This is a genomic window from Streptomyces sp. NPDC001717 (assembly GCF_042892775.1).
In the GTDB taxonomy this organism is placed as follows: domain Bacteria; phylum Actinomycetota; class Actinomycetes; order Streptomycetales; family Streptomycetaceae; genus Streptomyces.
In genome coordinates this window covers 1-54,921 of record NZ_JBIAUK010000002.1, presented here as the reverse complement: position 1 = coordinate 54,921, position 54,921 = coordinate 1, and the positions used below count along the sequence as shown (strand labels likewise).

At 70.5% G+C, this 54,921-nt stretch carries 53 protein-coding genes and 2 pseudogenes (1 of these 55 only partly in view); 26 read left to right on the top strand and 29 right to left on the bottom strand.

Annotated elements, in window-relative coordinates; all coding sequences use genetic code 11:
* The 7 genes from ACFYZL_RS04735 to ACFYZL_RS04705 form a co-directional block, all read right to left on the bottom strand.
* On the bottom strand, window positions 1-714 hold the 5' portion of the coding sequence (locus ACFYZL_RS04735; protein ID WP_388676007.1) for a MurR/RpiR family transcriptional regulator. Its footprint begins 153 nt before the window's first position; only the first 714 of its 867 coding nucleotides appear in the window; the start codon lies at window positions 712-714; the stop codon falls past the left edge of the window.
* Between the two features lie 97 nt (window positions 715-811).
* Window positions 812-2,098: a cyanophycinase gene (locus ACFYZL_RS04730; RefSeq protein WP_388676004.1), complete on the bottom strand. Its 1,287-nt coding sequence runs from the start codon at window positions 2,096-2,098 to the stop codon at window positions 812-814.
* A gap of 12 nt (window positions 2,099-2,110) precedes the next feature.
* Window positions 2,111-3,331, bottom strand: a complete 1,221-nt coding sequence (locus tag ACFYZL_RS04725; RefSeq protein ID WP_384742859.1) for a M20/M25/M40 family metallo-hydrolase — start codon at window positions 3,329-3,331, stop codon at window positions 2,111-2,113.
* Window positions 3,328-4,080, bottom strand: coding sequence for an amino acid ABC transporter ATP-binding protein (locus ACFYZL_RS04720; protein ID WP_384743024.1), 753 nt, complete (start codon window positions 4,078-4,080; stop codon window positions 3,328-3,330). The genes ACFYZL_RS04725 and ACFYZL_RS04720 overlap by 4 nt, the downstream gene beginning before the upstream one ends.
* Window positions 4,081-4,088: 8 nt before the next feature.
* Complete coding sequence (locus ACFYZL_RS04715) at window positions 4,089-5,021, bottom strand: amino acid ABC transporter permease (protein WP_384742856.1); 933 nt, start codon at window positions 5,019-5,021, stop codon at window positions 4,089-4,091.
* 35 nt (window positions 5,022-5,056) lie between these two features.
* Complete coding sequence (locus ACFYZL_RS04710) at window positions 5,057-6,013, bottom strand: ABC transporter substrate-binding protein (protein WP_384742854.1); 957 nt, start codon at window positions 6,011-6,013, stop codon at window positions 5,057-5,059.
* A gap of 482 nt (window positions 6,014-6,495) precedes the next feature.
* Complete coding sequence (locus ACFYZL_RS04705) at window positions 6,496-6,678, bottom strand: hypothetical protein (RefSeq protein ID WP_388675999.1); 183 nt, start codon at window positions 6,676-6,678, stop codon at window positions 6,496-6,498.
* Between the two features lie 272 nt (window positions 6,679-6,950).
* Between ACFYZL_RS04705 and ACFYZL_RS04700 the strand changes: the two genes are divergently transcribed.
* Entirely contained in the window at window positions 6,951-7,475 is a 525-nt protein-coding gene (locus ACFYZL_RS04700; protein WP_388675996.1) for a WhiB family transcriptional regulator, read from the top strand.
* Window positions 7,476-7,848: 373 nt separating this feature from the next.
* Here ACFYZL_RS04700 and ACFYZL_RS04695 read toward each other — a convergent pair.
* Window positions 7,849-7,929 (bottom strand): annotated as a pseudogene (locus ACFYZL_RS04695) (TetR/AcrR family transcriptional regulator); the annotation flags it as partial.
* Between the two features lie 587 nt (window positions 7,930-8,516).
* On the opposite strand from ACFYZL_RS04695, the gene ACFYZL_RS04690 reads away from it, so the two are divergent.
* Both ACFYZL_RS04690 and ACFYZL_RS04685 read left to right on the top strand, forming a co-directional pair.
* Window positions 8,517-9,527 carry a quinone oxidoreductase family protein gene (locus ACFYZL_RS04690; RefSeq protein ID WP_388675993.1) on the top strand — a complete coding sequence of 337 codons (1,011 nt, stop codon included), beginning with the start codon at window positions 8,517-8,519 and terminating at the stop codon, window positions 9,525-9,527.
* Between the two features lie 233 nt (window positions 9,528-9,760).
* Window positions 9,761-9,931, top strand: coding sequence for a hypothetical protein (locus ACFYZL_RS04685; protein WP_384742845.1), 171 nt, complete (start codon window positions 9,761-9,763; stop codon window positions 9,929-9,931).
* 96 nt (window positions 9,932-10,027) lie between these two features.
* Here the strand turns inward: ACFYZL_RS04685 and ACFYZL_RS04680 are convergent, their stop codons facing one another.
* Window positions 10,028-10,264: a hypothetical protein gene (locus ACFYZL_RS04680; RefSeq protein ID WP_388675990.1), complete on the bottom strand. Its 237-nt coding sequence runs from the start codon at window positions 10,262-10,264 to the stop codon at window positions 10,028-10,030.
* A gap of 691 nt (window positions 10,265-10,955) precedes the next feature.
* On the opposite strand from ACFYZL_RS04680, the gene ACFYZL_RS04675 reads away from it, so the two are divergent.
* Complete coding sequence (locus ACFYZL_RS04675; protein WP_384742842.1) at window positions 10,956-11,549, top strand: NAD(P)H-dependent oxidoreductase; 594 nt, start codon at window positions 10,956-10,958, stop codon at window positions 11,547-11,549.
* 209 nt (window positions 11,550-11,758) lie between these two features.
* Here ACFYZL_RS04675 and ACFYZL_RS04670 read toward each other — a convergent pair whose 3' ends face one another.
* The 8 genes from ACFYZL_RS04670 to ACFYZL_RS04635 form a co-directional block, all read right to left on the bottom strand.
* A complete protein-coding gene (locus tag ACFYZL_RS04670) occupies window positions 11,759-11,983 on the bottom strand; it encodes a hypothetical protein (protein ID WP_384742839.1) in 225 nt (74 codons plus the stop codon).
* A 220-nt stretch (window positions 11,984-12,203) separates the two neighbouring features.
* On the bottom strand, window positions 12,204-12,392 hold the full coding sequence (locus tag ACFYZL_RS04665) for a DUF6381 family protein (RefSeq protein ID WP_384742836.1): 189 nt from the start codon (window positions 12,390-12,392) through the stop codon (window positions 12,204-12,206).
* Window positions 12,393-13,010: 618 nt separating this feature from the next.
* Window positions 13,011-13,451: a pyridoxamine 5'-phosphate oxidase family protein gene (locus ACFYZL_RS04660; RefSeq protein ID WP_388675985.1), complete on the bottom strand. Its 441-nt coding sequence runs from the start codon at window positions 13,449-13,451 to the stop codon at window positions 13,011-13,013.
* Window positions 13,452-13,502: 51 nt separating this feature from the next.
* Window positions 13,503-13,628: a hypothetical protein gene (locus tag ACFYZL_RS04655; RefSeq protein ID WP_388675982.1), complete on the bottom strand. Its 126-nt coding sequence runs from the start codon at window positions 13,626-13,628 to the stop codon at window positions 13,503-13,505.
* 506 nt (window positions 13,629-14,134) lie between these two features.
* Window positions 14,135-15,145, bottom strand: coding sequence for a DUF5914 domain-containing protein (locus tag ACFYZL_RS04650; RefSeq protein ID WP_384742829.1), 1,011 nt, complete (start codon window positions 15,143-15,145; stop codon window positions 14,135-14,137).
* Complete coding sequence (locus ACFYZL_RS04645; protein ID WP_388675979.1) at window positions 15,142-16,155, bottom strand: phytoene/squalene synthase family protein; 1,014 nt, start codon at window positions 16,153-16,155, stop codon at window positions 15,142-15,144. Before ACFYZL_RS04645 ends, ACFYZL_RS04650 begins: the two co-directional genes overlap by 4 nt.
* Window positions 16,152-17,672: a phytoene desaturase family protein gene (gene crtI / locus ACFYZL_RS04640; protein WP_388675976.1), complete on the bottom strand. Its 1,521-nt coding sequence runs from the start codon at window positions 17,670-17,672 to the stop codon at window positions 16,152-16,154. The genes ACFYZL_RS04645 and crtI overlap by 4 nt, the downstream gene beginning before the upstream one ends.
* Window positions 17,669-18,814: a polyprenyl synthetase family protein gene (locus ACFYZL_RS04635; protein WP_388675973.1), complete on the bottom strand. Its 1,146-nt coding sequence runs from the start codon at window positions 18,812-18,814 to the stop codon at window positions 17,669-17,671. Before ACFYZL_RS04635 ends, crtI begins: the two co-directional genes overlap by 4 nt.
* A 408-nt stretch (window positions 18,815-19,222) precedes the next feature.
* On the opposite strand from ACFYZL_RS04635, the gene ACFYZL_RS04630 reads away from it, so the two are divergent.
* From ACFYZL_RS04630 to ACFYZL_RS04615, 4 genes are all read left to right on the top strand, one after another.
* On the top strand, window positions 19,223-20,410 hold the full coding sequence (locus ACFYZL_RS04630) for a lycopene cyclase family protein (RefSeq protein ID WP_388675970.1): 1,188 nt from the start codon (window positions 19,223-19,225) through the stop codon (window positions 20,408-20,410).
* Between the two features lie 38 nt (window positions 20,411-20,448).
* Window positions 20,449-21,168 (top strand): class I SAM-dependent methyltransferase, encoded by a 720-nt coding sequence (locus tag ACFYZL_RS04625; RefSeq protein WP_388675967.1) that lies wholly within the window; start codon window positions 20,449-20,451, stop codon window positions 21,166-21,168.
* A complete protein-coding gene (locus ACFYZL_RS04620; RefSeq protein WP_388675964.1) occupies window positions 21,165-22,721 on the top strand; it encodes an FAD-dependent oxidoreductase in 1,557 nt (518 codons plus the stop codon). Before ACFYZL_RS04625 ends, ACFYZL_RS04620 begins: the two co-directional genes overlap by 4 nt.
* Before the next feature lie 293 nt (window positions 22,722-23,014).
* The gene (locus tag ACFYZL_RS04615; protein WP_388675960.1) at window positions 23,015-23,362 is read left to right on the top strand and encodes a PRC-barrel domain-containing protein; all 348 of its coding nucleotides are present in this window, start codon (window positions 23,015-23,017) and stop codon (window positions 23,360-23,362) included.
* A gap of 760 nt (window positions 23,363-24,122) precedes the next feature.
* On the opposite strand, the gene ACFYZL_RS04610 is transcribed toward ACFYZL_RS04615, so the two are convergent.
* Window positions 24,123-24,857, bottom strand: coding sequence for a dienelactone hydrolase family protein (locus tag ACFYZL_RS04610; protein ID WP_388675957.1), 735 nt, complete (start codon window positions 24,855-24,857; stop codon window positions 24,123-24,125).
* 321 nt (window positions 24,858-25,178) lie between these two features.
* Between ACFYZL_RS04610 and ACFYZL_RS04605 the strand changes: the two genes are divergently transcribed.
* From ACFYZL_RS04605 to ACFYZL_RS04595, 3 genes are all read left to right on the top strand, one after another.
* Window positions 25,179-25,829: a hypothetical protein gene (locus ACFYZL_RS04605; protein WP_388675954.1), complete on the top strand. Its 651-nt coding sequence runs from the start codon at window positions 25,179-25,181 to the stop codon at window positions 25,827-25,829.
* Between the two features lie 337 nt (window positions 25,830-26,166).
* Window positions 26,167-26,355, top strand: a complete 189-nt coding sequence (locus tag ACFYZL_RS04600; RefSeq protein ID WP_388675951.1) for a hypothetical protein — start codon at window positions 26,167-26,169, stop codon at window positions 26,353-26,355.
* Between the two features lie 170 nt (window positions 26,356-26,525).
* The gene (locus ACFYZL_RS04595) at window positions 26,526-26,777 is read left to right on the top strand and encodes a hypothetical protein (protein ID WP_388675948.1); all 252 of its coding nucleotides are present in this window, start codon (window positions 26,526-26,528) and stop codon (window positions 26,775-26,777) included.
* A gap of 166 nt (window positions 26,778-26,943) precedes the next feature.
* Here the strand turns inward: ACFYZL_RS04595 and ACFYZL_RS04590 are convergent, their stop codons facing one another.
* Window positions 26,944-27,612 (bottom strand): TetR/AcrR family transcriptional regulator C-terminal domain-containing protein, encoded by a 669-nt coding sequence (locus ACFYZL_RS04590; protein ID WP_384742803.1) that lies wholly within the window; start codon window positions 27,610-27,612, stop codon window positions 26,944-26,946.
* Between the two features lie 293 nt (window positions 27,613-27,905).
* Here ACFYZL_RS04590 and ACFYZL_RS04585 point away from each other — a divergent pair, with 293 nt between their 5' ends.
* The 3 genes from ACFYZL_RS04585 to ACFYZL_RS04575 all read left to right on the top strand — a co-directional run bounded on the left by ACFYZL_RS04585 (window position 27,906) and on the right by ACFYZL_RS04575 (window position 33,397).
* Window positions 27,906-29,441 (top strand): APC family permease, encoded by a 1,536-nt coding sequence (locus tag ACFYZL_RS04585; protein ID WP_388675945.1) that lies wholly within the window; start codon window positions 27,906-27,908, stop codon window positions 29,439-29,441.
* A gap of 76 nt (window positions 29,442-29,517) precedes the next feature.
* The gene (locus tag ACFYZL_RS04580; RefSeq protein ID WP_384742796.1) at window positions 29,518-31,164 is read left to right on the top strand and encodes an amidohydrolase; all 1,647 of its coding nucleotides are present in this window, start codon (window positions 29,518-29,520) and stop codon (window positions 31,162-31,164) included.
* 685 nt (window positions 31,165-31,849) lie between these two features.
* Entirely contained in the window at window positions 31,850-33,397 is a 1,548-nt protein-coding gene (locus ACFYZL_RS04575; RefSeq protein ID WP_388675942.1) for an APC family permease, read from the top strand.
* A gap of 73 nt (window positions 33,398-33,470) precedes the next feature.
* Here ACFYZL_RS04575 and ACFYZL_RS04570 read toward each other — a convergent pair.
* From ACFYZL_RS04570 to ACFYZL_RS04560, 3 genes and pseudogenes are all read right to left on the bottom strand, one after another.
* Window positions 33,471-34,254 (bottom strand): annotated as a pseudogene (locus tag ACFYZL_RS04570) (transposase).
* Window positions 34,255-34,292: 38 nt separating this feature from the next.
* Entirely contained in the window at window positions 34,293-34,730 is a 438-nt protein-coding gene (locus ACFYZL_RS04565) for an NUDIX domain-containing protein (RefSeq protein WP_384742790.1), read from the bottom strand.
* A gap of 137 nt (window positions 34,731-34,867) precedes the next feature.
* Window positions 34,868-35,497 carry a hypothetical protein gene (locus ACFYZL_RS04560; RefSeq protein WP_388675939.1) on the bottom strand — a complete coding sequence of 210 codons (630 nt, stop codon included), beginning with the start codon at window positions 35,495-35,497 and terminating at the stop codon, window positions 34,868-34,870.
* 356 nt (window positions 35,498-35,853) lie between these two features.
* On the opposite strand from ACFYZL_RS04560, the gene ACFYZL_RS04555 reads away from it, so the two are divergent.
* On the top strand, window positions 35,854-36,459 hold the full coding sequence (locus ACFYZL_RS04555; protein ID WP_388675936.1) for a dihydrofolate reductase family protein: 606 nt from the start codon (window positions 35,854-35,856) through the stop codon (window positions 36,457-36,459).
* A 507-nt stretch (window positions 36,460-36,966) separates the two neighbouring features.
* Here ACFYZL_RS04555 and ACFYZL_RS04550 read toward each other — a convergent pair.
* Window positions 36,967-37,884, bottom strand: coding sequence for a glycoside hydrolase family 25 protein (locus ACFYZL_RS04550; protein ID WP_388675933.1), 918 nt, complete (start codon window positions 37,882-37,884; stop codon window positions 36,967-36,969).
* A gap of 388 nt (window positions 37,885-38,272) precedes the next feature.
* On the opposite strand from ACFYZL_RS04550, the gene ACFYZL_RS04545 reads away from it, so the two are divergent.
* The gene (locus ACFYZL_RS04545; protein ID WP_388675930.1) at window positions 38,273-38,698 is read left to right on the top strand and encodes a hypothetical protein; all 426 of its coding nucleotides are present in this window, start codon (window positions 38,273-38,275) and stop codon (window positions 38,696-38,698) included.
* Window positions 38,699-38,938: 240 nt separating this feature from the next.
* On the opposite strand, the gene ACFYZL_RS04540 is transcribed toward ACFYZL_RS04545, so the two are convergent.
* The 3 genes from ACFYZL_RS04540 to ACFYZL_RS04530 all read right to left on the bottom strand — a co-directional run bounded on the left by ACFYZL_RS04540 (window position 38,939) and on the right by ACFYZL_RS04530 (window position 41,911).
* A complete protein-coding gene (locus tag ACFYZL_RS04540; protein WP_388675927.1) occupies window positions 38,939-39,097 on the bottom strand; it encodes a hypothetical protein in 159 nt (52 codons plus the stop codon).
* A gap of 1,716 nt (window positions 39,098-40,813) precedes the next feature.
* Complete coding sequence (locus ACFYZL_RS04535; RefSeq protein ID WP_384742777.1) at window positions 40,814-41,185, bottom strand: STAS domain-containing protein; 372 nt, start codon at window positions 41,183-41,185, stop codon at window positions 40,814-40,816.
* Window positions 41,186-41,251: 66 nt separating this feature from the next.
* Window positions 41,252-41,911 (bottom strand): HSP18 transcriptional regulator, encoded by a 660-nt coding sequence (locus ACFYZL_RS04530; RefSeq protein ID WP_388676907.1) that lies wholly within the window; start codon window positions 41,909-41,911, stop codon window positions 41,252-41,254.
* A 127-nt stretch (window positions 41,912-42,038) separates the two neighbouring features.
* On the opposite strand from ACFYZL_RS04530, the gene ACFYZL_RS04525 reads away from it, so the two are divergent.
* From ACFYZL_RS04525 to gcvH, 6 genes are all read left to right on the top strand, one after another.
* Window positions 42,039-42,473 (top strand): Hsp20/alpha crystallin family protein, encoded by a 435-nt coding sequence (locus ACFYZL_RS04525; protein ID WP_384742775.1) that lies wholly within the window; start codon window positions 42,039-42,041, stop codon window positions 42,471-42,473.
* Window positions 42,474-42,593: 120 nt separating this feature from the next.
* Complete coding sequence (locus ACFYZL_RS04520; protein ID WP_388675924.1) at window positions 42,594-42,989, top strand: DUF2267 domain-containing protein; 396 nt, start codon at window positions 42,594-42,596, stop codon at window positions 42,987-42,989.
* A 57-nt stretch (window positions 42,990-43,046) separates the two neighbouring features.
* Entirely contained in the window at window positions 43,047-43,490 is a 444-nt protein-coding gene (locus ACFYZL_RS04515; RefSeq protein ID WP_388675921.1) for a DUF2267 domain-containing protein, read from the top strand.
* Window positions 43,491-43,566: 76 nt separating this feature from the next.
* Entirely contained in the window at window positions 43,567-44,970 is a 1,404-nt protein-coding gene (locus ACFYZL_RS04510; RefSeq protein WP_388675918.1) for an AI-2E family transporter, read from the top strand.
* Between the two features lie 365 nt (window positions 44,971-45,335).
* Window positions 45,336-45,680, top strand: a complete 345-nt coding sequence (locus tag ACFYZL_RS04505) for a hypothetical protein (protein ID WP_388675916.1) — start codon at window positions 45,336-45,338, stop codon at window positions 45,678-45,680.
* Between the two features lie 212 nt (window positions 45,681-45,892).
* Window positions 45,893-46,279, top strand: coding sequence for a glycine cleavage system protein GcvH (gcvH, locus tag ACFYZL_RS04500; protein ID WP_388675913.1), 387 nt, complete (start codon window positions 45,893-45,895; stop codon window positions 46,277-46,279).
* A 76-nt stretch (window positions 46,280-46,355) separates the two neighbouring features.
* Here the strand turns inward: gcvH and ACFYZL_RS04495 are convergent, their stop codons facing one another.
* A complete protein-coding gene (locus ACFYZL_RS04495) occupies window positions 46,356-46,583 on the bottom strand; it encodes a hypothetical protein (RefSeq protein ID WP_384756984.1) in 228 nt (75 codons plus the stop codon).
* A 151-nt stretch (window positions 46,584-46,734) separates the two neighbouring features.
* Window positions 46,735-47,742 (bottom strand): dihydroxyacetone kinase subunit DhaK, encoded by a 1,008-nt coding sequence (gene dhaK / locus ACFYZL_RS04490; RefSeq protein WP_388675910.1) that lies wholly within the window; start codon window positions 47,740-47,742, stop codon window positions 46,735-46,737.
* 300 nt (window positions 47,743-48,042) lie between these two features.
* Here dhaK and ACFYZL_RS04485 point away from each other — a divergent pair, with 300 nt between their 5' ends.
* The 3 genes from ACFYZL_RS04485 (at window position 48,043) to ACFYZL_RS04475 (ending at window position 52,258) form a co-directional block, all read left to right on the top strand.
* A complete protein-coding gene (locus ACFYZL_RS04485) occupies window positions 48,043-48,891 on the top strand; it encodes an MIP/aquaporin family protein (RefSeq protein WP_384756979.1) in 849 nt (282 codons plus the stop codon).
* 99 nt (window positions 48,892-48,990) lie between these two features.
* A complete protein-coding gene (gene glpK / locus ACFYZL_RS04480; protein ID WP_384756976.1) occupies window positions 48,991-50,508 on the top strand; it encodes a glycerol kinase GlpK in 1,518 nt (505 codons plus the stop codon).
* 37 nt (window positions 50,509-50,545) lie between these two features.
* Window positions 50,546-52,258, top strand: a complete 1,713-nt coding sequence (locus ACFYZL_RS04475) for a glycerol-3-phosphate dehydrogenase/oxidase (RefSeq protein WP_388675906.1) — start codon at window positions 50,546-50,548, stop codon at window positions 52,256-52,258.
* An 803-nt stretch (window positions 52,259-53,061) separates the two neighbouring features.
* On the opposite strand, the gene ACFYZL_RS04470 is transcribed toward ACFYZL_RS04475, so the two are convergent.
* Complete coding sequence (locus tag ACFYZL_RS04470) at window positions 53,062-53,406, bottom strand: winged helix-turn-helix transcriptional regulator (protein ID WP_384756970.1); 345 nt, start codon at window positions 53,404-53,406, stop codon at window positions 53,062-53,064.
* 99 nt (window positions 53,407-53,505) lie between these two features.
* Here ACFYZL_RS04470 and ACFYZL_RS04465 point away from each other — a divergent pair, with 99 nt between their 5' ends.
* On the top strand, window positions 53,506-54,384 hold the full coding sequence (locus ACFYZL_RS04465; RefSeq protein ID WP_388675902.1) for an NAD(P)-dependent oxidoreductase: 879 nt from the start codon (window positions 53,506-53,508) through the stop codon (window positions 54,382-54,384).
* Window positions 54,385-54,921 lie beyond the last annotated feature (537 nt).

Sequence of the window (54,921 nt, the reverse complement as noted above, 5' to 3'; positions counted from 1 at the left end):
GCTGGGCAGGACGACGTCCGCGTGGGCGGTGGCGGGGGAGAGCCAGGGGTCGGTGAACACGATGGTCTTGCCGGCGGCCTCGCGGGTGAGCTGGGCGATGGCCGTCTTGTCGTCCTCGTAGCGCCGGTAGTCGAAGAGCACGACGACGTCCCGGCGGGCGAGCTGGGCCAGTGCCGCGGTACGTTCGACCGGCCGGTCGGGCAGGAAGCGGACGTCTTCGCGCAGCTGCATCAGGTGGAGGCCGAGGTACTGGGCCAGGAGGTGGGTGAAGCGGCCTCCGGCGAGGATGATGTGACGCTTCCGGTCCGCGAGGAGTTGGACCGCGCGTTGGAAGTCGTGCGGGGGGATTTCGGCGAGCGTCTGGGCGAGCGCGGGGGCCAAGGTGGCGTTGCTGTGTTCGAGGAGGCCCGCACTGCTGGTCGTGTCGTGGGAGCGGCCCAGGCCCGCGGCTTCGTAGAGGGCGACGGGGGAGGCGTTGCGGACGTCGAGTTCGCCGCGCACCGCCGCCTGGAGGTCGGGGAAGCCCTGGTAGCCCATCCGTGCTGCGAAGCGCAGGACGGTGGGGGTGGAGACCGAGGCGCGTTCGGCGATGACGGCGACGGTTTCGAAGACCGCGGACGGGTATCCGGCCAGCAGTGTTCGGGCGACCTTGCGTTCAGCGGGGCTGAGCGCGCCGAGGTTGGCGCGAATGCTGTCGGCGATGGTGCCGGTCATCGTCGGGTGGTGTCCTTCCGGAGAGGTCGTGCCGTGTCCGCCGAGCCTAGTGCCGGCGCGGCGAACACGGATGTACGGGCTTGCCGTTGTCTTGGGTTCAGTTCGGGGTGATGGTGAGGGCGAGCGAGGTCAGCGTCGTCGGGTCCGAGGAGTTGTGGGCCCACGCGGTGGTGGGCTGTGTGCGGGTGAGCGTCACGGTGTAACGCGGATCGGTCTCGAAAGTGGAAGCCGTCGCGGTGCGCTGGGTGCGGCTGGCCGCGAGGGCACGAGCGGTGCTCAGGAGCGAGTACGGCCGACCGCTGGTGTTGGCCGGGGAGTAGAAGGCGTCGTTGTTGGCGGGAACCGGGGTGTCGCCTGTCGGGGTGATGGGGTGCTTGCCGGGGGCTGGAAGCGCCCGCCAGGTCTGGGGCAGGTAGCGGTCGCCGTCGGTGAGGTAGGTGTAGCGGGCTCCGCTCAACGACCAGCCGGCGGTCGTGGTGTGTGCGCGGGCCCGGCGGAGGTCGAGGACGGTCAGGCCGCGGGTGCCCTTGACGGTGGCGGTCTCGGCGGGTGTGCCGGGGTTGTCGATGATGAGGGCGGTGTTCTCTTCGAGGCCGTAGACGCGCGGGTGGCCGGTGTCGGATGCCAGGCGCAGAGCGCGTCCTTCGCGGCCGGCTGCGCCGGTGTGGGTGTCGATGAGGCCGGAGCGGAAGAACCCGAAGCCGCCTGCCGGCAGGTAGCCCAGGCGGGTCGGGTCGTCGAAGTAGCCGGGGCTGCTGCCGTCGCGCAGGGCCTGGTAGGAGTCGCCTCCGGTGACCATGTCGGCCCCGGCCATGATCTGCGCGCCGGCGGAGGACCCGGCGATGACGGCTCCGGCGGCGAGCTTGGCGCGGATCGCGGCCAGGACCTTGCTGTCGGTGTGCGCGTCGCCGTGCAGGAGCGTGGTGACGTAGCGGTACTGGTCGCCGCCGCCGAAGAAGAAGCCGGTCATGGAGTTGACCTGGGCGACGACCGCGTCGGAGTCCGCGTTGGCGATGTGGTCGAGGTCGACGGGTATCCATTGTGCGTCGGCGGCGCCGTGCTGCTTGAACAGGGAGGCGTAGTAGGCGCCGTTGCAGGCCGAGTTGCTGCACCGGGCGGGGTCGTCGGCGTTCGGGTCCCGGCTCGCTGGAATGGAGGCGGCGGTCAGGACGCCCAGACGGGCGGCGGAGCCGCCGGCGCGGTCGATGATCTCGCGGTAGACGGCCTTGTTGTCCTCCTTGAGGCCGCCGCCGATCAGGACCAGCGAGCCGCCGCGGGTCGGGCCGTGCGCGGGGGAGGCGTGGGCGGCGGGGACGGCGAGGGCGGCCGACAGCATGGCCGCGGTGGCGGCCAGGAGGCCGCGTCGTGAGCGGGTGCCGGGCATGCGGGGCTCCGTTCAGGTGGCGGTGGTGTGGGTCTGGCACAGGCGGGCGATCAGCAGGGTGAGGAGGGTGATGCGGTCGGTGATGGTCGAGGTGTCGAGCCATTCCTGGGGGGTGTGGTCGGCGCCGCCGACCGGGCCGAGACCGTCCAGGACCGGTGTGCCGGTGGCGGCGATGGTGTTGGCGTCGCCGACGCCTCCGGTGCTCGCCGCCCCGAAGACGAGCCCCAGTTCGCGGCCGGCACCGTGGGCGAGGGCCAGCATGTGCCGGTTGCCGGCGGTCGCCTCCATCGGCGGGCACAGGTCCAGCTGCCGCACCGCGGCGGTCGTACCGAGTACGGGCAGGCGGGCCGCGGTCGCCTCGATGGCGCGGCCGATGCGGTCCAGGCAGACGGTGGTGGTCGCCCGGACCTCGACGTGGAGTTCGGCCCGCTCGGGGACGATGTTGGGGCGGCTGCCGGACCGGACGACACCGACGTTGATCGTCGCGTCGTCCTCCTGTCCGTTGAGGGACTGCAGGGCGATGGTCAGATGGGCCGCCGCGAGGGCGGCGTGGGCTCCGCGCTCGGGCTCGATGCCCGCGTGCGCCGCCCTGCCCGAGACGGTGACGAGGTACTCGGCAACTCCCTTTCGGGCGATGACCACATCGCCGTTCTCGCGTGCGCATTCCAGGGCCAGCGCGAAGTCGGCTTCGGCGGCGAGGGTCCGTGTGAGGGGGGCGCTGCCGGGTGAGCCGATCTCCTCGTCGGGCGTGGCGAGGAAGACGATCTCGTCGTAGTCGTCGAATCCCTCCTCGGCGAGGATCTCCAGCGCGCTCAGACCGGCCAGGAGACCGCCCTTGTCGTCGCTGACACCCGGCCCGTGGGCCAAGGACCCGGTCAGGGTGAAGGGGTGGGCGGCCGCGGTGCCGTCGTCGAAGACGGTGTCCATGTGGCCGGCGAGGAGGATGCGCCGCCCTCCGTCCGCTGCCCTCCTGGCACCCCTCTTGCGGGCGACGAGCGTGCTGCCCAGAGCTCGCCCGCGGTGGCGTCCGGCGGGCACGGTGTGGGTGGTGGCGCCGTAGCGTTCCAGTCGGTCCGCGAACCAGGCGGCGACGCGGTTGATCCCATAGGGGCTGTAGGAGCCGGAGTCGATGGCGACCAGGGCGGCGAGGTCGGCCAGGTACTCGCCGTGCCGGGCGGCGGCGCGGGCCCGCAGCGTCCGGGTGGACGGCCGCGGGCTGACCGGGGCGGTCACAGGACCTTGGACAGGAACGCGCGGGTCCGCTCCTGCGTCGGGTCGGTCAGGACCTCGCGAGGGTCGCCCGCTTCCACGACGACACCTTCGTCCATGAAGACGGCTGTGTCGGCGACTTCCCGGGCGAAGCCGATCTCGTGGGTGACCACGACCATGGTCATCCCGTCGGCGGCGAGGCGCCGCATCACGTCCAGCACGTCACCCACCAGCTCCGGGTCGAGGGCCGAGGTCGGCTCGTCGAAGAGCATCAGCTTCGGCTTCATCGCCAGCGCGCGGGCGATGGCCACGCGCTGCTGCTGCCCGCCGGACAGCTGCGCGGGGTAGTGGCCGGCCCGATCCGCAAGCCCCACCTGCTCCAGGAGCCGGTGCGCCTCGGCCTCGGCGTCGGGCCGCGGGACGCCCGCGACCTTCACCGGCGCCTCGCAGACGTTCTCCAAGGCGGTCATGTGGGGGAAGAGGTTGAAACGCTGGAAGACCATGCCGATGTCGCGGCGGCGCTCGGCGACCTCCCGCTCGCGCAGTTCGTGCAGCTTGCCGCGATGGCGGCGGTAGCCCACGAGGTCGCCGTCGACGGTCAGCGTGCCGCCGTCCACGGTCTCCAGGTGATTGATGCAGCGCAGGAAGGTCGACTTGCCCGAGCCCGAGGGCCCCAGCAGACAGCAGACCTGACCGCGCTCGACCGTCAGGTCGATGCCCCGCAGCACTTGGAGGCTGCCGTAGTTCTTGTGGACGCCACGCGCCTGGACCATGGGTTCGCTCATCGCCCGGACTCCTTACTCGTACGGTGGGCTCGGAAGGTGCCTGCGCCGCCGAGCAGCCGCCGCAGTGTCGGGGCGCTGTGGCTGCGGGCCGCGCCGCGTCCGTAACGGCGCTCCAGCCAGGCCTGCGGGATGCTCAGCAGGGAGACGAGCGCCAGGTACCAGCAGCTGGCGACGACCAGCAGGGGAATGACCTGGTAGTTCTGGGCGTACACCTCCTGGATGTTCGACATCAGGTCGTGGGCGGCGATCACCGAGACCAGAGCGGTCATCTTGAGCATGTTGATGGTCTCGTTGCCCATGGGCGGGATGATGACCCTCATGGCCTGCGGCAGGACGATCCGCCGCATGGTCAGGGCCGGGCGCATGCCCAGCGAGTGCGCGGCCTCGGCCTGCCCGGGGTCGACGGACTGGATCCCCGCGCGGACGATCTCGGAGGCGTAGGCGGCTTCGTTCAGGCCGAGGGCCAGGAGGGCGGCCACCGCGGGGGTCAGGACGGTGTTGGTGTCCCAGGAGACGAAGGTGATGCCCGTGAACGGGATTCCGATTTTGATCTGGGAGTACAGGGCTGCGGCGTAACCCCAGAAGATGATCTGCACGAGCAGCGGTGTGCCGCGGAAGGCCCACACGAACAGGGACGACAGGCCGTACAGCACGGGGCTCGACGACAGGCGCATGACGGCGACGACCGTGCCCAGGATCAGCCCCAGGGTCATGGCGGCGGCGGTCAGCCACAAGGTGGTGGCCATCCCGTCGAAGATCAAACCGGCGAAGAGGTAGTCGCCGACGATGTCCCAGTGGAGGTTGTCGTTCTTGGCGAGCGACCCGGCCAGGCCGGCCAGTGCGGCCACGGCCGCGACCGCCGCGACCCAGCGCCCGTAGTGGCGGACCGGCACCACGTCGTCCGCCCCGTTCTGGAACGTGGCGGTCATCGTGTCAGGGGTGCCGGTTGACGTGGTGGTGTCGGTCACTGGGCGCCCGCGTTCTTCGTGGCTTCCTTGACCGCGATCGACGCGACGCCGTACTTGTCGCAGATCCTTGTCAAGGTGCCGTCGGCGACGAGCTGCCGCAGCGCCTTGTGGATCGCGTCGGTCAGCTGCGGCTGCTTCTTGGACACCGCGATGCCATTGGGAGAGGCCTGGTAGCCGCCCTGGGCCGCGGGGTCCTCGACGGAGTCGAAGGCACCGCCGTTCTCGGCGGTCTTGGCAGTCCACCCGGCGGCCGGCTTGGTCAGGACATCGGCGACGACCTTGCCCGCGCGCAGGGCGAGCTGGGCGTCGGAATCCTTGGGGAAGGTCTGGACGTCGATCGGCTGCCGGCCCAGCTCGGCGCAGCGGGACTGGTGGGCCTTGAGGAGGTCGGCCTGGTTGGTGGCTGCCTGGACGCCGGCCGGGCGCCCGCACAGGTCGTCCAAGGTGGTGATCTTGGCCGGATTGCCGTCGGCGACGAGCAGGCCCGAGCCGGACTGGGAGTAGTCGACGAAGTCGACGACCTGCCGGCGCTCCTTCGTGTCGGTGATGGCGGAGATCGCCACGTCGTACTTGCCGGCCTGGATCGCCGGGATGATGCCGTCGAACTTCTGGGGGGTGAAGGCGAACGTCACTCCGAGCTTGGCGCCCAGCGCCTGGCCAAGGTCGTAGTCCAGGCCGGTCAGCTCGCTCTGCCCTTCCTTGACGAACATCTCGAACGGTGCGTAGGGCACGTCGGTCGCGACTCTTACGGTGCCGGACTTCTTGATCGCCTCGGGCAGCGCGTCGTGCAGCTCTTGATCGGGCTGGACCCGCACCCCGGCCACGTCGGCCCCGGTCAGGTCGGGGGCTGCGGTTGCGGGTTCGCTGTTGCCGCACGCCGACAGGGCGGTGGTCGCGGCGAGCGCGGTGAGCGCCGCGGTCAGGGAGCGGACGAAGGGTGTACGTACGTGCATGACTCTCGGACCTCGTTCACAAGGGGAGGGAAGACACCAGAGGACGGCTGCCACCGGCAAGCCACACCGGAAGTTACAGATGAACGCTAGAAATGGCTAGATGTATCGCATGTTACGTCGAGATCATGTTCTGGCTGTGAGCGCTTAATCGACCACTTCGCCACAAAGGGTCGATTTTCATAGCCTCTTGCGCTCGCCGACAGTCGATCTTGGTGTTACATCTGTTCGCAAAACCTGGTGACTTGTATCGTCTGCTACTGCACCATCTGTACTGGCTGCTGGATCTTGCGTCGCAATCCCCACTCACCGATCGAGGGCGCCGCCGTGCAACAGGCCATTCGCCGACCCCGACTCGCCGCCGCGTCAGCCCTGCTGGTGCTGCCCGGCCTCCTCATCGCCGCCGCACCCGCAGACGCCGCCGCATCCCGTATCCGCCTGGCAGCGGGACGGACATCTCCCGCCCCTCCTGGCAAGGCCCCCGCCTACACCATGAACGGCGCCGGCGCGGTCGTGCCCGGCTCCACGAGCCGTGCGATCGACGACATCCGGTGCGGCACCGGCGCCCTCGACATGGTCGTTCTGGCCGGATCGACTCCCATCAGCGGCAGCAAGACGCCCGAATGCGACACCGTCACGACGCTGCCGGGCGTCAGCTCCTGCACCACCTGGACTGACCGCCACCTCCGACGCGAGCAACGCCCAGGTCAACGCGGACGTACGCAACGCCGGGTTCGTGTACTTCGCGGGGGGCGGCAGGGACACAACTTCGCCGTCTTCTTCAGCTCGTCAGACCTCAAAGGTTCAGGCGGCCTCCCGGTGGGCCGAGGACGGGCCCGGACGGTGTGTCGGCTGACTTCTGAACCACCGGCGGACGAGAGACGTTGTCCTTGTGAGAACGCTTTCCTGGTGCAAGAGAACCGAGAGGGGATCCGTGGTGATGGGTCCGGTTGTCCAGCATGGTCGGAGCGAAATCGAGCGGGGTGTCTCGGCGGCCGCGCCGGAACTGTCCGCCCCGGCTTGCCGGAACGCCGATCCGGGTCTGTTCTTCCCGGCATACGGCCGGCAGCTGAGGCATTCCCAGGTCATTGCCGCCAAGGAACTGTGCACGGGCTGCCCGGTCCAGGAGGAGTGCCTCGCGATGGCCGTCCACGCGGACGAGAGCGACGGCATATGGGGCGGCACCACACCGGTCGAACGACGCCGGATGAGGTCGCAGCTGGCTCGCATGCAGTGCGGCGCGGAGCTGGCCCGATCCGTCGTCCGCGAAGAGGACCCGCGGGTACCCCTCGCTGAGCGGCCGGGCGTGGTCCACAACCTGCTGCGGATGGGCTGGAACGCCGAACGTATCCGTCAGACCCTGAAGTTGACCGCCGACCAGGTAGAGGAGGCGCGGGTGGCGGCGGCCAGGGCGCAGGCACTGCACGCCCTCATGGAGCGGCATTACCCCCAGGGGTGGAGCTGACGTTCCCCTGCTCCCGGCAGACGCTTCGGACTCACCCCCCGCGCGCCGATGCCGTGGCCGTGGACGGCGCCACACGCGTGGAAGGGACGGTCTGGCCGCCGCGGTGACATCGACGCCCGCCCTGCTCGGAGCGGCCCCTGGGGAACCGCGGAGCGCGCTCCGGGTGCGACTGCCCCCGGCCGCCTGGCCCTGCGCGCGCATGCCGCGCCGGTGATCGCCGTCTGCCAAGGGGCAGTCGTTCAGACTGTGTCATCGCGTCGCGCTCGCGCCTCGTGCCCGCCTCACCCCCGCCCTGGCCCACGGCTTCGTCGAATCCCACTCCAGGAGGACAACGGACGCTTCTTGGGACTGGCTCGCGCGCGTCCGGGGCAGTGCTCAGGCCGTTGAGCGTGAGGTCGAGGAGCCGTTCGGCTTGCTCGCGCTGTTCGGGTCCGCCGGAGGCGAGGGCGATGCCGGTGACGCCACGAACACGTCGACCGGACCAGCCGTGTGGAACCAGGCACGGGGCGATGCGCCGGGTGTGTTCGATGAGAACACGAGGGGCGCCGGCCCCGGCGTAGGGGGCGTGGCCGGGGGCCCGTGGCGCGGGCGTAGAAGCACATGCGGAGTACGCCAACGCCGGAGTCAACGCAACGTGCAGGTGCGGAGTTTTCGGGAAGACGAGGAGCAGGGCCCCGTCCTGAGGTCTTCCTGATCGGGAGCCCCGGTGCCCATCGGCCCGTCAACGCCGGGCTGACTCCCGGTTGATTCGTGCGGGCCTGGCTGTGTCGCGCCACAGGCATCGGCGAGCTTGCGGATGGACCAGCGGGTGAAGGGCCTGCCGACCCGGGACGGGTGGGTCGTGACCGTCTGGACGAAAGTCCTCATCGTCGGGACTGGGCAGGGGGACGGCCCCCTGCCCCCTGAGGGTGCCGGCATGCGAGCCGGCGGCGGGCTGGTCTGCTTGCTGGGAATCGGATCGCCATCAACGGGGTTGGTGGGGGATGAGCCGCTGATCGCGAACAACGGGGTTGGTGGGGGACGAGCTGATATTGGAGTGTCATGCGAGCGATTCAGGTGTACGAAGTGGGCGGTCCCGAGGTACTGCAGGAGGCCAAGGTGGACCAGCCGCGGCCGGGCCCGGGCGAGGCGGTCGTGGAGGTCGCCGCATCCGGGGTCAACTTCCTCGACGTCTACCACCGCGAGGGCCGGTACAGCCTCCCGCTGCCCTTCACCCCGGGCTCTGAGGGCGCCGGCACGGTCGTCGAAATCGGACCCGGCGTCGCTGACGTCGCAGTGGGGGACCGGGTCGGCTGGGTGGAGATTCCCGGCACGTATGCCGAGCGGGCCGTCGTGGACTCCTCCCGGTTGGTGCCGCTGCCCGACGACATCGACTTCGAGACCGCCGCCGCCGTGCTCCTGCAAGGTATGACCGCGCACTATCTCGTCAAGGACGCCTACCCGGTTCAGGGGGGCGACACGGTGCTCGTGCATGCGGCTGCTGGTGGCATGGGGCTGCTTTTGACCCAGCTCATCACCCATCTCGGCGGCAGGGTGATCGGCACGACGTCGACCACGGCGAAGGCCGAACTGGCGAAGCGTGCCGGGGCCGCTGAGGTGATCCTTTCCTCCGCAGTCGACGATCTCGCAGCCGAGGTGAGGCGGCTCAACGGCGGTGAGGGACTGCCGGTTGTCTTCGACGGCGTCGGCGCGCACACCTTCGATGCGAGCCTCGCCAGCCTGCGAACTCGCGGCCATCTCGTGCTCTTCGGCGCGGCAAGTGGTGCCGTGCCTCCGTTTGATCCGATTCGGCTCGCCCACGGCGGTTCGCTGACCCTGATCCGGCCCAGCCTCGGAGACTTCATCGCCGATCGGTCCGAACTGCTCCGACGGGCCGCCGATGTGTTCGAGTGGGTGCGTTCCAAGGCGCTTGAGGTCACCGTAACGGGCCGCTACGCATTGTCCGAGGCCGCCCAGGCCCACAGCGACCTGGAGGCTCGGCGTACCACCGGCAAGCTGCTCGTCATACCCGATGCGGCCGCTATGGGACGTCGCGAGGAGAGGCAGAGCTGATCGCGGGTGACGAGGTCGGGGATCTTCGAGACTGAGATGTCGAGGGCATGGCCGACCGTCATCGCCGAGATCCCCGACAGCGTCAGGCACTCATCATGCTCGGTCGGCGGCGGCCGTGGGTGAGTGGCGGTCCTGCGCTGTACCCGCGGGTACTGGCGCGCATCGGGCGCAGGTTTGATAGACGTTGACCGATCGGGCCGGCATTCCGCCAATCCGGGAAAGGGGGCGGGGCGGTGTCCGTACCTCCACCGCGCATCATCGTCTGCTCCAACTGCCAGGCACGCCCCGGGGCTGGGGCTGTGCCCACCCTGGCGGCCCACAAGGGACAGCTGACGGTCACCTGGCACGCCACGACGTGTCCGCACCACCTGGCCGACCGGATCCTGGCCGGCAAGGAAGCCTGAGCAGGACGACCGAGCGGCGCCGAGCGGCGTCGTGCGGAGCCGGAACCAGACGTTCCCACTGCTCGTCGGTCAGCAGGCGCATGCGCCCGCTCGTGGTCACCGAGTCCGGTAGGCGGTGGCCAGCACGGAGACAGTGACCCGATCGGGCAGGGTGCCGGCGCCGTTCAGGTCTGCACGACTCACGTGGCGTGCACTCGGCGTCATCGCCACCAGGTCGAGCACATCCAGCCTGGACAGGGTCGCGGAGTACTGCACCTGTTCGGTGACGACGGCCTCGAAAAAGGGGGTGAGCGCGCGGTGCAGGCGCTGCTTGGCCGGGTCGATCGTGACCATCGCAGGCACTCGGCCACGCAGCTCGGCCAAGCGCCGAAGGGGAGGCACGCGTGTGGACTCAGAGGGCCGTGAGGCCCTGGGACACTCGCGGGGCGGACTGACCAGCAAGATCCACCTGCTGGCCGACGGTCGATGCCGCCCCCTGGCCCGGCTGACCTCGCCCCGCCAGCGCGGGGACTGCACGATGCTCATCCCCTCGTGCAGGCCGCGAACGTGGCCCGCACCGGAACCAGGCGCCGGCGCACTCGGCCGGACCGGGCCCGCGGCGACGAGGCGTACTCCAGCCGCGCAATCGGCGCCTGCCTGCGGTCGCCCGCTGGCCTTCGACCGCGAGCAGTACCGCCAGCGCAACACCGTCGAACGCTGCATCGGGAAGCTTGAACAGCACCGGGCAGTCGCGACCCGGTAGGACAATCGCGACTACATCTTCAACGGCACCCTGGCCGCCGCAGCCATCGTGACCTGGCTCCGCTACCGCATCAAAGAGCCATCAGACACTGCCTGGTCTCGGCGTTGGGTGGCGAGCGGGCGGCTGGTGTCCGCTCCGTGCCGGGTTGATCGATGCCAACCGGACGCTCGCCTTGGTCGGCGGGCCTCCCACCACGGCAGGGTGTCCAAGGCGGCCCCGGGTGCGGCCCGATTATCCTTCGCTGGGCCGGGCGTTGCCGGCCGTTGCAGACCGGGGGGAAGAATGCGCGTAGCGGTGTATCTCGCACATCCGCGTGCGGGGAGTTTCAACCATGCTGTTTTCGACGCCGTCGTGGAGGAGTTGCGCGAACGGGGCGCCGAGGTAGTGGCTCATGACCTGTGTGAGGAGGGCTTCCCGGCGGTGTTGTCCGCCGATGAGACGGGAACGGTCGAGGACGCGGAGCGCGCTCAGGAGGGGCAGGTGGCCCTGCACCGTGCGGAGGTGGCCACGTTGGACGCCATGGTGTTCGTCCACCCGAACTGGTGGGGTATGCCTCCGGCCGTCCTCGCTGGGTGGGTGCAGCGTGTGCTCGTGCCGGGTGTCGCCTACAAGCTGGGTGCTGCGGAGGGCGAACCCGTCGGGCTTCTGAAGGTGGGCAAGGCCCTCGTGCTGAATACGTCCGATACTCCCGCCGAGCGGGAGGACAGCGAGTTCGGCGATCCCTTGGAGAGGATCTGGTCGGCCTGCGTGTTGCCGTACGTCGGGGTGAGCGAGGTGCACCGGGTGGTCTTCCGGACGGTCGCCGACTCGACGGAGGAAGTGCGCAGGGATTGGCTGGAGCAAGCACGTCGGCAGGCGGCCGCGCTCGTGGCCTGAACCGGCAGCGGCCACCGTGGGCCGCCTGCCGGATGCAGCCGGTCACGCCGAACAGCGCACCCAGACAGACCCCCGGCGCAGCTTCGCGTCACCGGCACACACGGCGCGCATTCCGCGGGTCGGGGCTTGGCGTGCCCGGGGAGGGACGTTCATGGTGGAGAACATGCCGAAGAAGAAGCCGCGGCCCAGGCACCAGTTGACGGCCGATTTCAAGGCCGAGAGCGTCGAGATGTGCCTGCGTGGGGACCGGTCGGTGCCGGAGGTGGTGGAGGACCCTGCACGCGGTGGATCTCCTCGGGCATCCAGCCGACCATCGCGCCGCGGGCGTGCTGGATGACGTGGACGCCTTCCGCGCCGGCCGCGGCGGGGGCGAATCCGGCGTCCTGCAGCACGGTCCGTACTGCGTCCAGGAACTGCGCTTCCTGATCATTCACGAACCGAACTGTAGGGGTCCGGCGCCTGTCAGGCCCGTAGGGCGCGTCGGCTCGGTTGCCGTCGTCGCCCTGACCAGCACGACGCGGTCGGCGGCCGGCCGGCGCTCCCCGGCTTGGACGGTCGCGACCCTCTGACCGATGGGGGAGGGCCACCGCCGGTAGTGGGAGCTGGGACGGCGGCCGATGAGCGCCGCGGCCGCCGTCCCTTGCCGCCGCTGTCCTACATGGGATCCATGGTTCCGCTGCCCGGCCCGTTCTGCTCCTCGCTCTTCTGCCGGATGCGCAGGGCCTTGTCCCGCAGCCGCTGACGCTCGGCGGGATCCGTCGCCCGTTGGGCTGCCTGTTCCAGTTCCTGGGCCTTGTCGCGCATCTCCCGGGCTCGCTCGCTCGGGCCGCTGTCGTTGCTCATGGCCGGTCCTCGGTGGGTGGGGAAGGGATCGTGTGCAGTGCGAGCCCATCAGCAGCACCCCGCGCCCGCCACCGTAAGCGGACCGAACGGGGGTCGGGGGAGGGGCGCAGCGGGTGGCCGTGAAGTGGGCGGTCGGTCGCGGGGGAACCGTCTGGCGGGGCGGTTTTAGGTGTGGATGCGGCTGTTGGCGCCGTCGATGGGCGGGTAGGGGTAGCCGGTCTGTCAACCCTCGCGGCTTCTGCCGGATCCATGTGCAGGGCTTCGACAGAGATCGGACGATGTCCGGAGGGTGGCGTTCTGTAGGCAAGGATGATGGCGACTCCGCCAGCCTGGTCGCGACGTGCCGGGTGCGGTCCGGCCTCGCCCGGCAGCAGCTTGCCCGGTGGTCGGCGGGGCCATCCGATGTGAAAGCGAGAGATCGCAGTTTGAGGGACGGTCAGGTGCGGTCGCGCAGGTTGCTGTTCGGCGGTGGTTCTTCCGTGTGTTGGTGTTTCGTTTTCAGTGGAAGTTGAGTCCTGTGACCTGGTGCTTCGCTGCGTGACGCCGATCTGCTGGTGAAGAGCTCCGCCGAAGCGAGGGTGGGGTGGGGTTGGCGCCGACTCTGTAGGCACGGGGGTTTTAGCTTTGTGCGGGGATGTCCAGGGCGGTTCCGTACAGGCGGGCGACCCGGATCAGGATGGTCACGCGTCGATCAGGCAGCGGGTGCTCGCCGGGGGCCGCCCCGTCTGCCGGGTCTACGATCTCCGCTTCACCTTCCGCTACGGCGAACGACCATATGTCCGGGCCGTTTACGTGCAGTGAGGTGTGCGGGTCGCGGCGCAACTGGCGGACCTTGAGGCGGTCGGCGGTGGAGGAGACTCGCAGTACCCGCTCCTCGGTGTTCCAGTCGTAGAGGACGGTCGACAGGTGCGGGTGGCCGGTGCTCCTCACGCTCGCGAGGACACCGAACTGCTGCCGGCTCAACAGCTGGGAGAGCTCTTGGTCGGTGAGTGCTCGGGGGGCCGGGCCGTCGTTCTGGGTGGTGCCGGTGGTGGTCTCGGCGGTGGTGCGGTCGCTCACGGGATCGGCCTTTCGTTGGTTGGGGTGAGGTGAGTGATGTGCGAGGGCGGGTCAGCCGGCCGCGCAGTGGGCGGGGGCCAGGGCGTCGGGTCCCGGGCGGCCCGCCGTGCGCGAGTGGTGGTGCGGTTCGACGGGGAGCGTGCAGCCGCAGACCTGGCCGGTGGACGCGCCCGCCACGCCGGTGAGCCGAAGGCGGCGGTGCGGTCTGGGAATGTGTGCCCGTGGCTGATCGGGTCACGTGGTCGGCCTGCCCCGGCAGGAGCCGGCTGCCGAGCGTGACGAGGTAGAGGTTGATGACCCGCCCGGGGGCGGCGGTGGTGAGGTCCAGACCGCTCCGGATGGCCGGGGCGGAAGAGGCGCGATGGGGCCGGCGAGGCGATCAACCGCATCTCTGTGGCGCTGGCTCCGAGAACGAGCCGGTGTGCGCCTGGCCAGTGGGCGAAGCGGGCGATGGCGCAGAGTCGGATGTGGCAAACACGCGGTTCCTCCTGTCAGTTGACGGAACAAGAGAGACATTAGCAGATGGTTTTGTTGTAGACGATCTGTCGGGCGGAGCGGAGGGCCGGCCGGGGCGCTAAGCCGACGACGGATGGCGGTCACGCTGCCGGCGGCCGGTGGCGGGAGGCGGGCCCGGTGCGTGGTGCCCGCCGTCTGCCCTTCGGACAGGCATGATCACGTCGGTTTCACCCCGGCAATCTGCCCGTAGAGCGCAAATGCCAGCGTCGCTCGGCGTAGGCGAGGTCGTCCCGCCAGAGCCGGGCCGCCGCGGTGCGCATCACCGGGCGCAGGATGGGGGCAGCTTTGCGGGCGAACGCGAATCCCGGCCGGTCGCAGACGGCGACCACGGCCTCGGTCAGTGCCGTGCGCGGACGGCCTCGACCGTCCGGCCCCAGGGGGGTCGCGTGTGTCTCCACCACTGAGCCCGCGCCTTCCCCCTCCGTGATGCGCATGACGACGGTGCGTGGTCCGGGAGCGGTGAAGACCGCCCTCACCGGCACTACCAGTCGTCCGGCCACCTTGAAGGAGACGTCGACCGCGAAGTGGTCCGCGGTGTCGTCCCTTCCGGGCGAGCCGACGACGGTCAGGTCGACGAACGAGTACGGGTGGAACCAGGCCCCGTGCCATGGATCCAGGCGATTGGCCACGATGTCCTCGGGTTCACAGAGCCCTGTGCCCTCGTACACCGCTGTCACTCCGCGAGCCAGGTCCGGCCGGGCCGGCACGGCCGGGGCGTCCAGTGGCTCCTCTCCGCCGGTCTCGTCGAGCCGTACCCAAAGGAGCACGCCGTCGTCGAAGGCCGGCAGTGGCTCCCAGCCCGCGAACGGGGTTCCGTCGAGGGCGAGTCCGTGCCAGTGGCACACCAGGGTTCCGCACCGGACGGGACTGTCCGCCAGAGGTGCCCCGAGGTGCGGACAGGCACCCGGGCCGGCGTGCAGCCGCCCGTCCGTGCCGCGCCAGACCACCACTTCGCGGCCCGCGACGTCACGGGCCAGGGGGCGGTCGCCCCCCAGTGCGGCGGACGCCCCCACCACATACCAGTTCCCGGACGGGCGGGCCTGCGCCCGTTTCAAGGCTTCCGCGATGAGAGCCGGCTTGGCCTCGCGCCAGGTCGGCTGTTGCCGGTCCCACGGGACGGGCCTGCGGCGCAGCACGAAGGGCAGGCGGGCACGTCGCCGGGACGGTTCGGGATTCATACGACCTCCTCGGAGGCGGCGGCTCGTGCGGCGGGCGTCGTCGAGTGCGGCGGCGCGTGCACCGGCCCGGGTCGGCCGCGGTGGCGCGCCCTGGCTGCCACCGCCCGGACCAGACCGCCCGCCGCGACCGTCGCGCGCCTGCGGCGCGGCACCACGGCTCGACGGTGCAGCGCGGCATAACCGTCCCGGGCGACGGCGTCGAGAATGTTCCCGTACAGGATGTACGCGGTGCGGATGCAGGGTCGGGACAGCGGATCGAGCATGGCGAGGCCGGGCCGCGCCTCGCGGTAGACGCGGCGGGTGAGGGCCTCGAACTCCCGTAGAGCGTCACGCACACGGCGGTCCTGTCTGCCCGCGTCCCGACAGCGGCGCATCAGTTCGCGGTCGACGCCGTGCGCGGCCAGCAGGTCGGCCGGCAGGTAGACGCGCCCGCGGTCGAGGTCCTCGCCGACGTCGCGGAGGAAGTTGGTGAGCTGGAAGGCGACTCCGAGGGCTGCTGCGTGCGGCTCGGCCTCCGCGCGCGGTACCACCGTGCCCAGCACCGGGAGCATCTGCAGACCGATCACGGCAGCCGAGCCGTGCATGTAGCGGAGCAGATCCGCGTAGGAGGGGTAGTCCGTCACCACCAGGTCGGAGCGCATCGCGGTCATGAAGTCCCGGAAGTGGCGGTGGTCGATGGCGTAGCGGCGTGCGGTGTCGGCGAGCGCTGTCACCACCGGTTCACTGTCGCCCTCCTGCCGCAGCCCCTCGTCCAGCCGGCGCTGCAGTGCGGTGAGCCGTGCCCCGCGCAGGCCGTCGTCCGCGCCGGGGTCCGTCGAGTCGACGATGTCGTCGGCCCACCGGGCGAAGCCGTACAGCGCGTGCACGGCCGGCCTGCGTTCGGCCGGCAGCAGGCGGGTGGCGAGGAAGTACGTCTTGCCGTGCGTCGCGTTGAGCTCGCGGCACCGGTGGTACGCCGCTCGCAGCACGGGGTCGGTGATACCTGCTGCGTCGAGTTCGCGTCCGGTCATCGGGTCGCCCGTTCGGTGCGGGGGGAGGAGCGCCGGGCGCCGCCCGTGATCCGGGCTGCCGCCAGCTTTCCCGACACCACGGTGGTGGGTACGCCGACGCCGGGGGTGGTGCCGCAGCCGGCCAGCACCGCGTTCCGGGTGCCCCGGACCAGGTTGCGGGGCCGGAACGGTCCCGTCTGCAGGAACGTGTGGGCAGCGGAGAAGGGGGTGCCGGCGGCGTGCCCCTGGTCCAGCCAGTCCGCCGGGGTGACGAGCGATTCGTCTTCGATGGCCGCCTCGATTCCGCACAGGCCGCGCCGTTCCAGCTCGCGCAGCAGGTCGTCCCGGTAGCGCGGACCGAGCTCGCCCCATGCGGCGCCGTCGGGCCCGATCTCCGTGTTGGGGCAGGGAGCGAGGATGTAGTGGAGGTGCCGCCCGGGTGGGGCGAGCGTGGGGTCGGTGGCCGTGGGCCGGGTGATCAGGAGGGACGGATCGCTCATCAGCCGTCCCTGCCGGGTGAGTTCGTCGAACGTGGTCCGCCAGGCGGCACCGAACGAGATCGTGTGGTGGGCCAACTGGGGCCAAGTGCGGTCCGTGCCTGCGTGCAGGACCACGGCGGAGGGGGAGTGGCGCAGTCGCACCGGCCTGCGGGGCCGGCGGCCGAGGAGCCGGTAGGCGACGGGGAGGTCCGGCGTGAGGACGACGGCATCGCAGGGGATGCGGTCGTACGCGGTGAGGACGGCGGTGATCCGTTCGCCGGAGCGTTCCAGCCGGGTCACCGGCTCGCCGAACCGCAGTTCGGCGCCCGCGTCGGCCGCTGCGTCCGCCATGGCCTGAGGCAGGGCGTGCATGCCGCCGCGCGGGAAGTACACGCCGGCGACCGTGTCCATGTAGGCGATGACGGCGTAGGCGGCGAGGGCCTTGGCCGGTGGCACGCCCGCGTACAGGGCCTGGAAGGAGAAGACCCGCTGCAGCCGCTCGTCCTTCAGGAAGCCGCCGATGCGCCGCTCCAGCCGCCCGAAGCCGCCGAGCGCCGCCAGCCGGGCGAGGTCCCCGGTGAGCAGGTCGAGGGGGGAGTCGAAGTTCGCGTCGATGAAGCGGCGCATCTGGACCCGGTAGAGGCGTTCCAGCCAGGCGCGCAGCCGCCGGTAGCCCGCCGCCTCACCGGCTCCGGCGAACTCCTCGACCGCTGCGGCCATCGCCTCACCGTCGGTGTGCACGTCCAGGGTGCTGCCGTCCGCGAACGACGCCCGATAGGCAGGGTGCAGGGGGATCAGGTCCACCCGCTGTTCCAGGCTGTCGCCGACCGCCGCGAAGGCTTCGTCGGCGAGGTCGGGCATGGTCAGCACGGTCGGGCCGGTGTCGATCCGGTAGCCGTTCAGACGCAGGCGTCCTGCCCGGCCGCCGGGCAGCGGGTCCCGTTCGACGATGGTGACCCGGCGTCCCGCGCCCAGCAGGTGCAGGGCCGCCGACAGGCCGGCCAGGCCCGCCCCGACGATCACCACGTGGTCCGTGCGGCCGCACGATGGACGGGTCACTGTCGTGTCTCCTTCGGCGTGGCGAAGCCCACCGGGGCCGCTGGGGGTGCCGGATGCGGGCGGGCGGGCGGGCCGTCCAGGTCGCGGGGAACCGTTGCCGCGCTGAGCAGACCGCGCAGGCGGCCCTTCGCCCCTGCGGCGAACGCAGCGCCGTCGAAATGGCGCAGTCCTTCGGCCGCCAGGTGCGCGATCTTGGTCTCGACGGCCTGGCGGGCGCCCGTCCGCACCAGTACCTGCCGCACCTCGTCGAGTCCGGCGGCGGTCAGGTTCGCATCACCGAGGGCTCGTTCGAGGACAGCCAGGGCCGGCCGGTCGCCGGTGGCCTCGGCCCTTGCCATCGCGAGCGCGGCGAGATAGGTCGGCTTCCCCTCGCGGATGTCCCCTCCACAGCTCTTGCCCGTGTGCAGGGGGTCGCCGAACAGGTCGTCGAGGTCGTCGCGCAGTTGGAAGGCCATGCCCACGCACCGTCCCGTCGAGCTCAGCGCGCGTATCGTGCTGCCGTCCGCGTGCGCGACCACGGCGCCCAGCACGAGGGGCCGTTCGACCGAGTACAGCGCACTCTTGAGGTGTGCTGCGCGCAGCGCCTCCAACTGCGAGCGCGTCCCGGTCAGCTGACCCCGCAGGTCGAGGAACTGGCCCGCCACCATCTCGGTACGCATGTCGCTCCACAGCCGGCGCACCGAGGCCGCGGTCCCCGGGTCGAGCGCCGTTTCCGCCACCACGTCGTCCGCCCACGCCAGTGCCAGGTCCCCGGCCAGGATCGCGGCAGCCTCACCGAAACGGGCGGCGCGGTCGGGCGAGGCGGCACTGCTGTACAGCTCCCGCACGTCGGCGTGCAGGGCCGGCCGGCCGCGCCGGACCGTCGCGCCGTCCATCACGTCGTCGTGGACCAGGGCGCAGGACTGGAGCAGCTCGAGCGCCGCCCCTACGCGCAGCGCCACCGCGGCGGTCGCCCCGTCGTCCCCGCCGCAGGCGCGCATCGACCACCAGACCAGCTGCGACCGCAGACGTTTACCGCCCTCCCTGGTGAAACGTGCGACACGCTCGCCCAGTTCGCGGGCGAACACGGCGTCCACGACACCGGCTCGGGTGAGTCGATCGGCCAGCACCCGCTCCAGCATGTCCCCGATGGCGGTGTGCACGTCCGCATCGACGGCGCCCGGCCGGGGTGCCGGGAGGATGCCGGCGTGCGGTTCCTCGGACTCCGGCGGTGTTCCGGCAGCTGCCCGGACCGACATACTCCGCCATGGGGAGGAACGCGCGGGAGTCGCCGGACAGGGGTCCTGCAACGGCTCGGCCGCGGGGTGGTCCTTCGCCTGCGTCGGGCGCATCCCGATTCCTCTCGTGGTGGTCTCGATCGCTGCGAGCACGTCTTCGGCTTGTTCCCGCGATACGGATGCGGTGCGAAGCAAATGCCTGAAAAGTGAAGTAATGCCATCGTCCAGACGCGGCTGACCGAGTGACTGGGGCGAAGACCGCATCCGATCCCGCATCACGGAGGGAAAGCAGTCCCGACACGTGCACGCGAACCCGGGATGGAGGCAGCCGCCGTGCTGAAGGCGGACGTGGCGGTCATCGGAGCCGGAGCAGCCGGGCTGTCACTGGCGCACCGCTTGAGCGGGCATGCGTCCGGGGCCCGGACCCCCTCCGTGCTCCTCGTCGACGCGCCCCCCGGCCCGCTGCGCCCCGGCCCGCGCACCTGGTGCTTCTGGGAGCCGGGCCGCGGCCGGTTCGAAGCAGCGGTGCGAGCCCAGTGGCGCCACCTGCGGGTGCGGCCGCCCGCCGGTCCTGCGATCGAGCGGGACATCGCCCCGCTGCGGTACAAGATGATCCGCTCCGACGACTTCGAGGACCTGATCGCCCGGGACCTTGCGCACAGCCCGAACGTCCGGCGCATCGAGGCGGCCGTGGACACCGTGGAGGAGGTCGTGGGCGGCGCACGCGTGCAGATGACCGCTACCGACGGCCGCCACCGGGACCTGCGGGTCCGCTGGGTGTTCGACTCGCGGCCCCTGGGCAGCATTCCCGCTGCCCGCACCACCTTGCTGCAGCACTTCCACGGCTGGTTCCTGCGCACGGCCCGGCCCGCCTTCGACTGCGGTACGGCCGAACTGATGGACTTCCGGACGGCGCAGCCTCGCGATGGGCTCTCCTTCGGCTACGTCCTGCCCACCGGCCCGCGCGAAGCCCTCGTCGAGTACACGGAATTCTCCCCGCAGGTGCTGACCGCGAGCGGATACGAGACGGCGCTGCGGCGCTACGTCGAGGACGTCCTGTCCCTCGGTGATCTGGAGATCGTCGCGACCGAGACGGGCCTGATCCCCATGACGGACGCTCCCATGCCGCGACGGGTCGGCGCGTCGGTGTTCCGGATCGGCGCCGCCGGCGGTGCGACCCGCCCGTCCACCGGCTACACCTTCGCCGGACTCCAGCGCCAGACACGGGCAGTGGCCGCCGCGCTGCGGCAGGGCCGACGCCCGGAGCCCCCCGCAGCCCACTCGGTGCGTGCCCGCACCATGGACGCGGTACTCCTGCGCGCACTGGACAGCGGCCGGGTCGACGGCCCCGACCTCTTCAGCCGGCTGTTCGCCCGCGTCCCGGCGGACCGCCTGCTGCGCTTCCTCGACGGGCCCACCAGCCTCCTGGAGGACCTGGCCGTCGGCCGGCACGCCCCGGTGGGCCCCATGCTGCGCACCGCCCTGGAACTGCCCCGTCTGCAGCGCCGCCCCTTCGCCTGACTCCTCCGTCCCCCGTCCCCCCGGTCCCTGGAGATCGTATGACCCTGCTGCACGACGAGGACCTCGCCGCCGCGTTCGACCATGCGTCCCGCAGTTACGACGCGCTGGTGGCCGCGAATCCCGGCTACCACGCGCACCTGCGACGCTCGGTGCGCCGCCTCGGGCTGCCCGGGCACGGGGAGGGGTTGCGGGTACTGGATCTCGGCTGCGGCACCGGAGCCTCCACGGCCGCACTCCGGTCCGTCCTTCCGGCTGCCGACATCACGGCCGTGGACGCCTCGGCGGGCATGCTGGCGCGGGCCGCCGCCAAGCCGTGGGCGGGCGGCGTACGCTTCGTCCACGCCCCGGCCGAGCACCTGGCGGGCGCGCACGTCGACGGCCCGTTCGACGCGGTGTTCGCCGCCTACCTCTTCCGCAACCTCACCGATCCCGACGCCGTCCTCGGTACCGTCCGCGCGGTTCTGCGGCCCGGTGGCCGGCTCGCGGTGCACGAGTACAGCCTCAGCGGCCGTCGCACCGACCGCGCCGTGTGGACGCTCGTGTGCCGCGGGCTCGTACAGCCCGCCGCGACCCTGCTGGGGGACGGACCGCTGTACCGCCACCTGTGGCGCAGCGTCGTCCACTTCGATCCGGCCGACCGGTTCGCCGCCCGCCTCCGCGCAGCCGGCTTCGACAGGGTCCGAGCCCTGCCCCTGCCGGGATGGCAGACGGGCATCACCCACACGTTCGTCGCCGCCCGGCCGGACGACCTCCGATGACCGGCCCCGTGCGACGGCAACCCGCCGCACGCCGCGGCAGGGACCGACGGGCCCGCGTCCTGCCCGCCCACCCGGGAAGCCGCCACGCAGGGGGCGGGACCACGGCAGCAGTGATCGGCGGAGGGATCGCCGGCCTCGCCGCAGCCACCGCGCTGGCAGAGCGGGGCGTGCGGGTGACGCTGTACGAACGTGAGCCCCACCTCGGCGGCCGCGCGGGCGGCTGGCCGACCCGCTTGCGCGACGGCAGCACCGTCACGATGAGCCGAGGCTTCCACGCCTTCTTCCGGCAGTACTACAACCTGCGGGGCCTGCTGCGCCGCACCGACCCCGCCCTGGCCCGCCTGCACGGACTGCCCGACTATCCGCTGCTCCACGCGGACGGGATGCGCGACAGCTTCCGGCACGTGCCGCGCACCCCGCCCTGGAGTGCACTCGGCTTCGTCGCCCTGAGCCCGTCCTTCCGGCTACGGGATCTGCGCGCCATGAACCCCGCCAAGGCCCTGCCCCTCCTCGACGTCCGCGTGCCCGACGTGTACCACCAGCTCGACGACATCAGCGCCTACGACTTCCTGGAGGCCATCCGCTTCCCGGAACGCGCCCGCCACCTGGCCTTCGAAGTCTTCTCCCGGAGCTTCTTCGCCGACCCGCGCCGGCTCTCGGCAGCCGAGATGGCGCTGATGTTCCACATCTACTTCCTGGGCTCGGCCGAGGGCCTGACGTTCGACGTGCCGCGCTCGCCCTACCCGGCCGCGCTGTGGGAACCCCTGGCCGGATACCTGGAGCGCCACGGCGCCGAGGTACGCACCGGGAGCACGGTCGAGCACGTCGCGCCCGCCCACGGCGGAGGCTTCGAAGTGGCCGCAGACCGCGAAGAGCGCCGACACGACGCAGTGGTCCTCGCCCTGGACACCGCCGGCCTGCAGTTCCTGGTCGGCCGGTCGCAGGCGCTGGGCGATCCCGCCTGGCGGGAGAGCGTGGCGCGGCTGCGCTGTGCTCCGCCCTTCCTGGTCACCCGGCTCTGGCTCGACCGGCCCGTCGCCCCCGAGCGCCCTGGCTTCCTCGGAACCAGCGGCTTCGGCGGCCTCGACAACATCAGCGTGCTGGACCGGTGGGAGGATGAGGCCGCCCGCTGGGCGGCACGCACCGGGGGATCCGTCGTGGAACTCCACGCCTACGCCGTCGACCCGCGCGCCCAGCGCACCGCCGAGGAGCGGCAACTCGTCCGGCAGATGCACCGCGTGTACCCGGAGACCCGCGCGGCGACGGTTGTCGATGTCCGTCACGAATGGCGTGAGGACTGCCCGCTGTTCCCGGTGGGCGGCTACTCCGACCGCCCCACCGTCCGCACCTCCGATCCCGGCCTGGTGGTGGCGGGCGATGCCGTGCGCACCGAACTCCCTGTCGCCCTGATGGAACGGGCGGCCACGACCGGCTTCCAAGCCGCCAACGCCCTGCTCGAACGCTGGGGCCTGAGCGGGCAGACCCTGTGGACAGTGCCGGAGCGCGGCCGTGCCGCCGTACTGCGAAAGGTGGCAGCTTGGGCGAATTGCTGAGCCGACCGCCTGCCGGGCGGTACGGGCGGAGGTGGGGAGCCGCTCCGACCCACAGTGGAGCATGCCGCGGGCGGCCCGGACGGGCAGCGGGTGCTCGCGCCGGTCACCAATCGCGGTGACACGATCGGCGTCCTGGAGCTGTTCCTCACCAGCCCTGCCCCGCACGTGCCGGAGCAGGGGCGTCGTGCGGCCGCCGGCTGCCGCGCGGGGTCATCCGGCCTAAGTCGGGGTGTCGGGCGGGGCTGCGGCGGGCAGGGTCGCCAGGTCATCCCGCTGTGAAAGGCAGAAGCATCGTGAGCGAGCTGTCCTACTCCCCGACCGTGAACCGCGACACCACCGACCTGGTCGGCTTCGAGGTCGAGGTGGTGGACGGAAGGATCGGCACGGTGGACGAGGAGACGGCGGAGGTCGGCGCCGCCCACCTCGTGGTCGACACCGGTGTGTGGATCTTCGGAAAGCACGTGCTGGTTCCCGCAGGGACGATCGACCGGATTGATGTGCGGGAGCACAAGGTGTACGTGGCGCTCACAAAGGAGCAGGTCAAGGACTCCCCGGAGTTCGACCCGGCCAAGCATCGCGGTGACGCCGCCTACCGTGACGAGCTCGGCAACTACTACCAGGGCCAGAACATGGGCATTTGAGCGTGACCAACGGTCGGTGAGCTGCCGGCGCTCGCAGGAGACGCGATCGAGGCTCTGCTCCCGGGCGGGGCTGCTCATTCTCAGGTGACACGCCGCCCGCCGGATGCTCTGTGCCGGTACGGACGGAGTGGACGGCGACGAAGCGTCGTTTCGGCATGGGTGCGGGCCGGATTCGAGGCCCGGTGGCGGCCCGGCGGTGGGCGGCGGGTTCGGGTCTGGTCCAGGCGGCGGACGCCGGCCCGGGGCGGTGGTCGCGGGCGGTGGTGGAGGCCGTCGACCCCGAGGCAGCGCGTGCCGCGCTGCCGGGCGTGATCGGGGCGGGGGCGGCGGCGGACCGGCTGACGCAGGTCCTGGGGGTCCCGCTCCCGCCGACGCGGCCGAGGGCGACGGCATCGGCCATCTGGCATCTCGTCCGGGCCGGCCTGCTGGTCTACCTCGGCGGCGAGACGGAGTTCGCCGACGTGCACCCGGAGCGGGTCGCTGCCCTGGCCCGCCGCCGGGACCTGGCCCGTGCTCCCGGACCAGCATGTCCCCCTCGGCCCGGACCAGGCTGCCGTCCGTCTCGCGGCCATGCGCCGGGACTTCGACGAGGTAGTCCGCCTCGGGTTCTTCGCCCCTGTGGGCACGGGGGAGATCGATTTCAAGCGGCAGGGCGGCGTGACCTCCGTCCCGCTCTACAGCGCCGTCCCTGTTGCGTCAGCGTGTCGAAGCTGATGCAGCGGGGCTGGTTCGGTGCCGGGCCGGCGTTCGGACCACGGCCTCAGTTGCCGGTGAGGGCGCTGTCCAAGAGGGGGAGCAGGCGGTCCCAGTGGCGCTTGAACCCGGAGGCGCTGAAAGCGTCGGTGTCGGACATGGTGAAGCCGTGGAGGGTGCCGGGGTAGATCTCGGAGGTGTAACGCACACCTGCGGTATCCAGGGCCTGGTTGAGCTCCCCGAGGGCCTCGGGGGTCATGTCGCCTTCGGCGTGCCCGAGGTGGACTCGTGCGGTGATCTTGGAGAAGAGGCCGGGCCCGTCGGCGCCCACCGGGCCGTGAAACGCGGCGGCGGCCGCCACCCGGGCCGGGTGGGCCGCGGCGGTGCGCATCGCCAGGAGGCCGCCGATGCAGTAGCCGGTGACTGCGATCGGGCCGGCGCCGACCTCGGGCTGGGTCGTGAGGAACTGGAAGTAGGCCTCGGCGTCGCGCAGGACCCGTTCGGTTGTGTGCGCCTGGATCAGAGGCATCAGCTCGGCCATGACCCGGGGGCGGATCTCCTCTCCGATGTACTCGGGAAGTTCGATCACCGGTGCCGGGCCGTGCCGGTAGAAGAGGTTGGGGACGAGCACGTAGTACCCGTGCCCGGCCAGCTCACGGGCCAACTCCCTTATTACGGGCCGGATGCCGAAGCCGTCCGCGTACATCAGCACCCCTGGGCGCCGCTCACCGTGGTCGGGAAAGGCGGCGAACGCGTCGGCCTGACCGTCCGGGGTTGGAATCTGCAGCATCTTGGTGGGCATGGATCCTCCTGTCGTGGTTGATGTGTCGAACCTGTGATCAACACGACGAAGGCGGAGCTCGCGCAGCACCGCAAGATCCTCGCTCGAGCAGCGGGCCCACATCGGCCCGCACGGTGCTCAGAAGAGCACCGGGTCACCAATCCGTGTGTGGCGCGATGCCGTCCCGGTAGTCATCCCCACAACCTAGACCACGGAACAAGGCCGACACCAGCACCACCAGCCCGCCGTGCCCGCCGGCTGTGGGTTACGGCCGTCAGAACTTGTGCCCCATCGGCCGGTTGTGGTCGAGGCGCTCTTGCGGACCGGTTCTACGCTGGAGGCATGGCCACCGATCCCTTGCTGAGACAAGGCCCCGACTCGACGGACCTGGTCCTGCGCGTCGGCCCGGCCGGGCCGACGTGGAACGTGCTGACCTCGGCGGGACCGGCGCTTTTCGCTCCGCTCGCTCTGGGTTTGCTGACCCTGCTCGTCGCCTTCTGGATGGCGCTGGCGGGGGCGCGGGCGTCGACCGTGCTCGTGGTGGTGGGGGTGATCGCCGGGCTGGAGTACCTGATCGGCTGGCTGGCGATGGCCTCTTCCCGGGCCCGGGACATCCTGCGGGTCGAGTTCGCGCCGGCCGGGGTGCCCGCGTCTCTGCGGTTGGTCCGGGCCGCCGGGCCGGACGACTGGCTGCCCGTCAAGTCCCTGCGCGAGGTGCGGCTGACGCACAAGGTGGTGGAGCCGTACGAGGGGGACTACAAGCCGGCCGTCTCCACGCTCGCGCTGGAACTCGTCCTGCTGGGCGTCCAGGAGCAGCTCGTGCTCCCGTTCGACGGCGACCCGCAACGGCTCGCCGACGCGCTGAAGGCCCTGCTCGGCCCGGCCGGGGTCGTGGTGTGGCTGCGCACCGAGCGCAGCACGCGCGATCGGCCGCAGCCCAACTCCGGCTGGAATTCCGGCGGTTCGGCCTCGGCCAACTCGGGTGGCGGCTGACCCCGGGCTGCCCTTGGCGCTCCCCGGTTGGGCGTGTTGAGCCGCCGGGTCGGCTCGGCCGCAGCCGGGTCCTCCGGCCACGGGTGGCGGGGTAGCGGCCGACGCGCGGCACGCACCTGTTCGATGGACCTCGGCTGGACCGTGCGGGACGGCTCGCCCTACCGGGAGAGCGCGCGGGCCATGGAAGACGACCGACGCATGCCGCTGGGGCGCTGCCACGGAACCGGTACTTTGCGCCGATGCCCACGGCGGACGGCGGCGTCGGACCCCGGTCTGATCCCGGGGGGCCTGAAATCCCGGGGAAGATCGGACTGTGGTCCGATGCCAGGAGCGGACCGTGCTCCGACGTGAAGTCCGCCTTGCCGCCGCGATCGGCCGGCTCTGCCTCACCGACGAACCCGCTCCCGACGCCCTGCCGACCACCGTCGACGTCCTGCCGACCACCGTCGACGTCCTGGCCACCGAAGAACGCGCCCACGCCAGGGCGGGGCCTGCATTCGGGGGTTCGACCATGAATCCCCCATGAGCCCGTGGGCCCGCATGGACACCCCCAGGGTGTGGCCAGGCGTCCTGGACGATGTGCCGGACGTCTTCCGCCCACACGTCACCGATCCCGCGTTCTGCGAAGACGGCGTCACCACCGTCCCGTGCTGCTTGTGGCGAGAGGTGGGCGACACGGCCTGGAGGACTGGAACCGTGACCTTTCCCGAGGTGGGAGACGGCGACCCGGACGGCGCGAACATCCTTTTCGAGCTCCTCGTCGACCGCTCGCCAGAGACCTACGCGGCGTGGGCGTCCGAGTATCACGAGACACCCGTCGATGTCGCAGCCGTCCGTGCCCTGCTGGAACGGCGCCCGCTGACGCCGGAGATCGTGGCCGTGCTCAACCCGGACCTCGAACTCGCCGATCTGGCCGCGGACATCTCGGAGACCGGCTACCCCGCCTGAGACGGCACGCTCGTGCAGCTCGGTGCAGCGGCTCGTCAGGGCCGCCGAACTGACCGGAACGCTCGCCGACCTCCTGACCGGGCCACGCGCCCTCTCGCCGCACAGACCGCTCGCCTGCCCGAGCACGCCGCCTCGTACGCGCCGAGCCCTGCTGCCACGATGACCTTCAGCGCGGCGACGTCCCGCCCCCCGACTCCCGGAGAGGCCGGTTCAAGAGCGCCGTGAAGCGGTCGATCATGATCTCCAGGATGTCGGGGAAAGTGGGTTCGCTCATCCTGCCAAGGTGGTCTCGGACGACGTTCAGGTGCGGGTACTCGTCGGCTGGGAGGGCGGCGTGGTACTCGCTCCAGGCCGTGTCCTGCTGGTCGCGCCGCTGCGCGTCGAGGTCGAGTACCGCCGCATCGACAGCGGCCTGGGCCAGTACCGTGTCGACGAACATGCGGTAATGGGGTACGGCGTGGCGGGGCTCGAACCCCGCGCGGAGCAGGATGCCGATTCCGGTGTCGACCGCACGGGCCTCGGCCGGTCCGGCGGTGACGCGGCAGGCCCGTACGGCCGCGAGCCTGGGGTGGGTCAGCATCGACCGGTGCAGCCGCAGCGCGAAGTCCCGGAGGTCGTCCTGCCAACTGCTTCCCGGTGCGAAGCCTTGCAGTGAATCGTCGATCAAGCGGTCCGCCGCGGCCAGGAGCACCGCGTCGGTGTCCGAGAAGTACCGGTAGACGGCACTGGGGTCACAGCCCAGAGCGACACCCAGGCTGCGCACGGTGAGGGCGTTGCCGCCCGGTGCTTCGATGAGGGCCAGCGCGGCCGTGGTGATGGCTTCCGCACTCAGCACGGTTCCGGTCCGGGTGGGCCGCCGTCGACGGCGTTCTGCAGGGATGCGTGCGGATGCAGTCATAGGGGCCTCCGGAATGCGCCTCAGCTTACGACAACCTGTTGACGTAAGTATGACGGACAGGTTTCCTCGAAGTACACCACCTGCTCATCACCCGCCGCGTTCCGCGGCCCTCGCCGGATCCCAGGCTTATGACAACTTATTGACGTAAGTGTGAAGGGCCGGTTTCATCTCCGCACACCGAACGTTCATCGCCCGCCGTGTTTCGCGGCCCCCACCCCTCTAGGAGCGGCATGGACCTCCCTGCTGAGCACAGACACCCGTCGACCGGGATGCGACGCACCCTCGGCGTGCGGGACGGGATCGCGATCGCGGCCTCCAGCACAGCGGCGACCACAAGCATCGGCATCGGAATGGGCGCGATGGCCCTCTATGCGGGCCGGCAGACGCCCGCGCTGCTCCTGGTGGCCTTCCTGCCGATCCTGGGCATCGCGCTGTCGTACTCGCGACTGAACAGAACAGAGCCCAACTGCGGCAACGGATACACCTGGGTCGGTAGGTCACTCAGCCCGTGGCTGGGATTCCTGACCGGCTGGGTGGTCCTCATCGCCAACGTGGTGTTCATGGCCTACACCAGCGCAATCACCGGCATGGTGATGCTCCAGTTCGCCAACAAGGCGGGGCTCCACAAGCTCTTCGGAATCACGCTGGATCCGACCTCCACCGGTGTGAGCACCGTGGTCGGACTGGTGGTGCTGGTCGCGGTAACGCTGACCGCGGTCACGGGAGTGCGGTCGGCGACACGCTTCCAGTGGGTCCTGCTGGCCTTCGAGTACACGGTCCTGCTGGCGTTCTGCGGGTGGGCCCTGGTCTCGGGCCACCAGCCGTTCTCGTTCGAATGGCTCAACCCGTTCGCCATCGGCTCCTTCCAGTCCCTGGCCCAGGGGCTGGTCCTGGCGGTGTTCGTCTTCTGGGGCTGGGATGCCGCCTTCACCGTCAACGAGGAGACGCGCGACGCCTCGGACGCGGCGCGCGGCGGGCTGATCGCCCTCTTCGCCATGCTCGGTCTGCTCGTGTTCGCTGCGATCGCCTTCCAGCGGGCGATGGACGCGGAAACGCTGGTGACGCAGGGACCCCAGGCGCTGACCTACCTCGGGTCGGAACTCGCGGGCGAGCCCTGGGCCTCGCTGCCACTGGCCGCGCTGATGTGTTCGGCCTTCGCCTCGCTGCAGTCCAGCGTCATCCCCACCGCGCGCGGCGCACTGGCCATGGGTCGTGACCGCACGCTCGGGCGGGTCTGGACCCGGGTCAACCCCCGTTTCGGCTCGCCCGCCGCCGCCACGGTGATCATCATGGCGGTGGCGACGGCCGTTGCGGTGCTGGCCATCGGTATTCCGAAGATCAACCTGATGATCCTGACCGCGGTCAACTCGATCGGCCTGGTCGTGGCCTTCTACTACGGGCTCACGGCCGTGGCCTGCGCCGTGCGGTTCAAGAGCGCGCTGCGCGAAGGGCCGATGGAGGCCCTGCGGTCCGTCGTGATCCCGGCCGCGAGCGCGCTGGTGCTGTTCGGCCTGGGCGGATACCTCGCGTACCAGTACGCGACCATGAGCGACCACTTCGAGGCGCGGCCCGACAACGGCTGGTTCATGCTGCTGATCCCCTCCCTGTTCCTCGCCAGCGGGCTGATCGCCGCGGCGGTGGCCAAGTGGTACCGCCGATCCCCGTACTTCTCGACCGGCCGCGGCACCGACGCGGACGCCATCGCCCTGCCGATGGACAGCCCCGATGCACCCGCCTCACCTGCTTGGCCCGGCTCACCCGTCTGACTCGGCCGGTTCGTCCCTTCTGCGCCGGTGGGCTCCGCGTCCACCGGCCACCTTTCCGAGATTTTCTGGAGTACCCATGTCTGAGCATCACGCCGATCTCGTCTTCACCGGGGGACCGGTCCATACGGTGGACCCCACGCGCCCGTTCGCGACCTCGGTCGCCGTGCGGGGGGACAGGATCGTCGCGGTCGGGCACGACGAGGTCCACGACCTGATCGGGCCGGAGACCGAGGTGGTTGACCTGCGCGGGCGGCTGCTGGTACCCGGGTTCCAGGACGCCCACGTCCACCCGGTGGGTGCCGGAGTGGAACTGGGCCAGTGCGACCTGAGCGGCGCCACCGAGGCGTCCGAGTGCCTGGCCCGGATCCGTACCTGGGCCGACGCCCACCCCGACCGCCCGTGGATCACCGGTGGCGGCTGGTCGATGGAGACCTTCCCCGGAGGCACCCCGAACCGGGACCTGCTCGACGCGGCCGTGCCGGACCGGCCGGTCTACCTCGTCAACCGCGATCACCACGGCGCATGGGTGAACACCCTGGCCCTGGAACTGGCCGGAGTGACCCGCCTGACGCCCGATCCCGCCGACGGCCGCATCGAGCGCGGCAGCGACGGGGAGCCCAACGGAGTCCTGCAGGAGGGCGCCATGGCACTGGTGGCACGCCACGTCCCGCAGGTCACTCTCGACGAGCAGCTGACAGGGCTGTTGCGTGCACAGGAAGTCCTGCACTCCCACGGCATCACCGCCTGGCAGGACGCCCTCCTGGGGGAGCACGCGTCGACCGCGGACCCCGCCCCCGCCTACCGGCGCGCCGCTCTGGAGGGACTGCTGACCGCCCGGGTCCGCGGCGCCCTGTGGTGGGACCGGGAAACGGGCCTGGAACAGGTCGAAAAGCTGCTCGCGCGCCGCGACACCTTCACCGTGGGCCGGATCAAGGCACACACAGTCAAGATCATGCAGGATGGCATCGCCGAGAACGGGACCGCCGCCCTGCTCGGGCCGTACCTCACGGCCTGCGGCTGCGCCTCCGCCAACGCGGGCCTGTCCTTCATCGAACCGGCCGAGCTCGCGCGGATCGTGACCCGGCTGGACCACGAGGGCTTCCAAGTCCACTTCCACGCACTCGGCGACCGTGCCGTACGGGAGGCACTGAACGCCGTCGAGGCCGCGCTCACCGCCAACGGGCAGCGCGGCAACCGGCACCATCTGGCACACCTCCAGGTCGTGGACGAGGCCGACGTCCCGCGGTTCCGCACGCTGGGGGCGACCGCCAACATCCAGGCTCTGTGGGCTGCACACGAACCGCAGATGGACGAGCTGACCATTCCCTTCCTCGGACCCGAGCGAGCCACCCGCCAGTACCCGTTCGCAGACCTCGTACGCAGCGGCGCCGTCCTTGCTGCGGGCAGCGACTGGCCGGTGACCAGCCCCGACCCGCTCGCGGCGCTCCACAACGCCGTCAACCGGAAGGACCCGGGCTCCGACCGACCCGTGTTCCTCCCCGAGCAGCGCATCACCCTGAACGCCGCCCTGACGGCGTACACCGCAGGCAGCGCGTACGTGAACCATCTGGACGACACCGGCACGATCGCGCCGGGCCGGCTGGCCGACCTCGCCGTCCTCGACCGAGACATCTTCTCCCGGCCCGTGGAGGAAATCGCGCACGCAGGGGTCCTGCAGACCTTCGTCGGCGGGCAGCGGGTGCACGCCGCGGCCGACGCCTGAGGCTGCTCCCGCGATCCGGTGCCCGGGCCCCACCCTGTGGTACCCGCCCGACCTGTGAACCGCCGATGTCGCTCCGGAACACAGGGCCTCGACCACCACCGCACCACCGGGTGCCGCGCGCACATCCCGCGCCCGCGACACCCGGTGCCCCGCCGGCCCGTGACGCGGGCACTCGCCCGAACGGCGAATCCGAACCCGTCACCCGCGGACACGGCGACACCCTCGACGCGGACGAGCCTGCCCCGGGCCACGTCGGCGTCCACCCACTGCACCTGCGCGGCAGCGACCACCCCGAGCTCGCACACCACGCCGGCACCGGCGACACCACATGCCTCGCCACCCAGGCCGAGCGACCCCCCCAGCAGATCCTTCTGGGCGGCGCCGACCGCGCCCGGCCCACCCTCACCGCCGTACGCCGAGGACGACTCGGACCTCGCGGCGGACACCGAACCCCGGACGCCATGGTGGAGCCCCGAGGTCGGCCCCGGCCCACCACGAGGTGCGTTCCCCGGCTCCCGTGCCGGTCGGATCGTATTCGACCGACCGCGAAGCCCTCCTGGACCGAGCCCGTACCGGGAGCCGATCAGGCTCCGGCTCCAGAACGGCGGCAAGCCCGAGCTCTGCAACGCCCTCCCGCTTCCACGCACAGCCCGCTCCCTCCGTCCCGCACACGAGGAGTCCTCGGATGCCCCCTCTCGCACCCCACCAGCCCGGCCGCAGGCCCACCGGCGAGCTACGCCGCTCCCTCGGTGTCGTCGACGGTCTGGCCATCAGCGCGTCCAGCTCGGCGGCCACGACCAGCATCGCCCTCGGCATGAGCTCACTCGCCGCAGCGGTCGGCCTGCAGACACCGGCCGTCCTGCTGTTGGCGTTTCTGCCGGTGCTCGGGATCGCCACCGCGTACGCCAGGCTCAACCGGTCCGAGCCCAACTGCGGAAACGGCTACACCTGGGTCGGCACCTCGCTCGGCCCCTGGCCCGGCTTCCTGGTGGGCTGGGTCACCGTCGTCGGTACGGTCGTTTTCCTCGCCTACACCAGCGCCATCTGCGGCTCGGTGGTCCTGCAGTTCGCCAACAGAGCCGGCTGGAACGACTTCGGGCTGCTCCCCCTCGATCCGAACTCCACGACGCTGTGCACCGTCGTCGGGCTGGTCGTTCTGATCGGGGTCACCACGCTGGCGGCCACCGGCATACGCAGCACCGCCCGCTTCCAAACCACCCTGCTGGCCTTCGAGTACGCCGTGCTGCTGGCCTTCTTCACCGGGGCGCTGATCACCGGCCGCCAGACCTTCTCGTGGTCGTGGTTCAACCCCTTCGCGATCTCGGACGGCGCCGGCTTCGCCCAAGGCGTGGTCCTCGCGGTGTTCTTCTTCTGGGGCTGGGATGCCGCCTTCAGCGTCACCGAGGAGACCAAACGGACCAGTGACGCAGCCCGCGCCGGCTTCATCTCCCTCTTCGCGATGCTCGGCCTGTTCCTCTTCGCCTCGGTCGCACTCCAGCGGGAGTTGAGTCTTGCCGAGCTGATCGGCAACGGCCCCCAGATGCTTCCGCGGATCGGTGCCAGACTTGCCGACGAGCCGTGGGCGAGCCTGCCGCTGCTGGCACTGGCACTGTCCGCCGTCGCCTCGGTCCAGTCCGCGATGATTCCGACCGCCCGCGCTCTGTTCGCCATGGGCCGGGACCGCACCATGGGCCGGGTGTGGACCCGCGTGCATCCCATCCACGGAACACCCGCGGCCGGGACCGTGCTCATCATGCTGATCGCCGCGGGTCTCGCGGTACTCGCCACCGCCATTCCCAAGCTGAGCGACATGCTCCTGGCCGCCGTGTCCTCCGGCGGCCTGCTCGTGTCCCTGTACTACGGCCTGACGGCCCTCGCGTGTGCCGTCCGCTTCCGTTCCGCTCTGCGAGCCGGGTTCCGTGAGGCAGTCCTGTCCGTCGTCGTGCCGGCGGCCTCCGGAACCGTACTGCTCGGGATCGGCGTCTATCTGAGCGGCTCGTACCTGACGATGAGCGACCACTTCGAAGCCACACCGAACAACGGCTGGTTCATGCTCTCCATGCCGGCCGCCATCCTCGTGGCGGGTCTCACCGTGGCCGCATGGGCCAAGTACGGACGCCGCTCGCCCTACTTCACCTCCGGACGGGGCACGGACGAGGCCTCGCTACGGCTGCCCATGGACACACCGGAACCGAGGACGGTACCCGGATTCCCGTCGGGACCGCGCCGCTAGCCGGGCGTACCTCTTGAAGGGTGTTGCGGAAGGACTTGCTCGGGTAGGCCGGAGTGGCGCTTGACCTGGTGTTTCACCCGATGAGGCTGAGGTTGTGCAGGGTGGCGACGGCCTGGACGGCCTGGACGGCCTGGACGGCGTGGTGGAGGCCGTCGCCTTTCTGGCGGCAGTCGCGGAGGATCTTCCAGTTCTTCATGGGGGCGAAGGTGTGCTCGACGCGGGCGCGGCCTCGGCGGTGTTCGGCGTTGTCCTCCTCCTGTCCGCGCAACAGAGGGCGGCCGGCCCTTCTGCGGTGCGGGACGATCAGGCCGGTGCCCAGGTAGGCGCCGTCCGCGATCACCGTCGACCCGGCCGCCGCGGCCGGCAGGTCCGACTCCCGCGAGACGTGGGCATCGGCCTTGTTCCCCGGCGCCGGCCGGGCGGAGGCGATTGCGAGGCGGGTGTCGGCGTCGATGACGACGTGCACGTTCGCCGAGAAGCGGTAGTTTCGGGAGGAGGCGGCGACCTGCCGGTCGCGGACGGGTAGGAGGGTGCCGTCCACATCCACATCCGCAGCCGCTCGGCATCGGCGATGGGCCGCGGTGCCGGATCCAGCGCGAGCAGCGGGCGCAACCGCTCGATGACGCGGCAGACGGTGGCCGGGGAGATCCCGAAGAGAGGGCGAGCCGGCGCATCGTGAGGTTGGTTCGGGAGTAGACGGCCACCAGCAGGACCCCGTCCGCCAGCGGCAGACACCAGGGCCGACCGCCACCCGGACCGTTCCCGCCCCGCTCGCGGCCCACCTTCACCGGCTTCGCGAACCGGTCCGTCCGCAAGCCCGTGAACGTTTCCACCCACACCGGCTCAGCCCGCAACACCCTTGGGGGACCGAGCCCCTGGGAGCCTGGGCGGCTGGCTACGCCACGGGGGCGGTGAGGCTGCCTTCGCGGATGGAGTCGAGCAGCGCGTCCTTGATCTGGGGCGGCATCAGGTTCAGGGCGTCGATGGCCTCGACGATGAGCGGGACTTCCTCAAGCAGGTACTCGCCGCGGTCGTCGCGCTGGAACTCGGGTCCGGTGCGGTCGTCGAAGTTCCAGGAGAGGATCCGGGCGGTGTAGAAGTCCTCGGCTTCGCCCTTGTCGTTCTCCAGCCGGCAGAACGGACGCAGGTGGGCGACCTCGCCGGCGATCTCCTCGCGGACTTCCCGCAGCAGTGCGGCCTCGAGGTCGGCGTCCTCGGGCTCGACACCGCCGCCGACGAGGACTCGGTACGCGGGGATGCCGGGGCGGATGCGCTTGATGACGAGCATGGTGCCGTGATCGGTGAGCAAGACGGCGCGCACACGCTGCTTCATGAGCTGGTCTCCCTGGTGGTGGTCGGTCTTGGGGCAGTGGGGCATCCAGCCGCCGTCGATGGTCAACGACTGGGCGGTGATGAACGATGCCCATGTGCCCCTGTTCCTTGGCGTAGGCATCGCGCACGTTCTGCGGCTCATCGAGCGACTTGCGAAGGTTCTCCAGTGCCTTGGCGGCCGCCTCGTTGGTTCCCCCTGCGCCCTGCCGTACATAAGTGGGTCAGGCCCCAGTGCGCGGCGGGGTCATCGGCCAGGCCGAGGGCGGACTGGCACACGTCCAGTGTGGAGATCGCCACCGCCGTGGGGACCGTTCCCCGCTCCATGAGCGCGACGTATTCTTTGACGCGCTCTCTCTCGTTCCAGGTCGGAGGAACCATCGGCACGACGAACTCGTAGAGGTGGGCGTCCGCATCGACCGAGGTCTCGAAGGTCCGGTAGTAGGGCGTGTGCGGGTGCTCCGGGAGTCCCCAGAACTGGTCGACCCCCCACGCCGTGACCTGTTCGCCGCTGAAGGAGTCGCCCTCCTTGCCGGGGATGACCAGCCGGGGTTCCACGTCCAGGAGCAGCGGGAGGGATTCGCCTTCCGGCAGTAGCGCTCCGAACGCTTCGATCACGCCGCCGTCGCCCGGATCGTCCAGTGGCCCGCCCAGCCGTTCCCGCATGTTCTCCAAGGACAACTTCTCGTTCGCGGTCTCCAGCCGGCGAAAGAGGAGCGGGCACGTTCCGCAGTAGAAGCTGAGCTCGAAGGCAGGCTCGTCGTCGACCATGAGCAAGCGGCGACGCGGCCCGTCGCCAGGTTCCTGCAGTTCCGTCCCGAAGCGCAACCGTGCCACGGAGGAAGGGACACCAAGGGTGCGGGGGGCGCCCGATTTGATCATCACGGACCGACCGTACGGGACGCCGCGGACGGGCTCCACCGAGTACTGAACGGGCATCTGACCGGACGGGCCAAGCAGAGCTGAGTCACACTTGGCCCCTGCTGAGCGTGGCGGTTGGCCCGGCTGACGCCTTCGCCGAGCTGATGGCCCAGTCCCATGGCATTTCTCGCCACTTCACAGCGCGGCCGATGAGTCTGTGGCTCGCGGTCGGTCCAAGCTCATGACACCCCAGGAAAGGACGTGCCATGTCGGAGCTCCTCGTCGATTTCATCACCTCACTTGACGGCTACGCATCGGGAGAAGGGTGGCCCGGGTTCTGGGGCCTGGAGGGCCCGGAGTACCTCGCATGGCTCGGCGAGCAGCCTGAGGCCACGTACCTGATGGGAGCGAACACCTATCGCCTGATGTCGGGCTTCGCCGCAGGCGAGGTCCCGACTGGCCAGGACGAGTTCAGGCCCGAGGAAGAGGCGTCCGTCGACGAGCTCACGCGAGCGTCCAAGGTGGTGTTCTCCTCCTCGCTCGAGGAGCCGCTGACGTGGGCCAACTCCACGCTCGTCCGGGACGACGCCGTCGAGGCGGTCCGCGCGATGAAGTCGAGTGGATCGGGGCTCCTCAGCACAATCGGCAGCCTCAGCCTGTGCCGGTCCCTGCTGCGAGCCGGACTGGTCGACCGCTTCCGGGTCGCGATGTTCCCCGTGATCACCGGGGCCACGGGCGAAGAACGCATCTACGACGGCTATCCGGACGTTGCCCTCGAGATGATCGAGCACCGCACCTTCGACGGCCGCATCCAGCTGGTCGAGTACAAGCCCCGTGTGCTCGAGCACCCACCGCTCGTCGTCCCTGCGTGACGCCGCTCCGGCCGTTGGGCGGGACAGCCGCCAGGCCGGGGTCGGCGGGTGCGGAACAGGACCTGGTAGGGGGCCGGTCAACGTCAGAGCGCCCGGGCTGCCTGGCCCCGAGCAGTCGCCGGTCAGCGCTCTGTGCCGTTGCGGACAGAACCTGGACAGAGCGCCGGGATGGCGGTGACGCGCTGTGAGATGTCGGCCGCTTCCTGGAGGGTGTCCGGGAGTTCGGCGATGAGGGTTCGTGCGGCGAGGGTGAGTGCGTGTCCCCGAACGGGCTGCGCAGGGTGGACGTCGACGACGCGGTTCCGCCCGCCCGCGGTGGCTGCGGCGGCGTGGCGCCCGGCGAGGGGAGCGGGCCCCGGGCCGGGCCGAGCAGCAGCAGCCGGGTCGGCGGTCGGTGGCGGGGGTGGGCATGGGGGATCCGGCCGGCGGCCTGGCCCTGTCGCGGCCGTGGACGTCGGGTGTCCGCCGGCACCGGCGGCCAGGAGTGCTGACTGGGGGTGATGTCTCTCAGGTGGTCGGGGCGGGGGTACCGGTGACGTGGACGTCCACGTTGATCACGGCGTCGGCTATGGCCTGCCGGACCGCGGACACCACGGTTTCGGTGTCGACGCCGTGCTGCTGACCGAGTTGTGCGGCGAGCGCGGTCACGGCTGCCTGTGTCGCGGCGAGTTTTTGTGCGACGGCGTCGGTCTGGTCGTTGTGCATCTTGTCCATCCACGCCATGACGGCGCCCATGGCGACGGGGCGTCCGGTGGCGGCGTTGGTCTCCGTGTGACGCCAGACGGCGGTCGCGACGGCGTCGAGGTCTTCCTGGGACAGGGGCATGTCGTCCTCCGGGGATCGGAGAGGTCCGTGAGCCCAGGCGCGCAGCTCCTCGCGGCCGGGCAGGGGGCAGTAGTCCTGGTCGACGGGATTGTCGTCGTACTGGTGGAACAGCCAACTCGCCTTGATCCCGGGGTCACCCGCGTTGCGGCCCGCGGTGGCGATCCACAGGAAGTCGCCGCAGTAGCCGGTCGTGTCGATGTTCTTCCAGTAGTCCGTATTGCAGTACATGCCGACCCGGTGACCTGGCATTCGGGTTTTGACGTAGCGGAGCCAGTCTTCCTTGTACGTCCGCTGGCGAGCCTTGGAGACACCGGCGTTGGCGTCGTCGTAGCCTTCCCAGTCGAGGACCAGGATGTCGCCGGGCTGCCAGGCCACCTGGTCGAGGAAGAAGTCGGCTTCGTTTTCGGGGTCGTTGGCCATGTGGGGGTAGTGGTAGGCGCCCCAGACCAGGCCGTGACGCTTGGCGTGGTCGCGCTGGCGGACCCATTTCGGATTCGTGTATCCGAGGCCTTCCGTGATCTTCGTGAAGACGAAGTCGAGTCCGGCGAGGCTCGGTTCGTCGCTCTGGTAGGACGCCCAGTCCTGTCCGTAGATGCCCATCAGGCGTTGCCCTTCTTGCCACGGATGGCCCGTCGGCCCTGGCCCGGCAGGCGGCTCCACGCCGAAGGCCGGGTTTTCCACGCGGAGGTGGTGACGTCGCCGCCCCGGAGGAGGTCCCGGAACGGATCGGTGTCGGTGAGGTATCGGGAGCCGTCGATGCCCCAAGATGATCCCCGGCTGTTCGTCGGTCGATACGTGCCTGAGCTGCCGAATCGATTCAGCTCGATGAACCGACCCTCACGTCACATGAACGCCGACGTGCACGGGCCGGGGTGCCGGTGGCCGCCCACTCGGTTCCCTGTCGGGAAACGGATGATCCGGTGATCGTTCTTAACTTCGTCGAGCATTCGTGCGAGCCTGAGAGTGCCCGACAATAGGCGTGCTGGGCATGCCCGGCACGCCCCTGACCGAGGAACAGCTCCTGCACGGAATCAACGACGCGATGGATCGAATGGAGCGGGCACAGCGGAGCGGCGAGAGCGTTCCGCAGGTCAGAAAGCGGAACACGCGCGGCCAATGGGGCTGCGCGGTCGCCTCCGTGGCCGGGCCTGCCACGGGTGTTCTCGGATCGGTGCTTTTGGCGGCTGCGTGGCGGGCGTGCGACGTGGGGGTGAACGGCGCGGCCACTGGACTCGCGCTGATCTTCTACGGAGCCGTGCTCGCCGGCGCTGCGGCAGTCTGGTGGGGTCTGCTCATCGGGTACGTAGGACGTTGGAACCTCGCCGTCGCCCTCGCCGGCGGCGCGGTCGGCACCGCAGTCATGATCTGGATCTTCGTGGTGCTTCTCCAGGTTCCCCATGGCTACCGCTGTTGAGCGCAGGGGCGCCCGAATGCCTGGCAACGTCTAGGCCGGGCGCCGACTGCACGCCGGGCGGATGACGGCGCCCTCGTCGGGTACTCGGTCGCGCTGCCCGGCGACCGGCGCCGACGGCGGCACCCGCCCCGTCTGGTTCTATCCGGATGAGTTCCGTCGCAAGGTTCCCCGACCCCGTTGCCAAGGGAGCATGGCCGGCACGTTGTCCATCCCGCGACCGACTACCGCCGGAGGAGACCGTCAGTTCGTGGCGAGAAGGTGCTCGAGCCTAGGCAGCTTCTCGAGGCTCATCGGCGCCAAGTCCGGTTCCTCCGCCAGGTAGGCGTCATAAGCGACCTGAAGTTCGGCATCGAGAGGAACGGGAACGGCGGGCAGGGTCTTTCCAGGTTCAAGATCCATGCGTGCACGCTAGCGCCCCGCCTCTTTCGCATCATCCCGTTTTCAACACCTTGCCGATCGCGCAGCAGGGCCACGCGGATCAGCGGCGCGAAACAGGCGTGGCCTGCTCGATCCAGACCAGTCTCACCGAGCAAGTCCGGATCTCGATACCGGAACGCAGTAGTGCGCCCTGAGGAGGAGACAGGCCTGAATTGCCCGGCGGCCGGCCCGCTCGCGGTGATGTGGCACATCCCGAAGGAGTCGACCGGCCCAAGGTCGGTCGTGCAGTTTCTCTTCGACGGAGGCCAGGTCCCGGCCGGCACCCCGGTGCACCTCCAGGAGAGCGAGTTGTCCGAAGCCCGCTGGGTTCGCGCGGCCCCGAGGCCACGACGCTTCTCGACGACAAGCGCGGCGCCTGGCTGGAGGCAGCCCTGCGCACCCAGCAGGGCGAGCCCGTGCAAGTCCTGGCCCGCTGATTCCGAGCTCGTCGCCGTACTCCGTTGGGGGAGGGGGCGGACCGCTGCGTCGTACACCTCCGGCCCTGTTGCATTGCCGGCGCCTTCCGGTACCTGCCGGGTGGCGAGCTCAGTCCAGCCCGCCCGCACGCGCCCTGTCCGATGCGCAACCAGACAGATCCAGCGCTCATCCGCCGGCTATGGGCTCAACCCCTGTCTGGCTAGGGTTCCGTCCATGAATGATCATCTGACGGACCCGGTCCGCTGTGGAGGCGTGGCAGGACGGCGGACGCCGCCACGTCCCGTCGACGTGGTCAGGTCGGTTCCAGGGCTTGCCGCGTGGGCGCGAGACACGGTGCGTTTGCACCCCAGGAGGGGTGCGCCGTCGCCCACCGAGAGCTCCGTGGGCGGGCCGTTGTTGTGGCCGACCGACGAGGCCTGGCCGGTCTGCACTCGAATACATCACAACTTCAGCAACGGCCTGCCGAGCGGCTCCAGGGTGCCGATGGTGCCGGTCGTCCAGGCCTTCCGCTCGGACCTACCCCCCGGTGTGGTGCCCTTCCCCGACGGGACGGACGTCTTGCAGGTGCTCTGGTGCCCGTTCAACCATGAGTTTCCCGGGTCACCGTGGCCCCTGGTGTTCTGGCGCGACTCCGCTTCGGTACGGACCGCGCTCCCGGCGCCGCCAACGGATCCGGCCGCGGCCCGTCGGCATGTTCCGGCGCCGTGCGTGGTCCACCCGGAGCGGGTGACGGAATACCCCAGCTGGGATCTACCCGAGGACCTGGCCGACGAGTGGCGGGACGACTTCCGGCGGCTGAGGGAAGCGATCCCGCCGCATGCGGCGCTTCCACTGCTGTCCTTCTCCGACTTCGCTGAAGCACCGGGCATCAAACTCGGCGGCCATCCGTCCTGGTTCACAGGGGAGGGTTGGGTGGACTGCGAAGGATGTGGCCACCGCATGGACCACCTGCTCACAGTGGCGAGCTGGGAGTGCGACGGAGCCTCGTGGCGCATCTGGCTGCCTTTGGAGGACCGGGGCGAGGACGGCGGCCGAGCAGTCCCCGTAGACCCCACAGGCCTTGATCTAGGCGGTGTGGGCTCGGTGTACATCTTCGAGTGTCGCGTCTGCCCGGATCGTCCCTTCGCTCACTCGTGGGACTGCAGCTGACCGTCGGGATCCTTCCGTCACCGACCACCGCCTCGCCGCCGCACGCAGATGCCGTTCCTGGAGGATGCGGATGCGCGCTCCCGGAGGACGCGCCTGACCGGACGCGTCCGGTCAGATGATGGTCCGAGCGGTCGGCGGTTGCGGGTCCACGGGGAAGAGGGACCGGGCGCCTGTGATGTCCAGGAGGCGCTGGAGCTGGGGGCGGGGGGCCGCCAGGCGGATGACGGTGCCGGTCTCCTGGGCTGTGCGGCGCGCGGTGAGGAGTGCGTTCAGCGCCGAGGAGTCGCAGAAGGTGAGGCCGCTGCAGTCGACCGCCACGGGCTTGGCGGGTGAGGCGTGCGCGAGGGCATCGGTGAGGGCGAGGAGCAGGGCGGGTGCCGTCTCGATGTCGATCTCGCCCGTGGGCCTGATCGCGACGGCGTTTTCCAGAACTTCCACGCGGATGCCGTTGCCGCGGGTTTCGTCCGGAAGCAGTTCGTCCATGGTGATCACTCCTTGCGTCTACGGACGTTCCCCTGCCCGCACCCGTCGGTCATCGGAGGGGATGGCTCACGTGCTTCGTCGGTCGTGGGTGTCCTGGCGGAGCTGGTCGGTGTGGCGGGTGAGGGCGTCGATGCGTTCGGCGAGCTCGGTGTCCTCGGGCCGCAGGTGGGCGCGAGAGTCGGTCAGGGGGCGGATGAGGCGGGCGGTGTCGTTGTGGGCGAGGGCCTGGTTCAGGTCGCCGATGGCATCCTCGGCGCCGGCGGGCAGGCCGGTGAGGGCGGTGATCTGGCCGGCGAGCCGGCGCAGGTCGGCGGCGTTGTCGCGGGCCCAGGTGTTCACGCTGCGGTCGGCGGCGCGGGTGTCGCGGGTGGCCTGGACGCGTTCCTCGCCGGTGCTTCCCGCCTTGCCGGGGCGCAGGCGGAGATAGCGGCGTTCGGCGGCCTGGCGGCTGGAGACCCCGAGGGGGCCGGCGAGGTCGGCCCAGCTGGCGCCCTCGCTGCGGGCGGTTTCAATGAGGCCGGTTTCCCAGCCGGCGAGCTGCTCGCGGACCTCGCGGAGCATCAGCAGGGCGGCCAGGGCCGGGTGCGGCCCCGCGGCGGGTGCTGATGCCGCCGACGTGCTCGCGGCGGCTTGCTGCGCGTCCTGGACGGCTTGGTTGATCGTCTCCAGTGCCGCGGCGGCGGCGAGGAAGGGGACGTGTGCGGTTGGCTCGCGCGCCTCGGTCATGGCGGTCTCCGTGTCTGTCATCCTCCAGATGACGTCTTGCTTGTCATCTTTTCGATGACATGTTACAACGGGAGCACGTTGAAGCGCATTGGCAGTTTCTGCCTGAACCAACTGGAGGTGTTTCGCGATGTTGATGCGCACTGACCCGTTCCGCGAGATGGACCGGATCGTTCAGCAGCTCTCGGGTACGTCGGGCACGTGGTCGAAGCCGTCCGTGATGCCGATGGACGCCTACCGCGAGGGCGACGTGTACGTGATCGCCTTCGACCTGCCCGGGGTGAGTCCGGAGACGGTCGACATCGACGTCGAGCGGAACATGCTGACCGTCAAGGCGGAGCGCCGCCCGGTCGCGAAGGCCGACTCGGTGAAGGTGGAGCTCTCCGAGCGGCCGCTGGGTGTCTTCTCCCGCCAGATCATGCTGGCCGACACCCTGGACACCGAGCGCATCGAAGCCGACTACGACGCGGGTGTCCTGACCCTGCGGATCCCGATCGCCGAGCGTGCCAAGCCGCGCAAGATCGCCATCAGCGCCGACTCCGGCCGCAAGCGGATCTCCGGCTGACCAGCCCCCGCCGCCGACGGCGGAGGACGGGGAACCCAATTCCCCTCCGGCACCCCGTCCTCCGCACCCCTGATTCCTTTGCCCCGCCCCTCTTCACCCCTCCCATGGAGGTGACGTGAGATGCCGTTGCACTCGGAGGCGTTCCTGGACCACGTCCGGGAACGCGGTGAGTACCGGACGCGGGAGGAAGCCGAGCGGGCGGCCCGCGTCGTCCTCGCCCTGCTGGGCGCCCACCTGGTCGGCACCGTGCGGGCCGAGCTCGCCGCCCGCCTCCCCGAGACCTACGCCCTGATCCTCCTCAATCCCTTGCAGGCATCGGAACCGCTTTCTCCCGAGCGCTTCGTCCGCGCGACCGCGGCCTGGATCGAGGGCGCCACGGAGCAGACGGCCCTGTGGGACATCGGCGCGGTCCTCTCCACCGTCGCCGCAGCCGCCGGAGAGGACCTCACCCGCGAAGCCCTGCTGCAGCTCCCGCCCGGCTACGACCTCCTCTTCGGCCACCCCCAGCCCACCTGACCGACCGACGCCACCGGCCGGACTTTGTCCAGCGACGAGAAAGGCAATCGCAGCACCATGTACGACCCGCCTCGACCGCACCGGGCCCACCCGGCCATGACGTTCGAGCAGATGCTGGAACTCGTGCGCTACGAAGGCGCCTACCCCACACGCGAACGCGCAGAAGAAGCCGTTCGCGCCGTCCTGGCCGCACTCGGTCGGCAGCTCGTCGGAGACGAACGCGTCGAACTGGCCCAGGCCCTGCCCGTCGAAGCCGCCCTCGTCCTGACCGCCCAGGCCCCCGCCGCCGAACGGCTCACCGGCTGGGGCTTCGTCAAGGACCTGGCCGCCCGCACCGGCACCAGCCCGGCCATCGCCCGCTGGGACACGGGCGCCGTATTCGCCATCGTCACCCGCCTCACCGGACCCGCCCTCCTCGCCCGCATCCTGCACCAGCTCCCCGACGGCTACGCACTCCTCTTCGGGCAGGCGCAACTGCGCCTGCCCCAGGCCGCGGCCTGAGTACCTGCGCCTCGCTGATTGTCTGATCACCGCGAATCGGGGGCAGACGTCAAGCGGGGCGGAGGGAGGTCCGAGGATGTCCAGGATCCGTGACCTGCTCGGCCGCGCGAAGGGCGCCGCGACCGCGTTCGAGAATCGGCGCGTACGGGCGCTCGCCCGCCACGACGCAGAGGAGGCGGCCGAGCGGGAACGGGCGGTGCGCCGCTACCCCGCCCGGGCCCGGGACCGCGCCCCGGACCCCGCCCGTGCGGTGCCCTGGAGCATGCGGGTCGCGGCCGAGATCGCCTGGCGGTTCCTGGTCCTCGCCGCCGCCGTGTGGGTGCTGATGCGGGTGATCGGATCCGTCCGCCTCGTCGCGCTGGCCTTCGTCGCCGGGCTGCTGATCACCGCTCTGCTGCAGCCGACGGTCGCCCGGCTGCACCGCCGGGGACTCCCGCAGGGGCTCGCCACCTTTGTCACGGCGCTCTGCGGGTTCTTGGCGCTGGGACTGATCGGCTGGTTCGTCGTATGGCAGGTGCTCGACAATCTGGACACCCTGTCCGAACGGCTCCAGGAAGGCATCGCGGAACTGAAACGCTGGCTCCTCAACAGCCCGTTCCACGTGACCGAGCAGCAGATCAACGACGTTACGCAGCGCCTGAGCGATGCCATCGGGACCAGCGCCAGTGAGATCACCTCGACCGGTCTCCAGGGAGTGACCGTTCTGATCGAGGTCATCACCGGCATGCTCCTGGCGATGTTCGTGACGCTCTTCCTCCTGTACGACGGCAGGCGCGTCTGGGAATGGTCACTGAGGCTCCTGCCGGTCGCCGTGCGGCCCGCAGTCGCCGGAGCAGGCTCGCCGGCCTGGCGGACACTCACCGCCTACATCCGCGGCACGCTGATCGTCGCCCTGATCGACGCGGTGTTCATCGGGGTCGGGATCTACTTCCTCGGCGTCCCACTCGCCGTCCCCATCGCCGTAGTGATCTTCCTGACCTCCTTCATACCGCTGATCGGCGCCATCGCCTCCGGTGCCCTCGCGGTGATCGTCGCACTCGTCACCCAGGGCGTCTTCACCGCCTTGATGACCTTGATGGTGGTACTCCTCGTCCAACAGATCGAAGGGCACATCCTGCAGCCGTTCATCCTGGGACGTGCCGTCCGGATCCATCCGCTGGCCGTGGCCCTGTCCGTCGCCACCGGCGGGCTCGTCGCCGGCATCGGCGGAGCCGTCGTCGCGGTCCCGCTGGTCGCCGTCGCGAACACCGTGATCACGCACCTCCGGGCCCACGCCGGCGAGGACGACGGGCCGGCGCCCGGACAGGGAGCCGAACCGGGCGCGACACCGGACCCGGAACCGGGGCTCACACCTTCGGTGACGCCCACGGGGCCCGCGGCTCCCGTCCCTCACACGAAGCCTGTTCAGCCCGGCGCCCCGGCCGCCGACGAGCACCCTGCCGAGCAAGTGCCAGAGCGGCGGTCCGATCCGGTGGAGTGAACTCCTGCTGCGTGAACTCGACTGCTCGTCGAACGCAACGCCCACCTCCCGAGGTCACCACCACGGCGCCCTCATCGCCCTTGCGTCACCGCCGAGACACGCAAAGCCCTGGCTGACGCGCCACGGCCACCCCGGGGCCGGGCGGCGGCCTGGCGGAATCCGGCAGGTCCCCGAGTTGGCCTGGCGCGCACGACATCGCTCCACTGAAGGTGAGCAAGAGGCCGCTGCCGTAAACAAAGCCATGCGTCCGCTTGGCGGGTGCAGGGTCGATTCGCTGTCATGCCTACGGGTGACGGGGGCCGTATCGGCGTGCCCGGCACGTCATGATCGCAGCGGCAACGAACCCTTCGGCAGGAAGACCAGTCATGCGTTTGCGTTCCATTTTCACCACCGTCCTCGGTGCTGCCCTGCTCGCCGTGTCCGTCTCCACCCCTGCTTCCGCGGCGTCGGGACGATTCTTCTACGACTACGTCACCGTCGAGGGCTACGACGCCACCGGCTTCCTGACCAACCCGGCCGACGACGAGTGCATCAATCTCCCCGGTGTGGGCCAGGAGAACCCCGAGCCCGGTCACACGCCGCGCAACCGCACCGATAGCTGGGCCACGGTCTTCACCGGCACCAACTGCGAAGGCGACTCCTTCCGCCTGCGCCCCCACACCGGCGGCGCCTCGCAGCGGCTCAAGGTCCGGTCGGTCGTCTTCGGCTGACCCGTACAACGCAAAGGGGCGTCGGCAGGGCGGGAAGCGTTCCCCCACGGCACGAAGCCGTCGTCGAGGCAACTCGGTCTGGGACGAGCCGTGCGCGGTGATCCACCGCGAGGGGGAAGCGGGGGTGGCCCCGTTCGCAGCGCGTTGACGGCCGCGAACGCGGCTCGCAGGGCCCTTGCTCCGTGCGACCGTCACAACCCACAGAGGATGACATGTCTCAAGTTCCGGCAGATCTGCGATTCACCTGGCGTCACGAGTGGGTCCGTCTGGAGGCTGACGGCACCGTGACCGTCGGCATCAGCCACCACGCCCAGAACGCTCTCGGCGACACTGTATTCATTGAATTCCCCGAGATCGGGACGGTGGCCGTCGCAGGCGAGCCGATCAGCTCCATCGAATCAACGAATGCGGCATCGGACATCTACGCCCCGGTCGGCGGCAAGGTCGTTCAGGTCAATACGGTCGGATCCCTCCTTGTCCTGCTCAACTCGGATCCCTACGCCGCGTGGCTTTTCCGACTGGAGCCCTCCGACGGGAACGAACTCGACAGTCTCGATCTCCTCGACGCCGCCGGCTACAAAGAAGCGTTCGGCGAATGACCGCGGGCTTCAGGGGCAGAGCGCAACTCTGTCCCTGAAGCCCACCCTCGACGGGTGGCGGCCCGCACTGTCGTGTTCACGCTTCGCCGGTGTCCGGGCTCCACACGGCCGGGCCGCCGCCGCGCCACTCGATCAGCAGCGCGTCGTCCAGGCGGACGTCGTCCGGGTCGAGGCCGGCCCGCCGCAGGAACTCGAGGATGTCGTTCGGGCCGAGGGCGCGGCCGAGGATCTCGCCGTCGATGCGGACGCGGCGCCCGCCCTCGGCGTCGGGCGGATACACGACCACGCGCAGCTCAGGGCTCATCCCTCCACCCTGCCGGTACCCGGTCACTCCAGCACTCCCAGGGCGGTGTCCGGGCGGCAGTGGATGCAGGCGGGCACACCCTTGGCCAGGGGATCCTCGGAGTCGCATGAACCGGCTCACCGGTCCGGACGCCGGTAGCAGACGAGGGGGGTCAGCGGCCCCAGCGCAGCGCTGCCGTCTGCACCGGCGCGTCCCACAGCCGCAGCATTTCCTCATCGACCCGACACAGCGTCACCGAGCACCCCGCCATGTCCAACGAGGTGACGTAGTTTCCTACGAGGGTCCGGGCCACCGGGACGCCCCGAGCCGCCAGTACCCGGGCCACCTCCGCGTGGAAGCCGTACAGCTCCAGCAGCGGCGTTGCGCCCATCCCGTTCACCAGGGCCAGTACCGGCCCGTCGGCGGCTGGGCTCGCGTTCGCCATGTCGTCCAGCACGGAGCCCACCGCGACCTCCGCGATCTCCCCCGCCGGCATCATCGGGCGCCGCTCCCGGCCCGGCTCGCCATGGATCCCGATGCCCAGCTCCAGCTCGCCGTCCGGCAGGTCGAAGGTGGGACTGCCCTTGGCAGGAGTGGTGCAGGCGCTCAGCGCAACGCCGAAACTGCCCGAGGCCTCGTTGACCCGTCGGGCGACTGCGGCGACCTGCGCCAGCGGCACGCCCTCCTCGGCCGCCGCCCCGGCGATCTTCTCAACGAAGAGCGTGGCCCCGGTGCCGCGACGCCCGGCGGTGTAGAGGCTGTCGGTCACGGCGACGTCGTCGTTGACCAGCACTCGCTCGACCCGGATGCCGTCCTCCTCGGCGAGCTCGGCGGCCATGTCGAAGTTCAGTACGTCCCCGGTGTAATTCTTGACGACGAACAGCACCCCCTGACCGGAGTCCACGGCCTTGGCCGCTCGCAGCATCTGGTCTGGCACGGGGGAAGTGAACACCTCGCCCGGGCAGGCGGCGGACAGCATTCCGTATCCGACGAAGCCGGCGTGCAAAGGCTCGTGTCCGGAGCCGCCGCCGGAGACGAGACCGACCCGCCCACCCTGCCGTGCGCCCCGCCGTACGACGACCCGGGCGTCGGCGTCCACGTCCAATTCGGGGTGGGCTGCGGCCAGGCCCCGCAGGGCGTCCGCGACCACGGTCTGGGGACTGTTGATCAGCATCTTCATCGTGTGCCTCCCGGTCGGAGCCGACGGGTGAGCTTCCGGCGCCGTCACGGAGCACCGATGTTCCGTGCGCCGGGCAGGCACGTCCGCGAGGGCACGCCATACGAACAGTGTGCTGCCATCCCGCGGACACGAGAACTCGGGCGACCGCCTCGGAGAAGGACCGAGGAACCCGAAGCGGCCCTGGTCTCCCGCATCCGAACCCGTCCTCGCCTTTCCGGTACAGGCGACCCGCCTTACTCTGAACCGGGGGGCTCGGGGCAGTCGAATGCCGGTCTTCGGACCGGCGGGAAGCGGGCACCCATGAAGGAGCGCCTCACAGCACATGGGCTGGTCGGCGAACTGTCGGCCGAATTCGCCGGCACCATGATCCTCATCCTCTTCGGCTGCGGTGTCGTCGCCCAGGTCGTAGCCGGTGGAGCCCTGACCGACCCGGCGGGTGGCCTCGGAAACCACGACAGCATCGCGTGGGCCTGGGGTCTCGGTGTGACCCTGGGCGTGTACGTCGCGGCGAGGCTGAGCGGCGCCCACCTCAATCCCGCGGTGACCGTCGCCCTGGCCGCTTTCAAGGGCTTCCCCTGGAGCAGGGTGGCCCCCTACGCGCTGGCCCAGCTGGCCGGAGCCTTCGTGGCGGCCCTGATCGTCCGCTGGAACTACACGGAGGCGCTGGCGAAGGCCGACCCCGGCCACACCATCAAGACGCAGGGTGTCTTCTCCACACTGCCGGCCAACGGAAACCCGAACCTGCCGGTGACCGAATGGGGCGCACTGCGCGACCAGATCATCGGCACCGCACTTCTCCTGCTGCTGATCTTCGCGGTCACAGACCTGCTGGGCACGCCTCCCGGCGCCAACCTGGCACCGTTCATCGTCGGCCTGATCGTCGTGGCGATCGGGATGGCCTGGGGCACCAATGCCGGGTACGCGATCAATCCGGCCCGTGACCTCGGCCCCCGGCTGGCCAGCTTCCTCACCGGGTACGGCGGGGCATGGAGGGATCAGTACGGAAACCTCTACTTCTGGGTGCCGATCGTCGGCCCGTTCATCGGCGGGGTGCTGGGAGCTGGTATCTACAAGCTCCTCATCGGCCGGTTCCTGCCCACCGCGGAACCGGAGCCTCCCGGACGCGTACCGGCACCGGAGGAGAGCTGACCGCATCCTCGGCGGGCGGGACGGACACGGCACGATGCCTTCCCGTCCCGTCGCGGATGACAGCCCCACGCACGGCATCCCAAGAGGAGGCGGCACCCCATGGCTGACTTCGTCGGCGCAGTGGACCAGGGCACCACGAGCACCCGTTTCATGATCTTCGACCACGCCGGCAACGAGGTGGCGCGGCACCAGCTGGAGCACTCCCAGATCCTCCCGCGCTCGGGGTGGGTCGAACACGACCCCGTGGAGATCTGGGAACGCACCAACTCGGTCATCCAGAACGCCCTCCGGCACGGCAACCTCGATGCCTCCGACCTGGCGGCCGTCGGCATCACCAACCAGCGCGAGACGACCGTCGTCTGGGACCCCCGCACCGGGCGCCCGTACTACAACGCCATCGTCTGGCAGGACACCCGTACCGACTCCATCGCGGCGGCGCTGGAGCGCGGCGGCCAGGGAGAAGTCATCCGCCGCAAGGCGGGGCTGCCACCGGCCACCTACTTCTCCGGCGGCAAGATCCAGTGGATCCTGGAGAACGTCGACGGCGTCCGCGAAGCCGCCGAGCAGGGCAACGCCCTCTTCGGCAACACCGACTGCTGGGTGCTGTGGAACCTCACCGGCGGGCCCGACGGCGGCATCCACGCCACCGACGTCACCAATGCCAGCCGCACCATGCTCATGGACCTGGAGACCCTCGACTGGGACGACGAACTGCTCGGCTTCTTCAACATTCCCCGGTCCATGCTGCCCACCATCAACCCGTCCTCCCACCCCGAGGCGTACGGACGGACCCGCACCTCCCGCCCGCTGCGCGAGGCCATTCCCATCACGGGCGTCCTCGGAGACCAGCAGGCGGCCACCGTGGGCCAGGTCTGCTACGCGCCCGGCGAGGCCAAGAACACGTACGGGACCGGCAACTTCCTGGTCCTCAACACCGGAACGGAGCTCGTCCGCTCGCAACACGGTCTTCTGACCACCGTGGCGTACCAGTTCGGAGACAGCCCCGCGATCTACGCACTCGAAGGATCCATCGCGGTCACCGGCTCCGCCGTGCAATGGCTGCGCGACCAGCTGAAGATCATCGGTGACGCCGCCGAGAGCGAGCGTCTGGCCGGCACCGTCGAGGACAGCGGAGGAATCTACTTCGTCCCCGCCTTCTCCGGCCTGTTCGCCCCGTACTGGCGCTCCGACGCCCGCGGCGCGATCGTCGGCCTCGCGCGCTACCACGACAACGGCCACCTGGCGCGCGCCACCCTCGAAGCCATCTGCTACCAGACCCGCGACGTCGTGGAAGCCATGGAGCAGGACTCCGGCGTCCACCTCGACGTGCTCAAGGTCGACGGCGGAGTCACGGCCAACGACCTGTGCATGCAGACGCAGTCCGACATTCTCGGCGTACCGGTCAGCCGTCCCGTCGTCGCCGAGACCACCGCGCTCGGCGCCGCCTACGCGGCCGGCCTCGCCACCGGATTCTGGCGGGACACCGACGAACTGCGCACCCACTGGCAGGAGTCCAAGCGCTGGAGCCCCGAGTGGTCGGAGGAACGTCGCACCGAAGGGTACGCGGGCTGGAAGCGGGCGGTGGAGCGCACGCTCGACTGGGCCAAGGTCGAATAGGTTCCGGCCGCGCGCCCGCAACACTCAGGAGGAGACCATGGTCGATCCGGTGGCCCTCTCACCCCAAGCCCGCACACAGGCCCTCGCCGACATGGGACAGGACGAACTCGACGTGCTCGTGATCGGGGGCGGCGTCGTCGGCAGCGGCGCCGCCCTGGACGCTGCCACCCGGGGCCTGAGCGTCGGGCTCGTCGAAGCCCGCGACTGGGCCTCGGGCACGTCCAGCCGCTCCAGCAAGCTCATCCACGGCGGCCTGCGCTACTTGGAGATGCTCGACTTCCACCTCGTCGCCGAAGCCCTCAAGGAACGGGGCCTCCTGCTCCGGTACCTCGCCCCTCACCTGGTGCGTCCGGTGCCGTTCCTCTACCCCCTGCAACACCGCGTCACCGAGCGGCCGTACGTCGGCAGCGGCGTGCTGCTGTACGACGCGATGGCCAGAGCCTCCGGGAACTCCGGCGGCCTGCCCCTTCACCGGCACCTGAGCAGGAGCCGGGCCCTGCGCGAGGCCCCTGCCCTGCGCTCCGACGCCCTGGTGGGCGCCATCCAGTACTGGGATGCCCAGGTCGACGACGCCCGGCACACCATGTTCCTCGCCCGCACGGCCGCCTCGTACGGGGCGCTGACGGCCAACCGGGCCCGCGTCAGCCGGTTCCTGCGGCAGGGCGAACGGGTGGTCGGCGCCGTCGTCACGGATCTGGAGAGCGGCGACGAGAAGGAGGTGCGCGCCAAGCAGGTCATCAACGCGACCGGGGTGTGGACGGACGACACCCAGGCCATGGCCGGCACCCGCGGCCAGTTCCACGTCCGCGCCTCCAAGGGCGTCCACCTGCTCGTCCCCCGTGACCGGATCAATTCCCGCACCGGCCTGATCCTGCGCACCGAGAAGAGCGTGCTGTTCGTCATCCCGTGGGGCCGACACTGGATCATCGGGACGACCGACACCGATTGGACGCTCGACAAGGCCCACCCGGCCCTCAGCTCCAAGGACGTCACCTACCTGTTGGAACACGTCAACAGCGTCCTGCACACCCCCCTGGCCCCCGAAGACGTCGAGGGCGTCTACGCCGGCCTGCGCCCCCTGCTGACCGGCGAGGCGGCGGAGACCAGCAAGCTGTCCCGGGAGCACCTCGTCGCCCATCCTGTACCCGGACTCGTCGTGGTGGCGGGCGGCAAGTACACCACGTACCGGGTGATGGCCAAGGACGCGGTCGACGAGGCCGCCCGAGGCCTGGACGGGAAGGTTCCCCACTGCGTCACACACCGCGTTCCGCTGCTCGGCGCCGACGGCTATTTGGCGTTGTGGAACTCGCGGCAACGGCTCGCCGGGCGCTCCGGGCTCCATGTCGCCCGCATCGAGCACCTCCTGAACCGCTACGGCTCCCTGGCCCCCGAACTGCTCGCCCTGGTGGCCGCCGACCCGGCGCTGGGCGAGGCACTGCCGAGCTCCGACGACTACCTGAGGGTCGAGGCCGTGTACGCGGTGACCCACGAGGGGGCCCGCCACCTGGAGGACGTCCTGGCCCGGCGCACCCGGATCTCCATCGAGTCCTGGGACCGCGGGGTGGACGCTGCGCCGACCGTGGCCCGGCTGATGGCGCCCCACCTGGGATGGGACCGGGCGCACCAGGACCGCGAGGTCGACCACTACCTCAAGCGCGTCGCCGCCGAGCGCGAGGCCCAGCAGCAGCCGGACGACCTGACCGCCGACGCGGTGCGGTTGGGTGCCCCCGACATCATCCCGGTGAACTGAACGGGCGCACGTTCCGGACTCGCCCTTGGCGGCGGCGATGGCGGCGATGTAGACGAAATCAGGTCGTCCGTGGTCAGCGCAAAGGCATGGAACAGCCGCAGTGACGACGCGATCCGCACCACCGCACTCTCAGCACACCCGCCCCCGCGCATGCCGGCCCAGCCCACACAGCACCAGCCGCACCCCCTTGCCGCCGGCCCGAGATAAGTCCGGCAACACCTCCGGTGTCGGCAGTCCACGTCTCGGGAGACATACGAACGGCGAGGGTCACGGTCGTTGAAATTGCGGTCAGGCGGAGGTAGGCCCGCGTCCGCGCGTCCGATCGATGGCGATGCGGGTGAGCCGGCCGAGGCCGGCTGTGAAGAGCGGGGGCCACACGATCGGACCGACGGTGTACCCGACCAACACAACAAGTGGGATCCGCGCGCGGTTTACGGCTTGGTGCAGCACGCTGGGCGGGCGGATGCCTGTGAGCCGCGTCAGATCAGGTGCCGCGAAGAACATCAGCGCCGCGGCCGAGCGCGGGGTTCAGTGGTCACGCCGAGAGCGTACAGATGTCCTCGTACGGGAAGGCGGCGACGAGAAGTCAAGAAGAGTCGATGGCTTCAGGGAGTGCGAGGCTCAGGTGGATGGGCCCCTGACCTGGCCATCTTGGGATCAGGCAGTCTGCAAGACCGTCACCGCCACTTGACCCAGGGAGGTCGCCGTAGGCCAGTACCGGCTGTCTGCCCAGATCCTGGGGAGCCTGGGCGGCTCTGCGCCGCTCTGGCTCAGCCACACCCTCGCCGCCGACTGGCATGACCTTAAGCGTCGCCCCCGGTCCGCGTCCTGCCCCAGGCCGCGAGGGGTTCGAGGGCGTCGTTGAGGCGGATGCCGTCCTTCGTCAGGGCGTACTCGACGCGGGGCGGGACCTCGTCGTACGAGACGCGGTCGACGATGCCGTCCGCCTCCAACTCGCGCAGGTGGGACGCGAGGACCTTCTCCGTGATGCCTGGGACCAGCCGGCGCAGCTCGCCGAAGCGGCGGTGCGGCCGCTCGTGGAGCGTCCAGAGAATGAGCACCTTCCACTTGCCGCCGATCACCTCCATCGCGGTGTCGATCCCGCAGACGTGGCCGTCCCCGTCCCCCGGCCGGTTCAGCGTCGCCATCCCGTCGCACCCTCCTGACCTGTTCGCTCACCTCAGGGTAACCACCCACTCCCAAGTGGGTACTTGAGCGGGTCGGAAGTCCGGCGCAGCCTGGTGGCCATGACAGCGCACACGCCTTCCCCCCTCTCCCTCCTCGGACTCGGCGCCATGGGCACCGCCCTCGCCCGTACCTGGCTCGCCGCCGGGCACCCGCTCACCGTGTGGAACCGCACCCCGACCCGCGCGTACGCCCTCGCCGCCGGGGGCGCGAAGCCCGCGGACAGCGCGGCCGCGGCCGTCGCAGCGAACACCCTCGTCGTGCTCTGCCTCCTCGACGACGACTCCGTCGGCGCCGCCCTCGACCGCGTCGACCTCACCGGCAAGGACCTCGTCAACCTCACCACCACGACACCCGCACAGGCCCGGTCCCGCGCCGCGTGGGCCGAGGAGCGGGGCGCCCGATACCTGGACGGCGGCATCATGGCGGTCCCGCCGATGATCGGCGTCCGGGAGGCCGGCGGGTACGTTTTCTACAGCGGCTCGCCGGAGCTGTTCGAGGCGCACCGCGCGACCCTGGCCGTCCCGGCGGACACGACGTACGTCGGCGGGGACGCGGGTTTCGCGGCCCTGCACGACGTGGCCCTGCTCAGCGCCATGTACGGGATGTTCGCCGGGGCCGCGCACGCCTTCGCGCTGATCCGCCGGGAGGACATCGACCCCGTCGTCTTCGCCCCGCTGCTCGCCGACTGGCTCGCCGCCATGTCCGGGAGCGTCCACGGGACCGCCGCGCAGCTGCGGTCCGGCGACTACACCGAGGGCGTGGTGTCGAACCTCGCGATGCAGGTGGCGGGCACGCCGACGTTCCTGGCCACCGCCGAGGGGCAGGGTGTCAGCCCGGAACTGCTCGCGCCCTACTTCGGCCTGATGCGCCGCCGGCTCGACCTGGGCCGCGCGGAGGAGGACCTGACGGGCGTCGTGGACCTGCTGCTCCGCCAGTGACCCGCATCTCCGACTCGGGTCACCAGGCCTTCTCCTCCGGATCGTGCCGGGCCCCCGCCGCCCGGCACGATCCGAAAGACAACGCCTGGTCGCGCGGGCCGGGGGCCGGGGGCATCAGGACGTCCAGGGTGTCGGCTGACCGGCTTTGGATTCCAGGGACGGCACATGGCCCGGCCCCATCCGTTCGGGTCGGCGCCGTTATCCACGCGACAAGGATCGAGGGCTGAACACCGACTCGGGCCTCGCCCTCGGCCTGCTCGGCTTGTGCCTTGGCCTTCTCCGTGCCCGACATCGGTACCTCCTCGTGTAGTACCGGATTGGTCGTGACCGCTCGCCAGCTTCCGATCGACGGCCGCAAACCCGCTTCTTGCCGCCGACCGGGCGTACCGCGTACGGCACTCCGCGCGGCAGCTGCCACTACTACCCGGCCGCGCGTGTAGGGACCGGGTAAAAGTCAGGTGCATGACCGTCGCGGAGGGGGGCAACCGATGCCTCGGAGGTTGATAACCATGGTTCCCCTGCTTCTCGTTCTCCTGC

Bases quoted from the DNA above. Each gene is read 5' to 3' on its own strand.
- ACFYZL_RS04730 (WP_388676004.1), bottom strand. From the start codon at position 2,098: ATGCCCGGCACCCGCTCACGACGCGGCCTCCTGGCCGCCACCGCGGCC.
- ACFYZL_RS04720 (WP_384743024.1), bottom strand. From the start codon at position 4,080: ATGGTCCAGGCGCGTGGCGTCCACAAGAACTACGGCAGCCTCCAAGTG.
- ACFYZL_RS04715 (WP_384742856.1), bottom strand. From the start codon at position 5,021: ATGACCGCCACGTTCCAGAACGGGGCGGACGACGTGGTGCCGGTCCGC.
- ACFYZL_RS04710 (WP_384742854.1), bottom strand. From the start codon at position 6,013: ATGCACGTACGTACACCCTTCGTCCGCTCCCTGACCGCGGCGCTCACC.
- ACFYZL_RS04700 (WP_388675996.1), top strand. From the start codon at position 6,951: ATGGGTCCGGTTGTCCAGCATGGTCGGAGCGAAATCGAGCGGGGTGTC.
- ACFYZL_RS04690 (WP_388675993.1), top strand. From the start codon at position 8,517: ATGCGAGCGATTCAGGTGTACGAAGTGGGCGGTCCCGAGGTACTGCAG.
- ACFYZL_RS04680 (WP_388675990.1), bottom strand. From the start codon at position 10,264: ATGGTCACGATCGACCCGGCCAAGCAGCGCCTGCACCGCGCGCTCACC.
- ACFYZL_RS04675 (WP_384742842.1), top strand. From the start codon at position 10,956: ATGCGCGTAGCGGTGTATCTCGCACATCCGCGTGCGGGGAGTTTCAAC.
- ACFYZL_RS04665 (WP_384742836.1), bottom strand. From the start codon at position 12,392: ATGAGCAACGACAGCGGCCCGAGCGAGCGAGCCCGGGAGATGCGCGAC.
- ACFYZL_RS04650 (WP_384742829.1), bottom strand. From the start codon at position 15,145: ATGAATCCCGAACCGTCCCGGCGACGTGCCCGCCTGCCCTTCGTGCTG.
- ACFYZL_RS04645 (WP_388675979.1), bottom strand. From the start codon at position 16,155: ATGACCGGACGCGAACTCGACGCAGCAGGTATCACCGACCCCGTGCTG.
- ACFYZL_RS04625 (WP_388675967.1), top strand. From the start codon at position 20,449: ATGACCCTGCTGCACGACGAGGACCTCGCCGCCGCGTTCGACCATGCG.
- ACFYZL_RS04620 (WP_388675964.1), top strand. From the start codon at position 21,165: ATGACCGGCCCCGTGCGACGGCAACCCGCCGCACGCCGCGGCAGGGAC.
- ACFYZL_RS04610 (WP_388675957.1), bottom strand. From the start codon at position 24,857: ATGCCCACCAAGATGCTGCAGATTCCAACCCCGGACGGTCAGGCCGAC.
- ACFYZL_RS04605 (WP_388675954.1), top strand. From the start codon at position 25,179: ATGGCCACCGATCCCTTGCTGAGACAAGGCCCCGACTCGACGGACCTG.
- ACFYZL_RS04585 (WP_388675945.1), top strand. From the start codon at position 27,906: ATGGACCTCCCTGCTGAGCACAGACACCCGTCGACCGGGATGCGACGC.
- ACFYZL_RS04580 (WP_384742796.1), top strand. From the start codon at position 29,518: ATGTCTGAGCATCACGCCGATCTCGTCTTCACCGGGGGACCGGTCCAT.
- ACFYZL_RS04575 (WP_388675942.1), top strand. From the start codon at position 31,850: ATGCCCCCTCTCGCACCCCACCAGCCCGGCCGCAGGCCCACCGGCGAG.
- ACFYZL_RS04565 (WP_384742790.1), bottom strand. From the start codon at position 34,730: ATGAAGCAGCGTGTGCGCGCCGTCTTGCTCACCGATCACGGCACCATG.
- ACFYZL_RS04560 (WP_388675939.1), bottom strand. From the start codon at position 35,497: ATGGTCGACGACGAGCCTGCCTTCGAGCTCAGCTTCTACTGCGGAACG.
- ACFYZL_RS04555 (WP_388675936.1), top strand. From the start codon at position 35,854: ATGTCGGAGCTCCTCGTCGATTTCATCACCTCACTTGACGGCTACGCA.
- ACFYZL_RS04550 (WP_388675933.1), bottom strand. From the start codon at position 37,884: ATGGGCATCTACGGACAGGACTGGGCGTCCTACCAGAGCGACGAACCG.
- ACFYZL_RS04545 (WP_388675930.1), top strand. From the start codon at position 38,273: ATGCCCGGCACGCCCCTGACCGAGGAACAGCTCCTGCACGGAATCAAC.
- ACFYZL_RS04540 (WP_388675927.1), bottom strand. From the start codon at position 39,097: ATGGATCTTGAACCTGGAAAGACCCTGCCCGCCGTTCCCGTTCCTCTC.
- ACFYZL_RS04535 (WP_384742777.1), bottom strand. From the start codon at position 41,185: ATGGACGAACTGCTTCCGGACGAAACCCGCGGCAACGGCATCCGCGTG.
- ACFYZL_RS04530 (WP_388676907.1), bottom strand. From the start codon at position 41,911: ATGACCGAGGCGCGCGAGCCAACCGCACACGTCCCCTTCCTCGCCGCC.
- ACFYZL_RS04525 (WP_384742775.1), top strand. From the start codon at position 42,039: ATGTTGATGCGCACTGACCCGTTCCGCGAGATGGACCGGATCGTTCAG.
- ACFYZL_RS04520 (WP_388675924.1), top strand. From the start codon at position 42,594: ATGCCGTTGCACTCGGAGGCGTTCCTGGACCACGTCCGGGAACGCGGT.
- ACFYZL_RS04515 (WP_388675921.1), top strand. From the start codon at position 43,047: ATGTACGACCCGCCTCGACCGCACCGGGCCCACCCGGCCATGACGTTC.
- ACFYZL_RS04510 (WP_388675918.1), top strand. From the start codon at position 43,567: ATGTCCAGGATCCGTGACCTGCTCGGCCGCGCGAAGGGCGCCGCGACC.
- ACFYZL_RS04505 (WP_388675916.1), top strand. From the start codon at position 45,336: ATGCGTTTGCGTTCCATTTTCACCACCGTCCTCGGTGCTGCCCTGCTC.
- gcvH (WP_388675913.1), top strand. From the start codon at position 45,893: ATGTCTCAAGTTCCGGCAGATCTGCGATTCACCTGGCGTCACGAGTGG.
- ACFYZL_RS04495 (WP_384756984.1), bottom strand. From the start codon at position 46,583: ATGAGCCCTGAGCTGCGCGTGGTCGTGTATCCGCCCGACGCCGAGGGC.
- dhaK (WP_388675910.1), bottom strand. From the start codon at position 47,742: ATGAAGATGCTGATCAACAGTCCCCAGACCGTGGTCGCGGACGCCCTG.
- ACFYZL_RS04485 (WP_384756979.1), top strand. From the start codon at position 48,043: ATGAAGGAGCGCCTCACAGCACATGGGCTGGTCGGCGAACTGTCGGCC.
- glpK (WP_384756976.1), top strand. From the start codon at position 48,991: ATGGCTGACTTCGTCGGCGCAGTGGACCAGGGCACCACGAGCACCCGT.
- ACFYZL_RS04475 (WP_388675906.1), top strand. From the start codon at position 50,546: ATGGTCGATCCGGTGGCCCTCTCACCCCAAGCCCGCACACAGGCCCTC.
- ACFYZL_RS04470 (WP_384756970.1), bottom strand. From the start codon at position 53,406: ATGGCGACGCTGAACCGGCCGGGGGACGGGGACGGCCACGTCTGCGGG.
- ACFYZL_RS04465 (WP_388675902.1), top strand. From the start codon at position 53,506: ATGACAGCGCACACGCCTTCCCCCCTCTCCCTCCTCGGACTCGGCGCC.